We start from the raw sequence: 56,001 nt of genomic DNA, 5'->3' as shown, positions 1-56,001 counted from the left end.
CGGCGACGTCGATGCGGACGTTCTCACCGATGCAGACGAGCGGGACCAGGCCGTTGCGGGCGGCGGCCGCCGCCTTGCGCGCCGTGACGATGTCGTCCTCGGCGAACATGCGGCGGCGTTCGGCGTGCCCGATCTCGACGAACCGCACCCCGGCTTCGCGCAGCGCGGCGGGGGAGACCTCGCCGGTGAGCGCGCCGAAGTCCTCCCAGGAGGCGTCCTGGGCCCCGACTCCGATCCCCGTGCCGCGCAGCAGGTCGATGGCGGTGGTGACGGTGAGGAAGTCGGGGATGACGAACGCGTCCAGGTCCGCCTGCGCGACCACCGGACCGAGCCTCGCCACGTCGGTGAGGTAGCTCTTGGTCCGGGCCAGGGAGAAGTACATCTTCAGGCTGACCCCGACGAGCGGGCGCGGGCGGGTGGTCATGGTGCGTGGGCTCCCGGGGTAGAAGGTTCAGCAGGACCCGACGGTACCTGCCTCCCCCTCCGTCCCGGTCTCGTACCCGGTGATGGCGTCGACCTTGGCCGCCGAAGCGCTGGACTCGTCGAAGACGTAGTCCAGGAACTCCTTCGCCAGCCGGCGCGCCAGCTCCTTGCCGATGACGCGCTCACCCAGGGTCAGCACCTGACCGTTGTTGGACAGCACCAGACGCTCCACCGAGAAGGAGTCGTGCGCCACCGAGGCGCGGATGCCGGGGACCTTGTTGGCGCTGATGGCCACGCCGATGCCGGTGCCGCAGACGAAGATGCCGCGGTCGGCCTCGCCGGCGGCGATCTTGCGCGCCCCGGCCACCGCCACGTGCGGGTAGGCCGTCTTGTCGGTGTCGGAGTTCACCCCGACGTCCAGGACCTCCTTGACCCGCGGGTCCTTCAGCAGGTCCGCCTTGATCGCATCCTTGTACGAGACACCGGCCTCATCGGCGGCCAGCACCACACGCCACTGCAGATCAGTCATGACTGTTCCTCTTCTCTCAGAGCTCGTCGGCGACGGTGCGCGTCACCAGCGCGAGGGAGACCGCACCGGCGTCGGGGTGGCCCAGGGAGCGCTCGGCCAGCGGGCGGGCCCGGCCGATCTGCGGGCGCAGGTCCTTGGTGGCCTCCGCCGCCGCCGTCGCGGCCTGCGCGGCGGTGGTGAACGCGGTCTTCAGGTCGTCGCCGGCGCCCACGCGCTCGGCGAGGGTCTCGGCGAAGGGGACCTGGGCGTCGACCATCGTCTTGTTGCCGACGCGGGCCCCGGCCAGGCGCTGGACGGCTTCGACGCTGGCGGTGGCCCCGGCGGCGACCTGCTCGGCGGTCGGCTTGCCCTCGTCGCCGAGCTGGTCGGCGAAGGCGTGCAGCAGGACGCCCCAGATGACCCCGGAGGTGCCACCGGCGCGGTCGGCCCACGCCCCGCCGGCCGCGGCCAGCGTGGAGCCCGCCCCGGCCCCGGCGTCGGCCGCGGCACGGGCGGCCTGCGCGGCGGCGACGGAGCCGTTGACCATGCCCGTGCCGTGGTCGCCGTCACCGGCGATGGCGTCGATGCGGCCGAGCTCGGCCTCGGCGTCCTTCAGGACGTCGCGGACGGCCTCGATCAGCGAGGCGACCTGCTGGCCGGACTCGTTGGCCTCGGTGGGGGTGCCGGTGTAGTCGGCGACCTCGTCCTCGGGCACCTCGTACGTCGGGGCCGGGGTCGTCTCGATCGTGGTGCCGACGGACAGGGCCGGGCACTGCGCCGGGTCGGTCCACAGCTTCTCGAGCTCGTCGTCCAGCCACGTGACGGTCAGCGAGCAGCCCGCCATGTCCAGGGAGGTGACCAGTTCGCCGACCTGCGGGGCGACGATCTCGTAGCCGGCCTCGCGCAGGCGCGCCGCGATCGGCACGTAGAGCAGGAACAGCTCCTCGTACTTGGTCGAGCCGAGACCGTTGACCAGGACCGCGATCTTGCCGCCGTCCGTAGTTCCCTCGGGCTTGCCGGCCAGGACCTTCTCGACCAGCAGGTCGGCGATCTCGACCGGGGTGCCGATGGGTTCCTCGGAGATGCCCGGCTCGCCGTGGATGCCGAGCCCGACGCCCATGTGCCCGGGCGTGACGGTGAACAGGGGTTCGGTCTCACCGGGAAGGGTGCAGCCGGCGAAGGCGATGCCCATGGAGCGGGTGACGTCGTTGGCGTGGCGGGCCACGCGCACGACGCCGTCGAAGTCGTAGCCCGCCTCGGCCGCCGCGCCGGCGATCTTGAAGGCGACGACGTCACCGGCGATGCCGCGACGCTGACCGTTGGCACCCTGACCCTCGCTGGCGACGTCGTCGGTGACGACGAGCAGTTCGGCCGGGATGCCCTCGGCGCGCAGCCGCTCGGCGGCCAGGCCGAAGTTGAGGATGTCCCCGGCGTAGTTGCCGAAGCCCAGGACGACGCCGCCGCCGCGGTTGGCGGCCTTGGCCACGTCGTACACCCAGCGGGTGGACGGCGAGGCGAACACGTTCCCGCACACCGCCCCGTCGGCCAGGCCCGGCCCGACGTACCCGGCGAAGGCCGGGTAGTGCCCCGACCCGCCGCCGGCGATGACCGCGACCTTGCCCTCGGGCGTGGCGGTCGAGCGGATCACCCCGTGCGGGACGGGCTGGACGTAGTGCGAGTACAGGTCGACGAACCCCGCCACGGAGTCGTCGACGAACTCGGACGGGTCACCGAAGATCTTCGTCATGCGAACGGTCTCCTTCGATCGCTCAGTGCTGGCTGTGGAACGGCTGGTGGGCAACGGTCTTCGGCAGGACCCGGCGGATGTACTCGCGGTTGGTGGCGCCCACGCTGATGCTGTCGCCGCCGTAGTGTTCCACGCAGAACGCGCCGCGGAAACCCGCCTCGATCGCCATGCCGATGGCCTTGCGGTAGTTGATGGTCCCGAACTCCAGGGGGGCCGGGTGGGTGCGGACGGACCCGGTGGTGGGTTCCTCGTCGCGGTAGTAGTTCTTCAGGTGCCAGTAGTTCGTGTAGGGGAACGTCTTGGCGGCGATCTCCTCCCACGGTTCGACCTCGCGGTGCAGGCGCAGGATGTTCCCGAAGTCGGGGTTCAGGCCGACGTTGTCGTACCCGACGTCCTGGACGAACTGGACCATGCCGTCGGCGGTGCCGAGGTAGGTGTCCTCGTACATCTCCAGGGCGATCTGGACGCCGACCTCCTGGGCGTGCTTGGCCAGTTCCTTGATCTTGCCGACGGCGACGGTGCGGACGTCGTCGGAGAAGTCGTCGGAGTAGCCCGGTTCGAGCCAGAACCACAGGGCCTTGGCCTGGGCGGGGGTGAAGCCGCGCATGAAGCCGAAGTTGACGACGGGGATGCCGATCGCGGCGCAGGCGTCGATGGCGCGGTGGGAGTAGGCGAGGTTCTCGTCGGCCTTCTCGTGGTCCATGACCGAGCGGCGCGAGGTGGAGAACGCGGGGATCTGCAGCCCGGCGCCGCGCACGGTGCGGGCGAACTCCTGCAGCCGCTCGGGGGACAGGTCCGCGATGCGGATCCACGTGTCGGTCGGGTCGATGCAGGTGTAGCCCGCGTCGGTCATGACCTCCAGGGTCTGCGCCCAGCCCTCGGCGGACTGCTCCTGCACCGTCGTGCCGTCCTTCAGGACGTGCGGGTGGGGCATCATCGGCACGGTGATCGGCCAGTTCTGGCGGGTCAGGACGTCGGGGAACCCGTCGAACACCCGGGTGGTGCCGTTCGCGTCGTCGCTCACGTTGCTCTCTCCTGAGATCGTCGTCGTCCGTAGGATTCTATAGAAAATATCGTCCGTTGGCGAGCGCCGTCACCGGGTGTTCACCCGGGTGCTCACCCGACGGCCCGGTCGAGCACCCCCTGCAGGTGCCGGCGCATGGCCTCGGCGGCCGCAGCGGGGTCGCGGCGTTCGAAGGCGCGCACGATCGCCTCGTGCTCGGCCACGCTCTCGTGCGCATCGCTCACCCGTTCCTCGACTTGGTGCAGACGCTGCACGAATCCGCGGAAGGAGTCCAGGGTCCGGACGATGAACGGGTTGCCGGTGCCGGCGGCGAGCAGCTCGTGGAAGGACCAGTCGGCTTCGAGGTAGTGCTTGAAGCCGCTGTAGCCGGGGCCGGTGGGGGCGTGGCGCTGCTCGTCGACGGCGGCGTGCAGGCGGGCGACGAACGCGTCGTCGGCGCGGGCGCAGGCGCGTTCGGCGTTGCCGGGCTCGACCAGGAGGCGGACGTCGACGAGCTGGGCGAGCTCCTCGGGCGACAGCAGCGGGGCGGCGCGGTAGCCGCGTCGGGCGCTGCGGACGACGAGCCCGGAGCCCTCCAGGCGGGCGAGCGCCTCGCGCACGGGGGTGGCCGAGACGCCGAGGCGGGCGGCGAGGGGCTGGGTGCGCAGGGGCAGGCCGGGTTCGAGGCCGCGGTTCATGAGGAGTTCGAGGATCGCGTCGTGCACGGTGTCCGTGACCCCGAGGGGAGCCGTCACCGAGGAGTCGTCCATGGGACGGGGACGCTACCGGAGGCGGCGGACGCCCCGAGTACGGTAGCCCGGGTGAGCGCCGAGACCAGCACCGGACAGCCCTCCCGCGCGGCCGAGGCCGAGGTCGTCGACCTGTGTCGCGACCTGCTGCGGATCGACACCTCGAACTACGGCGACGGGTCGGGTCCGGGGGAGCGGGTGGCGGCCGAGCACGTCATGGAGCTGCTGCACGAGGTGGGTCTGCAGCCGGAGTACGTGGAGGGTTTCCCCCGCCGCGGCAACGTGGTCGTGCGGGTCCCCGGCGACGAGCGGGGCACGGCCGAGCGCGGGGCGCTGCTGCTGCACGGGCACCTGGACGTGGTGCCGGCGCAGGCGGCGGACTGGAAGGTCGACCCGTTCGCGGGGGAGATCGCCGACGGGTGCCTGTGGGGCCGCGGCGCGGTGGACATGAAGGACATGGACGCCATGCTGCTGGCGGTCCTGCGCGACATGGCGCGCACGGGCACCAGGCCGCCGCGGAACCTCGTGTTCGCGTTCCTGGCCGACGAGGAGGCCGCGGGCGTGCAGGGCGCGCAGTGGCTGGTGGACAACCGCGCGGACCTGTTCGAGGGGGTCACCGAGGCCGTCAGCGAGGTCGGGGGTTTCTCGGTCGACCTGGACGGTCAGCGCACCTACCTGCTGCAGACGGCGGAGAAGGGCCTGGCGTGGTTGCGGTTGGTGGCGCACGGGCGGGCCGGTCACGGTTCGCAGGTCGGCACCGACAACGCGGTGACGCGGTTGTGCGCGGCGGTCACGCGCATCGGTGAGCACACCTGGCCGCTGGAGTACACCGCCACGGTGCGCCAGTTCCTGGAGGGGGTCTCGGAGATCACCGGGGTCCGCTTCGACGAGGACGACCCGTCGGCGCTGCTGGCCACGCTGGGTACGACGGCGCGGTGGGTGGGGGCGACGCTGCAGAACACGTCGAACCCGACGGTGCTGGACGCGGGGTACAAGCACAACGTGATCCCGGGGACGGCGAGCGCCCTGATCGACACGCGGTTCCTGCCGGGGCGGCAGGAGGAGTTGATGGCCACGATCCGGGAGCTGGCCGGTGAGCGCGTCGACGTGGAGGTCGTGAACGAGTCGGTGGCGCTGGAGACGGAGTTCGCGGCGCCGTTGGTGGACCGGATGCGGGCGGCGCTGGAGGCGGAGGACCCGGGGGCGAAGGTGCTGCCGTACTGCCTGTCGGGGGGTACGGACAACAAGTCGTTCTCGCACCTGGGGATCCGCGGGTACGGGTTCGCGCCGTTGCGGTTGCCGGCGGGGATGGACTTCGCGGGGATGTTCCACGGGATCGACGAGCGGGTTCCGGTGGACGCGCTGGAGTTCGGGGTGCGGGTGCTGCAGCGGTTCGTCGCGACCTGCTGAGCCTGCCGGGCGGTCACCCGTCGTCGTCGGTGCGTTCGGCGACGAACAGCTGCGAGGTGCCGTCGTGCCAGAGGCCGTCGACGACGCCGAGGTCGCGCATGCCGGCGCGGCCGGCGGTGGCGCGGCTGCGGTGGTTGTCCGGGTGGGTCAGGGCCCACACCTCGTGGTGGCCGGCGGCGAAGGCGCCCCGCACGGCCAGGGCGGCGGCCGCGGCGGCGTAGCCGTGGCCCTGGGCGTCGGGGTGCAGGTACCAGCCGACCTCGACCTCGCCGTGCAGGGCGTGGGGGGCGCCGAAGAGCAGGACGCTGCCGACGGGGTCGGCGCGGTCGGGGGCGAGCACGGCCCAGGTGCCGAGGTGGCCGTCGAAGGTCAGGGCCCACTGCTCGATGCGCTGCAGGGCCTGCTCGAGGTGGGTCAGCGGGGCGCGGGAGGACTCCCCGAACCAGCGGGTCACCTCCGGGCGGCGCAGCAGGTCGAACAGCCGCGGCGCGTCCTCGGGCCGCCACAGCCGCAGGCTCACCTCGGGCAGGTCCACCCGGGCGAGGTTAGCGGCCGGGGTGCGGGCGCCGCAGGCTGCGGTCGGCGACGGTGAGCGCGGTGAACGCGAGCGCGACGGCGAGCAGGGCCGTGGCCATGTCGTGCATGCCCGCGGTGGGGTCGGGTCCGGCCAGCAGCAGCCCGTTCGCGGCGGAGGAGACGATCGCGCCGAGGTAGAAGAAGGTCCGCAGCAGGCCGGCGGAGCTGGCGGTGCGTTCGGGGGGAGCCGCGGCGTACAGGGCGTTCTGGTTGGCCAGGTTCAGCAGGCCCTGCGGGACGCCCACGGCCAGGGAGACGGCGACCAGGAGCAGCACGGGGCTGTCCGCGTGGCACACGAGCATGAGGGCGGCGGCCAGGAGCTGCCCGGCGGCGCCGACGTGCAGCTTGCCGCGGATCCCGGCGCGGCGGCCGGTGAGGGCGGTGACGACGATCGCCAGCAGCGACATCGGCAGCAGCAGCAGGCCGGTGCGTTCGGCGGAGAACCCGGCGCCGGCCTCGAGCCACTGGGTGAAGCCGTACAGGAAGGAGTACCCGAACACCCCGGAGAGGAACTGGCGCAGGTACGTCAGCGACAGCGCCGGCGTCGAGCGCAGGACGTGCAGGTCGACGAACGGGGCCTCGGTGCGCAGTTCCCGGACCACGAACCCGGCGAGGCAGGCCCCGGCGACCGCGAGCAGGTACCAGTGGGCCGCAGCGGGTTCGAGCAGGAACAGCAGGAAGGCGACGATCGCGGCGGCGAACAGTCCCATGCCGGCGACGTCCAGGCGCAGGGGCCCGGAGCGGGCGGGTCGCTCCTTCGGCAGGAACAGGGCTCCGAGGACGAGGCAGGCCAGGGCGAGGGGGATGTTGACGGAGAACACCGCGCGCCAGCCCGCGGCCCCGACGAGGAAACCCCCGAACGTGGGCCCGACGACGGACATCGTCTGCGCGGACAACGACAGCACGGTCAGGGCCGCGGCGGGGCTGTCGCGGCCGGTGCGGCGGGCCTCGCGGCGGATGAGGTGCATCGAGGAGGGGTACCCGGCGCAGGTGGCGAGCCCCAGGACGACGCGTGCGGCGACGAGGGTCGCCAGGTCCTGGGCGAACAGGCCCATGAGCCCGGCGACGCCGGCCAGGGACGTGCCGACGAGGAAGACGCGGCGGGCGCCGAAGGCGTCGACGAGGCGGCCCACGACGGGCTGGCCGATGGACGTCGCCAGGTACAGGCCCGAGACGAGCCAGGCGGTCGCGGCGGCGCTGACCCCGAAGTCCCGGGCGATGGGGACCAGGGAGACGGCGATCATCGAGGAGTTGATCGGGTTCAGGATCGACCCGAGGACCATCGGCGGGTAGAGCCGTCGGTCGAAGCGGGCCGGGTCCTGGCGGGCGGGGTCCTTCGTGAGGGCCCTCACTCGGCCAGCAACCTCTCCAGCAGGGCCAGGGCCCGGACGACCTCGGCGCGTTCGCCGTCGCTGTAGCGGGTCTGGAAGGCCTGCGTCAGCCACGCCCCGCGGGCCGCGCGGTCGCCGGCGACGCGGTCGCGGCCGGCGGCGGTGAGGTCCACGAGCAGGCGCCGGCCGTCGTCGGGGTCGGGCCGGCGGTCCACCAGGCCCTGCTCCTGGAGGGCGGCGATCGTGGCCGCCGTGGACTGGGGACGGATGCGTTCGGCGGCGGCCAGGGCCGCGGCGGTGCTGGGGCCGTCCTTGTCCAGGCGCAGCAGGACCGAGATCGCGCCGGCGGGCAGGTCGTCGGAGCCCTGGACCTCCAGGAGGCGACGGCGCAGGCGGCTGAGCAGGACGCGCAGGTCGTGGGCGGCGCGCACGGCGTCGGACGGCGCGTCGCGCGACGGCGGGGGTCCCTCGGTCGGCACGGTGCGACCGTAAGAACGTCAGTCGGGACTGTCAAGTTCGGACTGCGAAGTCCAGGCTGTTCAGTCCAGGCTGCCGGGGTCCCGGCGTCCAGGTCGCCTGCCGTAGCGTGGCGGCGTGCCACGTCACGACCGCGAGGAGGTCGCCCGCCGCAGCGGGCACGCCAGCTGGGAGGACGCCGTGCGGGCCACGGCCGACCTGCCGCAGCAGGAGGCGGGGCGGCTGCTGGGGGTCTCGCACCCCACGATCCGGGTGTGGCGGGCCGAGCTCGGACTGGGGGTGGCCACCGAGCGCGCGTCGGCCGCCGAGCGTGCCGCCCGGTTCCTCACCGACCCGGCCGACCCGCGGCACGGCAGCGCCAACGGCTACCGCAACCTGGGGTGCCGCTGCCCGCGCTGCACGCGGGCGTGGACCGGCTACCAGCGCGAGCGCCGGGGCTGACCCGGCCCCGGGAGGGCTCAGGCCTCGGTGGTCACGCCGGTGAGGGCGTCGACGGCCTCGCGGGGGCTGGTGCCCTGTGCGCGGCCGGCGGCGGCGGCGTCGACGAACGCGACGAGGACGTCGGCGACGGGCTCACCGTCACGGGTGTCCCAGTGCTCCGGGGACAGCGACTGCGCGAAGTCGGCGAAGGCCTCCGCGGACTCGGCGACGTCGCTGAACTGCCCGTCGGTGACCTCCTGCCAGCGCGCCCAGGCCTGCGGGAAGGCCAGGCCCTGTTCCTGGGACTCGGCGTAGCGCAGGATCGTGCCCACCGTGGCCGCGTCCAGGCTGTAGGGGGCGAACGCCAGCTTCGTGGCGGCCGCGGGGTGGTCGGCGACGATGTCGATCGTCTCGGCGCGCTCGGCCTCGTCGAGGAAGCGTTCGAGGCTGCGGTGGTTGCCCGCCGGCCAGGGCATCTTGTTCGCGCAGTACGTCCGCCGCGTGGTGGCCATGACCGTCCCGTTCAGCTCGGAGATCTTCCGGGTCGATTCTGGCACGAGCCTCGCCGCTACGCGTCAGCGCGTTCGCGCACGTCGCGCAGCGCGGCGTAGGCGCGGTTGGCCGCGGCCGCCGAGCGCAGCTCCTGCGCGGCGACGTCGATGTACTGCTGCGACGTCGTCAGGCTCTGGTGCCCCAGCAGGCGCATGACCTCCACGGCGCTGGCTCCGGCGGCCACGACCTCGGTGGCGAAGGTGTGCCGCAGGGCGTGCACGAGGGCTCCGCGCGCGACCCGGTCGTGGACGCCGGCGGTCCGGTAGGCCTGCCGCACCAGGTACTGCAGCTGGTCGCGCGTCAGGGCCCGGCCGCGGGTGTCGACGAACATGGGCGCGTCCAGCGGCAGCGTCGCAGGGCGGGCGAACCGGGCCCGGCGGGAGGCGAGGTAGTTGCCCAGCACCTCGGCCAGCGTCGCCTCGACCGGGACGCTGCGTTCGGCGTTGCCCTTGCCCAGGACGTGCAGCCGGTGGTCCCCGGCGGCACCGGCCAGGTCGCCCACCCGCAGGCCGAGCAGTTCGGCGCTGCGGATCCCGCTGACCAGCAACGTCGCCACGACCGCCAGGTCCCGCTCGGGCCACGGGTCGCGGGCCCCCGGCCGTCGCGTCGCGACGGAGGTCAGCAGGAGCTCGGCGGTGCGTTCGCCGCGCAGGGGTTTGGGGCCGTGGCGTTCGGGTCGCGGCCGCTGCACGCCCCCCATCGGGTTGCCCGCCAGCGCGTCCTCGGCCAGCAGGAACGAGCAGAACCCGTTCCACGTCGACCAGCACCGCGCGATGGAACTGCGGGCGTGGTCGAGGGAGAAGTCGGCGAAGGCCGTGCGCAGCGCGCGGACCGTCAGGTCGGCGACGAGGAGTTCGGCGCCGTCGGTGCGCTGCAGCCGGGGCAGCAGCGCCGCGACGTCGCGCCGGCGGGCGTCGGTGGTGTGGGGGGATTCCTTGCGGGGGAGCCGGGCGACGTCGTAGGCGCTCAGAGCGGCGAGCAGCGGCGTCGAGGAGGTGACGACCTCGGGAACCCCGGACGACGGGGGAGTCATGGCTAGACGGTAGGGGAGACGGGGGATTCGTGTCAAGCGGAACAGTTGCAGCGCAACGTGTCTGGGGGAGTTGGGTGAGTTTCGCCCGCATATTCGTCGTTATGCGGAGTTCAGGTGCACCCGGCGCTGCGGTGGCAGCTGGGAGGTGCGGGTTTCGGATCGTCGGCCCAGCGGTGCCGATGATCGGCACCGCTGGGCCGACGACGGCGAACCGGATCAGCCGGCGCCCGGCGGGTGGCGATGTCGAGACGCGACACGGGCGTGACGTGGTCGGCGGACCGGCGGACCGGCGGACCGGCGGACCGGCGGTTCGTGGGCGACGTGTCGCCGGTGGTTGGTCACCGGTTCGTCGTCCGGGAACGGCGACCCGTCGTCGGACGCGTCGGGTGCAGACGTGTCGGCGCGGGTCGGTCGGAACCGTTCGCCCAGCGGTGTCGACGATCGGCACCGAGGGGTCGACGCTGTCGCTCAGTCGGGCACGGTGACGTGCCCGACGGGGTCCGTTCGGTGGCGGATCGGGCCCTGTCGGGTACGCCGATAATCTTCATTATGACATTAAGACGGTCTCACTTCTCCCCGTCGCCCCGTTCGCTGTCGTCCTGTCTCACCTGAATCTTCCCAGCCCCACGCACTCGTTCCCGTGTCTCGTCTGATGCTTCCCGGCGTCTCAGCTCCCTGTCTCAACAGGGATGCGGGACTGACCTCCAGGACAGAGCGGTCAGGCACGCTGAGCACGTGACCCGTGTCCCGTCCGCCGCGACACCAGCCCAGCGAGCCATCGGCCACGTCACCCGGTACGCCGACGGCGGTCCCGTCGACCCCACGTGGCGGATCACCGTGCACTTCCACCCCGACCGGTTGACCGCCGGGGTTCCGATCCTGCGAGCCATGGCCGGCGACGGGCGCTACCGCTCCCAGTTCGAGACCGGCACCAGCAACGGCGGCCTGAGCGCCCGCCCCGGCGGGGACCGCTGGCACTGGGAATCACGCCTGTTCGCCGGTGCCTACGACACCGCGCCGCCCCGGGCCCGTCCGGTCTACGGCTCGCTGAACCACCGCCACCGCCCCACCGGTGGCTCCCCCCGTTTCGGCTCCGCCCACCTGCGCCTGAGGGCGGCGACCCTGGTGCGCGCCACCTTCTGCTACCCCGACAGCGTCTTCGACCCGGTGCACCTGGGCACCGCCGAGCACATGAGCCTGACCGACCTGGCCGACGCGGACACCGCCGCCGGCGCCGTCGACCCCCTGGACGACTACGTCGAAGCCCACGTCCACGGCGGTGTCCGTTTCGAGCGCGATGTCGAAGCCCTCGTGCTGGATCCCTGTTACCGCGGCAGCGACGTCGAAGCCGACGCCCGACGGCTGTGGGACCACCTCGGCGTGGACCTGGAGTGGCACCCCGGTTTCGCCACCACCCTCGACGTCCTCTCCCAGCACCCCGACTACCGCGGCGAGCACGTCGTCGAGGCCGCCGCACGCATCGCCGTCGACGGCGCCGTGACCCCACGCGTCATCGGTGACGCCGCCCGCGCGGGCCGCGAGGACGAGCAGATCCTCAAGCGCGTCTGGCACTGCACCGCCCGCTTCGGCTCCCCCGCCTGACCACCGGACGACGTTCTTTTCGTGCAACGCGTTGCGCAGCACTCGGCCTGATGACGCGACCACCTCACGTCCGACGTCCCCACGCCTCGAACTCCTCCTGCACCCGGTCGAAGAACGCGGTCTTGGCGCGGGTGTAGTCGTCGAAGTCGGCATCACCGGCGTGCTCGGCAGCAGCCGTGGCCTTGAAGTCGGCGTAGCTGTCCCGGGCTTGCGGGTGGGCGCGCAGCCAGTCGCGGAACCACACCGTGTACCTGCCCCACGGCGAGGCGCTCAGTCGCACGTGCAGGATCGCCGCTCCCGGCCCGTCGATGTCGTGGACGAACAGGCGCTTGCGCCACACGCCGGCAGGCACGACCTGCGAACCACGCGGGATGTCGCGGTGGACCCCCGGGGAGTCCGGGCGGGCGCCGACCGCGGGAACGAAACCGGCCGCGGCGAGGGCGTCGTCGACGACGCTCGGTTCGGGAAGCTCCCTGACGAGCACCTGCAGGTCGAGGTAGGCCTTGGCCGCCAGCCCGGGCACCGACGTGGAGCCGATGTGGTCGAAGGCTTCGGCGACCTCGAGCGGCGCCAGCACCTGCTGCACGGCGGTGAGCAGCCGGGCTGCACGGATCGGCCAGTCGGGGTCGTAGGGCTGCAGCACCGCAGGTCCGGGCACGAGGTGACGGTAGCGATCCCGGCGCCTCACGGCCCGGTGTCTCGTGGCTCGGTGTCTCGCGGCTCGGCACCTCACCGGCCGATGCCGCGTCAGTCGCGTCGGGCGATCAGCAGGAAGCGGACCTCGGTGAAGACCAGTGGCTCAGCCCGCCGCTCGAGCTGCAGCAGTTGCGACGCGTACCGCTCAACGGTGAAGTCCACCGGAAGCTGCCACGGCATCATCCGCAGGTACGACAGCAGCGTGGCCACGTCCGCGAACCGGATCGGCCCGCTCCACTCCTGCGCCCTCTCGACGCGCAGGCCGGCGTCCTGGGCCTTTCGTGCGCACACGGGCAGCATCGTGTCGGGGTACGCCGGATCGGTACCGAAGACGGCGGCCAGGTCCGCCAGGTTGCGTCCGTCGACCTGCTGGGTCAGGAAGACCCCGCCAGGGCGCAGAACCCGGGCGACGTCGGTGGCGTCGTAGGCGGCGTGCCGCGACATCACGACGTCGAAACGGCCCGCCCGGTACGGCAACTGCTCACCCCGCTCCGCGCTGTGCGCGCGGACGTCGATGCCCGCGGGTGCCAGAGCCTCCCGAGCGATGGTGACGTTCGGCGCCCACCCCTCGGTGGCGTGCGTGTCAGGTGGCAGGACGTCGACCAGGCCCAGGAGCTGCTCGCCCCCACCGGTCCCGAGGTCCAACGCCGACCGGGCTGCAGGCAGGAGCCGGCGGGCCAGGTCGCTGTACGACCACGGTGGGTCCTGGCTGCTGACGCTCCCCTCGAAGGCGGCGAACGACCAGCCCACGGTCGGTTCGCAGAACCGGCGCGCCCACTCGGCGACGACGTCTCGATCAGTCACGGCAGCATGCAACCAGCGCGCCTCGGCCTGGAGCGAGCTGTCCAGACCGCCACGACGGTCGGAATCACGCCCTCGCCCGTGAGGTCACACCGACGCGGCACTCTGCAGCTGCCCGATCCACGGGTGTCTGGTGTCGGTCAGCTGGAGGGCCTCGATCAGCCAGGCACGGCGTGGGCCGTCCAACTCCCCGACTGTGAGGGCGAAGTCGTCCTCGTCCTTCGTTCGCGGGTCGGCGCTCTTGTGGAACAGCTGCACCTCCGGGGCCAGGACGGCCCGCTGCGCGTCGGAGGCGGGACCGCTCAGCGTGCGCCAGGGACGGTGGACCCGTGGATCCCGCCGGTACACCCACTCCCCCTCACCGCCACCAGCGCCGTCGGCGAGGTCGTCGACCATCAGCTGCAGGCACCAGTCCGCGGCCGGTGCGGGTCGGCACCAGACGTCGTGCACGCCGGGCGGCAACTCCTCGTCGACCGGCCAGGGCCGCAACGTGCCGGGTGGGTCGGCGGCGTGCAGGTCCCACCCGGCGAGTTGCTCGCGCAGCCTGGGCAGGTGCGGGCGCAGCACCAGGACGTCGACGTCCTCGTGCGGGCGGGTCTGTCGTCCCAGGTGCAGGTCGATCGCCCAGCCACCGGCGATCCACCAGGGCACCTCAGCACCGTGCAGCAGGCGGGCCACCTCGTCGGGATCCAGCGGCGACCACGACCCCAGCTCGTCGCTCACCAGGACAGCCTGGCGCACCGTCGAGCTGTGAGGCGCCCGGACGGTCATGGTGCCGTTCCCGTGACCGGTCTTCTTCCGCACCCGATCCGTCGCCGACTCGTGCGTCGTCCTGTCGACTGCGCGGACCCTTGGTGCTGCGTCACAGTGAGCCGGTGACCGGAGCCGATGACCGGGGTGTCGAGGTGCGTGACGGCCTCGTGCACCGGCCGGTGCAACCGTGGACCTCGACCGTGCACCGGCTGCTCGTCCACCTGCACGACCGCCTACCGGACCTGGTCCCCCGGCCGGTCGGCATCGACGGCGGCACCGAGACCGTCACCTTCCTGCCGGGGCAGGCAGGTGCGGACTGCTGGCCGCACCAGGCCGGCGAGGCCGGGCTCGTCTCCGCAGCGCGACTCCTGCGCACCGTGCACGACGCCAGCCGTGACCACCTCCCCGCACCGGACGCCACCTGGGGCGCTCCGGCGACGACACCCGCGGACGTCGTCTGCCACGGCGACCCCGGCCCGTGGAACATGGCGTGGCGCAACGGTCGGGCCGCCGGACTGTTCGACTGGGACTTCGCCCACCCCGGTCCCGCGATCGACGACGTCGCCTACGCCCTGGAGCACCTCGTACCCTTCCGCAGCGACGAGCAGGCCGTGCGCTGGCACGGGTTCACCGCACCACCGGACCGGCCCCGGCGGCTGCGTCGGTTCCTGCAGGCGTACGGCTGGGACGAACCGCCAGCCGTCCAGGTCCTGGTCGACGCGGTCATCGCCCGCCAGCAGCGCACCATCGACGCGGTCGCCGAGCTGGCCCGGCGCGGGGTGCAGCCGCAGCAGCGGTGGGTGCGCGAGGGCCACCTCGAGGAGCTGGCGGAGCGGATCCGCTGGAGCCAGACCCACCGGCACCTGCTGGATCCCTGACCCCGTCCCGCGACGGGTACGCCCACCCATCCTGCCGGACGAGGCTGGTCCGGACGGCCCGTTCCCCCGCCGTGAGCGAGTTCCGGTCCCACCGGTCCGCACCGATCGACGCGACAGCGGTGTCGGTGCCTTCCGACAGACTGCCGCGATGAGCGATGAGACCCGCCGGTACTGGGACGAGCAGGCGGCCACCTTCGACGACGAAGCCGACCACGGCCTGCGCGACCCGGCGGTGCGGCAGGCGTGGGCCGACCTCCTGCTCCCGCTCGTGCCACCGGCAGCACGGGTGGCCGACCTCGGCTGCGGCACCGGCAGCCTGTCCGTGCTGCTGGCCGGGGTCGGCCACGACGCCCACGGCGTCGACCTGTCACCGCGGATGATCGACGCCGCCCGCGCCAAAGCCGCCGCGGCCGGTGTCCCGGCCCGCTTCAGCGTCGCCGACGCCGCCGCCCCGCCCGTGGAGGACGGCTCGGTGGACGTCGTCCTGGCCCGTCACGTCCTGTGGGCGTTCGAGGACCCCGGTGAGGTGCTCGGCACCTGGACCAGGCTGCTCGCCCCCGGCGGGCGGCTGCTGCTGGTGGAAGGCCGCTGGTCCACCGGCGCCGGGGTGAGCGCGGCCGACGGCGAGGCCCTCGTCCGCCGGCACCGTGAACAGGTGCAGGTGCGGATGCTGCCCGAGGCGTCCTACTGGGGCAAGGACATCACCGACGAGCGGTACCTGCTGAGCAGCACGGCCTGACCCGCATCTCGGAGCACGAACTCGTGCGCGCCGAAAACGGGCGGGGCTGCAGGTGTTCCACCCCCTCGCACGTCCCGGTCGGCCCGAGACGCTGAGGTCCTGGGGCACGACCACGTCCCCGGACGCCACCACCCGTGCCGTCGGGTCCTGGTACTTGCAGGGCGACTCCAGGACACGGTGTACCGGTAAGTGCCCGCACGTGCGAGAAGTCCTGGCCGAAGGGCGACGGAGTTCCGCCGCAGGTACGCGAGGGTCTCCTCACCGGCGGAACCGGACGGGGACGCGTGGAACAGTCGCACTCCCCGTCGTGACGCAGCGCAGGTGCACCCGGCGGGGTTCCGACGGGACCTGCCACCCGGTCGGTCGTGGCCCGGTGGCCTCGTCGCAGGGGCTGACCAGGTGAAGAGAACCCGCTACGTTCGATCCGTGGAATGCTTCCCCGCCGCGCGCACCCGCTGAGGACAGCCGCCCGACGCCGGGCGGTCAGACGCCGACCACCACGAGGTGGCCGGCTCCTCCTCGAGCCCTCCAGCAGGAAGCAGCCCCGTGAACCCTCCTTCCACACCCCCGCCCCCGAGCGGTCAGGCCTCCGCCGCCGGCCCGACCGCCGGCACCTTCGACACCTGCGTCGTCTTCGTGCTCGGCTACCCCGGCATGGGCAAACGGACCGTCGGAGGCCACCTCGCCCAGCAGATCGACGGTGTCCTGGTCGACAACGCCCTGATCCACCGCCCCGTGCTCGAACTCTTCCGGTGGGACGGCGTCGAACCCCTCCCCGCGGCGATCTGGGACTACGTCGTCCCCATCCGGGACGCCGTCGTCCGCACCATCGAGGACCTCGCCCCTGCCACCACCAGCTACGTCTTCACCAACGTCATCGAGGACGGCCCGACCGCAGCGGCGGACTACGACGTCTACCGGTCCCTCGCGCGACGCCGGGGCTCGCTGTTCCTCGCGGTGATGCTCACCTGCCAGATCGACGAGCAGGTGAGCCGGATCGACAACCCCGACCGGGTTGCTCTGCGGAAGGGAGCGGACCCGGAGGGCTACCGCCGGTACACCCTGACCACGGACCTGTACCAGCCACCGCCGGCCGAGGTCGTCCACGTCGACACCACCCGGACGGCACCGGCCGACAACGCCCGGCGCATCCTCGACGAACTGCGCCGCCGAGGCTTCACCGGCGGTGTGCCGCAGGACCGCTCGTAGGGGTGGTGAGAGCCGGCGGGGAGGCCGGAACGACGTCACCTCCTCGTCGGCGACCCGCTGCCGTCCTCCTACGACGTCGCCCCCACCCAGGACGCCCGCGTCGTCCTCGAACGGGTTCCGCACGACGACGTCCTAGCCTTCGCCGGCCTCTACGAGCTGTGGCCCCATCCCGCCGAGGACGAAGACGACCCCGACCGCTGGCTGTGGACGTCCACCGTCCTGACCACCCGGACCAGCGACACCCGGGGCCGCATCCACGACCGCTCCCCCGCCATCGTGCCCCCCCCGACATGCACGACCACTGGCCGGACCCCACCCTCACCGACCTCGATCTCGTCCAACAGGTCCTCGACGCCCTGCCCGAGCCGAGATCGCCCACCTACGAGGTGTCCACCGCGGTCGAATCCCCCCCCGAACAACAGCCCGGACCTGCTGACCCCGGCCACTTGAGACGCCCGCACCTGCACGGGACCGAGCGGAACCGAACCAGTCCCCGCGTCCTGCACGCGTTCGAGGTACGAACCAGGATGTCGACGACTTCCCGGTCGTGCGGACCAGCGGGCAGGGGTCCCCACTGAGCGGGCATGTCCAGCTCGAACCGTGCCGGTCGAGAACCTCGAGGTATTCGAACGCCGCGCCACCGAGGTCGTATCGACAATCAGTCATAATCAAACACGGAGTGTAGTTTTTTCTGCTCAACCGCATGAACTTCCACCGGTGGGCAATCCATTCGGCCCAGTGCGTCGAACGTTCCTCGACCGGCGCACGAGGCCGGCCGACACGACGGTCCGGTGCCGCCACGACGAGACACCACGACCGAGCTCACGCGACCCACCCGATTGACGGAGGAACCGTGTTCGGAAACAAGCTTGTCAAGACCATGATCGATCGCAGTGCCGAGACCGACAGCGACCGTCGCAACTTCCTGCGCACCGCCGGCCTGGCCGGACTCGGCGTCGCGGGGGCCGCCGCCGTGGGCACCGGCGGTGCCTCGTCCGCCTTCGCCGACAGCAACCCGCCCAGCTCGGCCCAGCCGAACGGCCAGACGGCCAACGGTGAACTCATCTCGGACGCCACCATCTTGAACTTCGCCCTGAACCTCGAGTACCTCGAGGCGGAGTTCTACTCCTGGGCCGCGTTCGGTCACGGCCTCGCGGCCGGTGACATCGACGGCAACTACAACACCGGTGCCGTGAACGGTGGGGCGAAGGTCCGCTTCGCCACTCCGTCGATCCGCAAGATCGCGGAGGACATCGCCCGCGACGAGGTCGCCCACGTGAAGTTCCTGCGCGCCGCGCTGGGCACCGTGAAGGTGGCGCGACCCACCATCGACCTCGTGGGTTCCTTCACCGCCGCCGCGACGGCGGCGGGTCTCGTCAAACCCGGCCAGAAGTTCAACCCCTTCGCCGACGAGAGCAGCTTCCTGCTCGGCGCGTTCCTGTTCGAGGACGTCGGCGTCACCGCCTACAAGGGAGCAGCGCCGCTCATCAGCAACAAGACCTACCTCGACGCCGCGGCCGGCATCCTGGCGTTCGAGGCCTACCACGCCGCGACCATCCGGACCACGCTCGTGGCGCGGGGTCAGGGCCCCGCGGCCGACGCCATCTCGAACGCCCGTGACTCCCTGGACGGACCCACCGACCTCGACCAGGGCGTCGACGGCCCGAACGGGAGCACCATCGTCGCCCCGGGCGACGCGAACGGCGTGGCCTACTCGCGGACCTTCGGTCAGGTGCTCAACGTCGTCTTCCTCAACCCGGGCAAGACGAACAAGGGCGGGTTCTTCCCCCAGGGCGTGAACGGCGACATCCGCTCCTCCGACGCGCACTGACGCCAGCCCGCGCGGTCGTCCCGGCACCCCGACAGTGCCGGGCCGACCGCCGCTCCGGTCCGGTCTCTCGTCCCGTCCGCAGCGGTGGTGAGGTCGCGCGTGCAGACCCTCCCGGCGGCACGTCGACCGCCACCACCCGCTGTCCCGCCGACCTCGTGCACCCCGATGCCATGAGCGGCTGCCTCTGCCGTTCTCCCTCCAGCCGTCCGGCGTCCACCGATCCGTCAGGTCACTCCTGCACGTCGCAGCCGGTGGGGTACCGCTCAGCGGCGTTGCAGGGCACACTGCAGAGGACCGCCGGAACACCGGGGGTCACCACCCACGGCGGGAGCTCAAGACCATGGGCGAGTTGCGCGAAGAACCGGTCGTGTCGGGCCGGGAGTACTCCGTCGACGAGGTGCGCGGACGTCCCGCGGCCGAGCTCGAGGACTTCGAAGGCGAGACCTCCTTCCACGCCAGCCACGGACCTCACGAGCACGACGTCGTCGGGTTCGGGAGGGTCGAGGACGACAAGGCGCTGGTGCACGAGAAGCAGGGACCAGACGGCGGAGGCCGCGACGTGCGCGTCTGGCAGGTCACGCCGACAGCGCAGGGGTTCGCGGCCGAACACATCCCCAAGGGCTGACCCGCCGCGGCGCCGATCGGGAGATCCCTTCCACCGGAGGGGGACCGACCACTGCGGGCTGGGCCGGGTCGGGCTGCGGCCCGTCCCTTCCCGCAGCGGACACGTGCTGTGGCGAGCACCGTGTGGGAACGGGAACCGGTGGCCACGGTGAGGGAGCGCTCCGGTCGGGGACGCCCCGTCCGCGATGCCGCTCCTCCTCCCCGGCTATCACCGCCACGCTCAGCTCGCCGACGTCCTCCCGGTTCCTGGTCCGCCCTGGACCACCTCAGCGGCTCGACAACCTGCCGTTGGCCACGCGCACCGCGGCGCTCATGCGCGACAGGAAGGCGATCACCATGCGCAGTTCCTGCTCGTCGCTCGAACGGGTCGCCGCGGCGATCTCAGTGCCGGCGAACGCCAGGAACGCCCGCGCCTCCTCCCGGCCCTTCGTGCTCGGGCGCACCGTCACCCGCCGCCGGTCCGTGCTCTCACGACTGCGCACGACGAAGCCGGCCCGTTCGAGGCGGTCGAGCAGGACGGTCGTCGCCCCCGACGTCATCCCCAGCCGCCGCGACAGCTGCGCCGGGGACAGCGGTGTCCCGCTCTCGGCGGCCCAGACCACCTGACCGAGCGCGTTCGCGTCCGAGGTGGGCAGGCCCGTCCAGCCGGCCAGGTGGTGGTGCAGTTCGGTGGCGCCGACCAGCCACTCCTGCAGGCCTTCCATCACCGCGACCTGCGCGGGGCTCCAGGCCTCGGTGAGCGGATCGGTCGGCGGTGTCTCCATCGAGCGACTTCCTCCACAGTGAAGTAACTTCTCCAAGTAGTCAGAAACCACTGTAGAGGAGACCGCCGTGCTCGAGCCTGCCCGAACCGCCGTCGTCTCCGGAGCCAGCATCGCCGGCCTGTCCGCCGCGTACTGGCTGCAGCGCACCGGGTGGCGGGTCACCGTCCTCGAACGCGCCGCCGCCTTCCGCGACGGCGGCCAGAACGTCGACGTGCGCGGTGTGGCGCGCGACGTGCTGGCCGAGATGGGTCTGGTGGAGGCCGTCCGGGCCCGCAACACGACCGAGACCGGCACCGTGCTGGTCGACGAACGGGGCCGGGTCACCGCCGAACTGCCCTCCGACGGTCCCGACGGGGCCACCGCCGAGCTGGAGGTGCTGCGCGGGGACCTCGCCCGCACCCTGCTGGAGGCCCTCTCCCCCGAGGTCGACGTCCGGTACGGGCAGAGCGTGGCCGACGTGCTCGACGACACCGGCCCCCTGGTCGTGACCACGACCACCGGCGACCGGTTGCCGGCGGACCTGCTCGTCGTCGCCGAGGGCGTGCGCTCCACGACGCGCGACCGCGTGTTCGCCGGCCGGGTAGAGCGCCGCGAACTCGGCGTCACCATGGCCTTCGGCACCATCGCCCGCACCGCCACCGACGACGACCGGTGGCGCTGGCTGACCACCACCGGCGGACGCCAGGTGCACCTGCGCCCCGACCCCCACGGCACCACGCGCGCCATCCTCGCCGCCCGCAGCGACGTCCTCCCCGGTCTCGTCGACCTCCCCCGCCCCCGGGCGCAGCAGCGGTTGCGCGAGGTGTTCGCCGACGCCGGCTGGGAGGCCCCCCGGGTCCTGGACGGTTTCGAGACCTCCGACGACGTCTACGTCGACGACCTCACGCAGATCAGGATGGCCACCTGGCACACCGGCCGCGTCGTCCTGGTCGGTGACGCGGCCTGGTGCGTCACCCCGATGGGTGGTGGGGGCGCCTCCCTGGCCCTGGTGGGCGGCTACGTCCTGGCCGCCCACCTGTCCACGGCGGACAGCACGTCCACCGCCCTGGACCGCTACGGGGAGTGGATGCGGCCCCTGGTCGACGACGTGCAGGGCCTGCCCCGCGGCATCGTCGACGTCGCCTACCCCCGGACCCGGCTCGGGGTCTCCACCCGCCGCGTGCTGGACAGGGCGCTGACCTCCCGGCCCCTGCGCCCGCTGATCGCGAGGATCACGCGCGTGGCCACCACCGACCAGGACCTCCCCGCGATCGAGGTCGCGCGCCCGGCCGCGACGTGAACCGCGCCTGCGGCCCGGGGACGACGCGGATCGGAGGTCGAAACCCCGCTCACCCGGCCGGCCGAGGGTCCGGCGGGTCACCCGGGTCCATCGGCCGTTCCAGTGGCGCGTTCACGTTCGCCCCTTCCTCGAGGACCGTCCACCACGCAGCGGGTCGTCGGCCCGGTGCCCACGCCCGTCGCGAACTCCTGCCGGCCGTCCGGGCGTGCGCGCGGACGCGCCTCGACGACCAGCCACCCCAGGGTGGTGCGCCGGCCCACCGCGCGCAGCGCGGAGAACCCTGACTCCTCCCGGAACTGCGGCCCGGTCCAGCGCCGGCAGGTCGTCGACCGGGTCCGCTCCCGAGCACCGCTCGAAGCCGCACCACCTCCTCGACGCGCCCTCGTGCCGAGGGCGCCGGCTCCCTCGCCGGGACGACCCGCGGATCGGAGCACGGGTGGACGACGGCCGTGCCGCGCGGCGACAGGATCACCGGGTGATCGTCACCGCCGGTTCCGCGGTCGCCGTCGTGGGCGCCGCCGCCTGCCTCGTGCTGGCCCTCCTCACGGTCCCGACCCGGCGCCCGCCGCGCGGACCGGCCCTGGCGGCGGTCGCGTCGCTGGTCCTGGGCGCCGTGGTGGCGTGCGGGCCGGCGGGTCCGCGCTGGCAGCTGCTGCCGGTCGTCCTCGGCGGTGCCCTGGCCACCCTCGTGGTGCGGCTGGGCCGGCGGCGGGCACCGTCGGTGGTCGTGGCGCTGGCGGCGGCGCTCGCCATCGCCGCCGGGACCGGAGCCGTCTGGGCCTTCCCGCCGCTGCGCCTGCCGGTCCCCACCGGCCCGCACCCCGTCGGGACGACGGAACTGCAGTGGCAGGGCCCGACGCTGCGGGGGCAGCACACGATCGTGGCGCAGGTCTGGTACCCCGCGGCGTCGGCCGCTGGGGGCGCGGGACGGTACGCGGGCCGCGACGGCGCCGAGGCCCGCGAGGTCACCGGCGCGCTGGCCCGGACGTTCGGGGCGCCGCGGTTCCTCCTGCACGACGTCGAGGTCGCCCGCGCCCGGGCCGTGCCGGAGGCCGCCGTGGCGCCGGGCGGGTTCCCGGTGGTGCTCTTCTCCCCCGGCGACGTCAGCGTCCGCCGGCAGAACACGGCGTGGGCCACGGAACTGGCCGCCCACGGGTACGTGGTCGTCGCCCTCGACCACCCGTTCGACTCCGCCGTGCAGGTCGCCGCCGACGGCGTCGCCACCGGCTCGCTGGTGCGGAGTTCCGGCGACGACGCGCAGGACCAGGCGCAGGCCGACGAGCAGGTCCGCGTCCGCGCCCGCCAGTTCGGTTCCGCCCTGGACGAACTGGCCCGACGCCACGGCGGCGGGGGGCTGCTCGCCGGGCACCTGGACCTGACGCGCGTCGCCGCGACGGGCCACTCCCTCGGCGGGGCGACGGCGCTGCGGGCCGCCGCCGACGACCCGCGCGTCGACGCCGCGATCGACCTCGACGGCCTCCCCCGGACGCGGGCCCGGCCCACCGTCCCGGTCATGGTGCTCGTGGCCGGTCGCGGGACGCAGAACACCGCGAACGACCGGCGGTACGCCGCGGCGGTGCGCGACGCGGTGGCGGAGTCCCCCGACGCCCGCGTCGTGACCGTCGACGGCGCCTCGCACCTGACGTTCACCGACGCCCCGCTGTTCCTGCCGCCACTGCCCGCGCTGGTGGGCACCCTGGGGCGGGCCGGTGCCGTGCACGCCACCACGGAGCCGACGCTGGAGTTCCTGCACGAGGCGCTGGGGTGAGCCTGTTCCGGGCGCCGCCGCGCGAGTAGCGTGCCCGGACATGGCCTTCGACGTGGCGGGGCACTACGACCGGTTCATGGGGCGGTTCTCGGCCCCGCTGGCGCACCTGACGGTGGAACGGCTGGCGCCGGCGCCGGGGACGCGCGTCCTCGACGTCGGGTGCGGGCCGGGGGCCTTGACGAGCGAGCTCGTAGCCCGTCTCGGTGCGGGCGCGGTCGCGGCGGTCGACCCGTCGCCGGGGTTCGTCGCCGCGGCCGCGACGCGGCTGCCGGGCGTCGACGTCCGCCAGGCCGGTGCGCAGGCGCTGCCCTTCGCCGACGGCGAGTTCGACCTGGTCCTGGCCCAGCTCGTCGTCGCGTTCGTGCCCGACCCCGTCGCCGGTCTGCGCGAGATGGCCCGGGTGGGTGGCCGGGTGGCCGCCTCGTTCTGGGACTTCGGCGGGCAGCGCAGCCCGCTGGAGCTGTTCTGGCGCGCCGTGCGCGACCTCGACCCGTCCCACCCCGGCGAGGCCGGCTGGGCCGGCGGCACGCGCGGGGACCTCGCCCGGATGTTCCGGGCCGCGGGGCTCGCCCCCGTCGTCGACGACGAGCTGACCGTGTCGGCCGCCTACTCGGGGTTCGAGGAGTGGTGGCGGACGTACGAGCTGGGGATCGGGCCGGTCGGTGACTTCGTCGCTGCGCTGGACGCCGAGCAGCGGGAGGCGCTGCGCCACCGGTGCGCCGAGCTCGTGCCCGCGGACGGCTTCGAGGTCGAGGCCACGGCCTGGTTCGTCGTCTCCTCTTGACGGTCCGCCCCGTCGGGGTCTGTACTTGTCGCAGTCGTTGATTGCGAGGTTGCTCAAGTGCAAGATCACCTCAGCGCCACGTTCGCTGCCCTGGCCGACCCGACCCGCCGGGCCCTGCTGGCCCACCTGCGGCACGGGGAGGCGACCGTCAACGAACTCGCGGCTCCGCACGAGCTGACGCTGCCGGCCATCTCCCGGCACCTGAAGGTCCTCGAGCAGGCCGGTCTGGTCGTCAAGACGCGACAGGCGCAGTGGCGGCCGTGCCGGCTCGTCGCCGACCCGTTGCGCGAGGTCGACACCTGGATGGACGACTACCGCCGGTTCTTCGCGGACCGGTTCGACCGGCTCGCCGAGCACCTCTCCGAGGAACCCGCCGAGAACCCCAGCGATCGATCGCCGAAGGAGACGACGTGACCACGCAGAACTCCACCCAGAACTCCACCCAGAACCCCACCCGGACCCCCGCGCCCACGGCCCGCAGCATCGAGCTCGTGCGCGAGTACCCGGTCGAACCGCAGCGCGTGTTCGCCGCCTGGACCGACCCCGAGCAGCTCGAGTGGTTCTCCGGACTGCCTGCGGCGCAGTCCGAACCCACCGTCGACCTGCGCCCGGGGGGTTTCTGGCGGCTCACCCTGCAGGAGGGACCCGACGGCCGCCGCTACGCCACGGGTGGGCTGTACCGCCTCGTCGAACCCCCGCACCGCCTGGAGTTCCACTGGGGCGCCCCCGGCGGGTGGCCCGACCTGGACCCGGACGACCTCGACGCCGTCCCGCTGGTCTCGCTGCGCTTCGAGCCCACCACCTCCGCGACCGGGTCAGGGACGCGCATGACGGCCACCCTCGCCCTGTCCGACCGGCTCGACGAGGCCCAGGTCGAGCACTGGTTCAGCCTGGGCATCCGCGAGGGCTGGACGATGACGGTCGACCGCCTCGCGCCGCAGTGACAGCACGTCCCGGGCGAAGGAGAACACGAGCGACGCCAGCGCCAGGGCCAGGGCCGTCGTGGCCAGGGGCAGCGGGACGAGCGGGGTCAGGGCCAGCAGGAGCGCGACGGCCTGGACGACGGCGATGACCTTGCGCGAGAACCGCGGCCGGGGACTGCGCTGCAACCACGCCCACCGCAGACCCGCGGCCACGTAGGCGTAGCGCATGAGGCCGATGGCCAGCACCCACGGGCCCTGGCTGCGGGCGGCGACCAGGGACAGCACGAGGATCAGCGCCGCGTCGACCTCCATGTCCAGTCGGGCGCCGGCCGCGGTCGCGGTACCCGTGCGGCGCGCGACGTAGCCGTCGAGCCCGTCGAGGAGCAGGGCGGGCAGGGCCAGGCCCACCAGCCACCACGGCCGGGGCCCGAGGAGCCCGCCCAGGGACATCACCGCCACGGTGGCGCACCCCCCGACCAGGACCGTGCGGGCCAGGGTCACCCGGTCGGCCGGCCCGGACCAGCGGTCGCGCCGGGACGCCACGGCGACCGCGGCGCAGGCCACCAGGCCCACGCCCGCGATCGCCGCGGCCCCCTGCGCCAGCGCCAGGCCGGCGTAGGAGGCCAGCGCCACGCAGACGAGGACCGACACACCCAGCGCGACCCCGGCGTCGCGCACGCTCCTGCCCATGCCCGCCCAACGAGCGGGGTGGGCCTGCGGTTCACCGCGCGGCCCAGAACTCCTGGTGCGAGCGGGTCAGCCAGGCGTCGACCCAGGCCCGGTCGGCCTGCTCGGGCAGGTCGGCGACCTCCACGGCCGCGGCCAGGTCGGCCTCCAGTTCGGCGATCCAGGCCTCGACGTGGCGCCGGTCCCACTCCCCCCGCCGGACCTGGCGCAGCTCGGCGAGCTCGGGGGCCGGGACGGGCAGCGTGACCCGCCCGCTGCGCAGCAGCTCCAGACCCTGCAGGCCCAGCCGCAGGGCGTGGGTGGCCCGCTTGGCGTCGTAGGCCGCGCCCCCGTCGCGCGAGGCGGCCCGGGCCCGGGTGCGGCGCGCGGCGAACGCGTCGCGCTGGGAGCGCAGGTACCCCAGGAACCGCCGGCCGGCCGTGCGGCTGGCGAACCGCTCGGCCTGCGCCCGCAGTTCCCGCCCCGCGGCGGTGACCCGCACCACCTCGGTGTCGGGGACCCACAGGGGCAGCAGGACCGTCGGGTTCCCCGCGACGGCCAGCCGGGCCCACTTGCGGGCGCTGTAGACCACGACGTCGAGGTCGCCGGGGCCGGACGGTTCGGCCAGCCCCCGCGACCGCGACCACGCGGTGTGCAGCTCGTACTGCTCGAACGCGATCTCCCGCCCGCCGGGGGTGCGGACCCGGGCCAGGCCGGTGACGAACTCGACCGGTTCCAGGCACAACCCGAGCTCGTCGCGGTCGTCCTGCCCGTCGATCGCCGTGCCGTGGACCCCGCTGCCGACCTGGGTCAGCAGGACGGTGCCGGCCTCGGCCAGTCGTCGCGCGTCCTCACCGGCGTGGGGGTGTCTGATCACCCAGTGAGGGTAGGTCGCCGAAGCGGCCGGGCGCCAACGGGTTTCACAACCGCGACAGGCGTTCCAGCAGCAGGCCGGCGAAGTCGCCGGGGATCTCCAGCGCGACCCGGGTGCCGCCGGGGTAGGCGGTCGGGAAACCCTGGTACAGGTCGCGCAGGTCCGCGATCGTCTGCCCCCGGCCCGGGCCGTCGGTGTGGTCGACGACGACGGGAACCGTCGGGGCGAGAGCCGGCTCGACGTCCCCGGTGGCGACGGCGGCGGCCAGCGGGTCGTGCAGCACGGCGCAGGGGCGGCCGAAGCGCTGGGCGTAGAACCCGTAGTAGAACTCCAGCATCTGCGCGATGGCCGTCGCCCCGGGGGTTCCGACGGCCAGCAGCGCCTGCCGGTGCGACTCCTCGAAGACGTGCCGCATCGTGACGTCCAGGCCGATCATCGTCAGCCGGAAACCCGCGGTGAACACCCGGTGCGCGGCGACGGGGTCGTTGGCGACGTTCGCCTCGGCCAGGGCCGAGACGTTCCCCGGGGCCATCGCGGCCCCGCCCATCACGGTGAACTCCGCGACGAGCTCGGGCAGGCGCGGTTCGAGGTCGAGGGCCAGGGCGACGTTCGTGAACGGCCCGATGGCCAGCAGCCGCAGCCGCCCGGTGTGCGCGTGGGCCGCCTCGACGATGGCCTGCGCACCGGACAGGCCCGTCGGCTCGGCCGCCGCGCGCGGCAGCCGCACCTCGCCGATGCCGTTGACGCCGTGGACCTCGGGGGCGCCCCCGGAGTACGGGTGGTCGAGGAAGTCGTGCGCGCCGACGCTGACGGGGACGTCGGGCCGGCCCAGCAGGGCCAGCAGGTCCAGGGTGTTGCGGGCCCCGCCGGCGGCGTCGAGGTTCCCGCTGACGGTCGAGACGCCGACCAGGTCGACCCCCGGGGAGGCGACGAGCCAGCCGATGGCCATGGCGTCGTCGATGCCGGTGTCGCAGTCGAGGAAGAACGGGGCCGGGTCGATCGGGGAGTCGGTCACGCCACCATCGTAGGGACCGGGCTCAGCGACCGTCCCAGCCCTCCTGGGGGGTGCGGCAGGTCTCCCGGAAGACGTAGTCGGAGATCGCGCGCCGTTGCGAACTCGTCCAGTCGATGACCGGCCGGCGCGCGGTGGGCGGCACGTACCCGATGCGGTAGACCGCCATCAGCTCCAGGTCGTCGGGGACGGCGAGCAGCCGCACGATCTGCTCCCAGGCGCCGGGGACCTCCATGGGGAAGCTGATGAACTGGATGCCCAGGCCCAGCTCGGTCGTCGTCAGCCACACGTTCTCCATCGCCGCCCCCATGGAGAACAGGGAGTAGAACGACGACAACTGCCCGGGACGGTACTCGGCCCGGTCGAGCATGACGCCCATCAGCAAGGGCGACCCCGCGACCAGTTCGCGGTTCTGCCGGCCCAGCGTGCGGGGCACGCGCAGCAGGTTCATCGCGAACTGCCCGCGACGGGTGAACACGCTGCGGCTGAAGGGACGCAGCGGGGCGGGCAGCTTGTCGAACAGCATCCCGGTCCCGGTGCGGGCCATCTCCTCGGCCGAGAACCGGAAGTAGCGCTTGTAGCGCTCGAAGAACGTGCCGTTGCCCATGGCCGTCGTCATCGACGCGCCGCTGATCCGGGCGACCTGCTCGATGGTCTCGCGCGACTCGACCAGGACGAAGCGCCACGGCTGGCTGTTCAGCTGCGAGGGGGCGCGGCCGGCGACCTCGACCAGGGTGCGCTGGTGCTCGGGGCTGACCGGGTCGGGCAGGAACGCGCCGTTGGTGGTGCGCCGGGCGGCGATCGCGTCGCGCAGTTCCATCACGCCGCCCGCAGGGCCAGGACGTAGGCGGGCGCCGCGGTGGCCGCCAGCACCGGGTGCCAGCGCGAGCGGGCCGGCAGCGCGGGGATGGCCAGCAGCGGGGCGGCCACGGGCAGCAGCCGCCGGAACGCCGCGGGCCGGCGGCGCAGCAGGTCCACCCCGGCCAGGGCGGTCAGCGACCCCGTGGCGACGTAGACGGCGTGGTGCACCCAGCGCCAGCCCGAGCTGTCCACCAGGTGCAGGGCGACCGCCGCCCCCAGGGTGCAGTTCGCGGCGTAGCTCGCGGTGGCGGCGACCAGCAGCGGGGAGTCCACGCGGTCAGTGGACCACGGGCGGCCACGGCGGGTCGGGACGGGGTGCGCCGGGGGTCAGGCCGCCTCGCGGATGGCCAGCAGCACCTGCCCGACGAGCTCGGCCGGGACGTCGACCAGGCCGTGGTCGAAGCGGGCGTGGCCGCTGACCTGGGCCAGGATGGCGTCGCTGTCGGGTGCTTCGAAGGTGCGTGAGCAGCCGGCCACGACGTCGCCGCAGGTGAACTTCTTCACGGTGGTGCTCCTGTCCGGGTCCCGTTGCTCGAGAAGGGTGCTTCCCCCGCCCTCACACCGTCCTCGGGCCGCCCCGGGGGGCACCTGAGCCCCCGGGGGGGCATCGCACCCGGACGGCGCAACGCCCACCCCCGGACGGCGGAGGCGGGCGTCGCGCAGGTCGGCCGGTGTCAGTGCCGGGCGTCGGTGGTGGTGTCGGTGCCGACGTCGGTGGTGGTGTCGGTGCCGACGTCGGTGGTGGTGTCGGTGCCGACGTCGGTGGTGGTGTCGGTGCCGACGTCGGTGGTGGCGTCGGTCCCGGTCCCGGGCTCCACCTCGGCCGGCGGCGCCGGCCGGCGCAGGCTCAGCACGATCGCCAGCGTGAGGGAGACCACGATGACGCTGAGGCTGATCCAGGTCGGGATGTGCGGGATCGTGGGGCTGATGACCTCGTGGCCGGCCTGGAAGAACAGCTTCACGCCGATGAAGGCGAGGATGAAGGCCAGCGCCTTGGACAGCAGGTGGAAGCGCTCGAGCAGACCCGACAGCAGGAAGAACAGCGACCGCAGCCCCAGGATGGCGAAGGCGTTGGAGGAGTAGACGATGAAGGCCTCGTCGGAGACGGCCAGGACGGCCGGGACGCTGTCGACGGCGAAGATGAGGTCGGCGGCCTCGATGGCGGCCACCACCGCCAGCAGCGGCGTGCCGTAGCGCTTGCCCGCTTCCTTGATGAAGAACTTCTGGCCGTGGTACTCGTCCTTGAGCGGGACGATCTTCTTCAGCATCCGGACGCCGATGTTGGTGCTCGGGTCCATGTCCTCGTCGTCGTCCTTGAGCATCTTCCACGCCGACCACAGCAGGACCGCGCCGAAGGCGAAGAGGATGACGGTGAAGCGCTCGACGACGGCGACGCCGACGCCGAGGAAGATGCCGCGGAAGATCAGCGCGCCGAAGACGCCGAAGAACAGGACGCGGTGCTGGTACTCGCGGGGCACCTTGAAGTACCCGAAGATCAGCGCGAAGACGAAGAGGTTGTCGACGGACAGGCTCTTCTCCAGCAGCCAGGCCGTCGTGTAGGCGGTCCCGGCCTCGGCGCCGTAGGCCCAGAAGACGATGCCCCCGAAGACCAGGGCGATGGCGACCCAGACGGCGCTCCAGATCGCGGCTTCCTTGAACTTGATGACGTGCGCGCCGCGGTGGGCCAGCAGGTCGATCGCCAGCATGACGACGATGACTGCGCCGAGCCCCACCCAGGCCCACACCGGGACGTCGAGGTCCAGGTCCACTGCGTGCTCCCCAGGATCGAGGTGACCGGGACGGCGGTCGCCGCCCGGTCTCCATCGTGACTGCCGAGGGCACGCAACACCGGGTCGACAACAGGACGAGTTCTCCGCGCCTCCTTGCCGAACCTCGGCAATCAGCGGGTGGTGGTGTCCGGCCAGCCGAGGGCGCGGGCGGCCAAGACGGCGGCCTGGACGCCGAACCGCTGCTCGGGACGGGTGACGTCGACGCCGGTGAGGTCGCGCACCCGCGCCAGGCGGTAGGTGACGGCGCGCACGGACAGGTGCAGCCGGCGCGCGGCCTCGGTGGCGTTGCCGCCGGAGGCCAGGTAGGCCTCCAGGGTCCGCAGGACCGGCTCGGCGCCGCCGCGCACGTCCCGCAGACCGCCCAGGGTGGTCTCGACGAGGTCGGTGGCCACGGCCCGGTCGCGCAGCAGCACCTCGTAGACGAGCAGGTCGGCGGCGTCGGCCACGGGTCCGCCCCCGAGGCGGTCGCCCAGGGCCAGCGCTCCGCGCGCCTGCTCGTAGGAGCCCACGACTCCCCCGGCCCCGGCGGCCGGGCGCCCGACCCCCACGCGCCAGCCGGAGCGCCCGGGGGCGCCGAGCACGTCGCGCAGCCGGTCCAGCACCTCACCGACCGCGGCCCGGTCGGGGGCGGCGAAGACGACGACGAGGGCGCCGTCCTTGGTCGCCACCAGGGGGTCGGCGTCGGCCGAGGCGCCCTGCAGGCGGCGCTCGACCGCGGTCAGCTGGGCGGTGGCGTCGACGAAGGGGACGTCGGCGCGCACGACGGCCACGGCGTGCGGGCTCGTCAGCTCCAGGCCGTACCGGGGGGCGCGCCGCAGCAGGGCGCTGAGGTCGGCGGTGCCGGCCAGCAGGTCGTCGACGAACTCGCGCCGGTCGGACTCCTCCCGGCGGATCAGCTGCCGCCGGGCGAGCTGGTAGGCCTCGCTGAGGACGGCGACGGCGTCGTCGGTGGCGCGCAGCACGACCTCGCCGGCCGTGACGACACCCTCGGGGTCCTCGGCGGCCGCGACCACGGGGGGCAGGTGGCGCCACAGCCGCCAGGCGGCCGACAGGTACAGGTCCAGCAGGGCCCGCAGGGCCACCCCGGCCCCGGCGGCCCGTTCGCCGACCGCCCGGTAGCGGGCGATGCGGGCCGTGGACAGCCGGCGTCGCTGCAGGACGGCCTGCCACACGTCGTCGAGGAAGTCGCCGAGCAGGGCCGGGTCCAGGCCGCCGGCGTCGGCGGCCGCCGCGGCCGCCACCGCGGGCAGGGGGTCGGCGTCGGCGGGGGTGGTCGGGGGCACCGCCGGATGATGCCACCCGGGCGTCTGGAACGATGCAGAACGTGACGACGGATGAGCCGACCGCTATGTGACCCTGCTCACAATTACCCTCCACCCCTCCGTGGCGGTCCTCGAAGTGCCGAGGTTGCGGAGGGTAGGGTCCACCGACGGTGGCCCTCACAGGACCTCCACGCCGACGCGACACGCTCCCCCCGTCAGCACCGCACCGCCGATCCGGGCTCGCGCCCCCGACCGCACTGGACGTACACGACGTGCCTTCCCCCACGGCCCAGTCCTCCTCCCGCCGGAGCCCGCTGCGCGCAGCGGTGCTGTTCGCCGCGGCCGCGGCGAGCACCGGGTGCCTGGCCCTGGGCGCGGCGGTCCCGGCGTCCGCGGAACCGGCTGCGGCGGCCTCGACGCCGGGCTCGGCGGTCGGCACGACGGTGAACGCCGCGGTGAGCGCGGAGAACCCGCCCACCCAGGCCGAGCTCGACCGGGCCCGGGAGCAGGCCGCGGCCTCGGCCGCGAAGCTCGCGCAGGCCCAGGCCGACCTCGCCGCCGCCCAGTCGGCGCTGGACGCCCTGGCCGCCCAGGCCAACGCGGCGCTGGAGGCCTACCAGCAGGCCGTGGAGGCCAAGGACGCCGCCGTGACGGAGGAGGCCGCCCAGCGCGAGCGGCTGGCCCAGGCCGAGGCGACCCTGGCCGAGGGCAAGAAGGACCTGGGGCAGTGGGCCTCGCAGGCCTACCGCGGCGGCGGCTCGCTGTCGGAGTACTCCGGGCTCGTCTCCGTCCTCAAGGGCGGGGCGACCGACGACACCGCCAGCGCCATCGCCTCGGCCAAGCGGATCGGTGACGGCCGCAGCAACGCCGTGGAGGCCTACGAGGAGGCCCAGCGCGTGCAGGCCGACGCCACCGTCAAGGCGGCCGCGGCCGCCGAGGAGGCCCGCAAGCAGGCCGACCTGGCCACCGCCGCCAAGCAGCAGGCCGATGCCCTCGTCGCCCAGCAGCGCTCGCAGGTGCAGAACCTCGCCGTCCTGCAGGCCGCTGCGGCCGGCAACGCGGCCAGCACCGCCGACCACGCCGCCAACCTCGCCGCCGCCAAGGCCCAGGCCGACGCCGCGGCCGCCGCCTACGCCGCCTCGGCGGCCGCGGGCAGCATCACGGCCGTCGCCGGCGACTGCGACACGGGCATCAGCCTCGTCGGCTTCGCCAACGGCCTCATCCCCCGCAGCGCGCTGTGCCCGCTGACCAGCGCCCCCGGCCACGTCCTGCGCTCGGACGCCGCCAACGCCTTCACGGCCCTGAACCAGGCCTACGCGGCCCAGTTCGGCAAGAACATCTCGGTGACCGACTCCTACCGGACCCTGGCCGAGCAGATCGACGTCAAGGCCCGCAAGCCCGGACTGGCCGCCAAGCCCGGCACCAGCCGGCACGGCCTGGGCATCGCCGTCGACCTGGGCGACGGCATCCAGAACGCCGACTCGGCCCAGCACCAGTGGATGGACCGCAACGCGGCCCTGTACGGCTGGATCAACCCCGCCTGGGCGCAGAACCGCAGCGGCCAGTTCGAGCCGTGGCACTGGGAGTTCACGGGCTGATGGGCACCCGTCCGTGGTGACCCGGCCCCCGGCGCGCCACGCGTTCTGCGCCTGGGACGGGCCGATCGCCATGGCCCACCGCGGGTTCAGCGCCACCGACAAGCTGCGCGGCCTGGAGAACACGCTGCCCGCGTTCGCCGCGGCCACCGACCTCGGGTACGCGTACCTGGAGACGGACGTGCGGACCACCTCCGACGGGCACCTCGTGGCCTTCCACGACGAGCACCTCGACCGGGTCACCGACGGGCGCGGCGCCCTGTCCGACCTGCCGTGGGCCCGGGTGCGCCGGCTGCTCGTGGCCGGCCGCGAACCGGTCCCGGCCCTGGAGGACGTCCTCGGCTCCTTCCCCCGGGCCCGGTTCAACCTCGACGTCAAGACCGCGGCCGCGGTCGCCCACCTCGACGGGGTGCTGCGCCGCACGAACGCCCACGGCCGGGTCCTGGTCACCGCGTTCGCCCAGCGGCGCCGGCGCGCCGCGCTGTCCGCCGTCGGCGGGCGCGAGGCCACCTCGGCCAGCTCCCCCGGCACGGCCCTGGCCCTGGCCGGGACCCGGTTGCACGCGCCGCTGCTGGTGCGCGCCGCGCTGCGGGGGGTCGACGCCGTCCAGGTCCCCGTGCGCCACGGCGGTGTCGAGGTCGTCTCGGCCCGGTTCGTCGACGCCGTCCACCGCGCCGGCGCGCAGGTGCACGTGTGGACCGTTGACGACGCGGCGCAGATCGCCGCGCTGCTCGACCTCGGCGTGGACGGGATCATCACCGACCGCGCCGACGTCCTCAAGGCCGTCCTGACCTCGCGGGGCGAGTGGATCGGGTGAGATGGGTGCCGTGAGCACCCCCGCCCCGACGCCCGCCACGACGCCAGACCCGACGCTGCTGCGGGCCCGCCGCTCCTGGTACGTCTACGACTGGGCCAACTCCGCGTTCGTCACCACGACGCAGACCGTCCTGTTCGCCCCGTACCTGACCGTCGTCGCCCGCCGGGCCGCCTGCCCGCAGGGCACCGACGGCTGCACGAACACCCTCTCGGTCCTCGGCCTGCCGGTCGCGCCCGGCTCGGTGGCGCTGTACACGATCACCGTCGCCACCCTGCTGTCGGCGCTGCTGCTGCCGTTCGTCGGTGCCCTGGCCGACCGCACCCGCCACCGCCACCGCCTGCTGGGGGGCTTCGCGTGGACCGGGGCCGCCGCCGCGACCGCCATGGTCGCCGTCGGCGGGGACCGCTGGTGGCTGGGGGTCGTGCTGGCCCTGGTCGCCGTCGTCAGCCTCACCCTGTCCCTGGTCGTCAACGACGCCCTGCTCATCGACGTGTCCGGTCCCGCCGAACGCGACGCCGTCTCCTCACGCGGCTGGGCGGCCGGTTACCTCGGCGGGTTCGTGCTGCTGGCGGTCAACCTCCTGCTGGTCTCCACCCCGGGCACGTTCGGTCTCACCGAGGAGTGGTCGGTGCGCGTGTCCCTGGCCTCGGCGGGCCTGTGGTGGGGGCTGTTCACCGTCGTGCCCGTGCTGGGCCTGCGCCGGCTGCCCCCGCGACCGGTCCTGGACCTGGCTCCCGAGGCCGGGCACGGCCTCACCGCGCCCGTGCGTCAGCTCGCCCGGACGCTGAAGGGACTGCGGCACCACCCGCAGGTGCTGCGCTTCCTGCTGGCCTACCTGGTCTTCAACGACGGCATCCAGACCGTCGTGTCGGCCTCCAGCGTGTACGGCCAGGAGGAGCTGGGCTTCAGCTCCGCGCAGCTGCTGACGACCGTCCTGCTCGTGCAGGCCGTCGCCTTCCTCGGCGCGCTCGTCTTCGGCCGCCTCGCCGGCCGGTTCGGGGCCCAGCGCACGGTCCTGGGCGGGCTGGTGCTGTGGATCGTCGTGGTCCTGGGCGCCTTCGCGGTGCCCCGCGGCGCCTTCACGAGCTGGCTGGCCCTGGCCGTCCTCATCGGCCTGGTCCTGGGCGGGACGCAGGCGCTGTCCCGCTCGCTGTTCTCGCGCCTGGTGCCGGCCGGGGCCGAGGCGGAGTACTTCAGCCTGTACCAGGCCGGGGAACGCGGGACGAGCTGGCTGGGGACCCTGGTGTTCGGGCTCGTCGCGCAGCTGTGCGGCTCCTACCGCCCAGCGCTGGTGGCCCTGCTGGCCTTCTTCGTCGTGGGGGCGGTGCTGCTGGTCCGGGTCGACGTGGCCGCGGGGGTTCAGCAGGCACAGCGAGGGACCGATCCAGTACGCTGAGTAATCAATCAACCTCGCTGTGCACACGACCTCCACACACCGTGTCGGGTGTCGCGGAACAGCGGGGATCGTCACGGCGTTCAACCACCGAGTCCCCTCCACTCCTCCCGGAACACCGGGAGCCGCCGTACGGGGGGGACGGTGGGGAGGTTCACATGAGCGAGCGCAACCTGCGAGGATCCCGCCTCGGAGGCGCCAGCCTCGAGAGCGAGTCCGGCGTCGAGCCGGCCGAGCGGCAGCTGGTCTCGTACCACTGCCCGAACGGTCACACCGTCACGGTGCCCATGTCGCTGGAGGCCGACGTGCCTGCGCTGTGGGAGTGCCGCTGCGGGGCCGAGGCCCTGCGCGCCGACACCGACGCGCCCGAGAAGAAGGCCGGCAAACCGGCGCGCACGCACTGGGACATGCTCCTGGAGCGGCGCACCATCGCCGAGCTGGAAGTGCTGCTGGACGAGAGGCTCGAGCTGCTGCGCAGCCGCGAGCTGATCAAGCGCAGCGCCTGATCGGCGGACGCCCACGAGGGCCGGCCACCCCGCACGGGGCGGCCGGCCCTCGTGCGTTCAGCGTCCCAGCTCCCGCGGGTCGTCCACGACCTCGCCGTCCACGACCTCACCGTCCACCAGGTCGCCGGGGACCACGTCACCGACGACGACCTGCGGCCCGCCGGCCCGGCGCACCGCGGCGTCGAACCGCCGGCGCACCAGCCGCACGAAGACGGCACGGATCAACCGCCGCGTGGGTGGCAGGACGCACAGCACCCCCAGCACGTCGCTGATCAGCCCCGGCAGGACCAGCAGCAGCCCGCCGAAGCCGGTCAGGACGGCGTTGCCCACCGCTCCCGGCTCCTGCCCCGGCACGGGCGCTCCGAAGGGCACCGTCGCGGTCTGCCGGAAGGCCTGCACCGCCCGGCGACCGGCCCGGCGCAGGACCAGCGCACCCCCGAACGTCTCGGCCAGCAGCAGGACCAGCACCCAGCCGCCGCCGATCACGTGACCGATCTGGACCAGCAGCCAGATCTCCAGGACCACCAGCAGCAGGAGCCCGACGGGGACCCACGCCACCCAGCGCGGCGCCCTCACGCGGGCACCGGGGCGCCCGAGCGGCGCGCAGCGGCCTTCGGGCCGTCCTGCGGCCCACGCCGCGCCCCGCGGCGGGCGGTGAGCAGCAGCAGCACGAACAGGCCCGTCAGGACCTGCTCGGGCAGCGCCCCGACCCGCGTGGCGACCGTCTGCGTCGAGCGCAGGACCACGTCCCCGGTCAGGACGTCCGGCGTGAACAGCGACGACTCGTCGTGCGCGACACCGTCGGGACTGATGATCGCGCTGACACCCACCGTGGAGATCTGCACGACCGAACGCCCGGACTCCACCGCCCGCAACCGCGACATCGCCAGCTGCTGCGGCGCCTCGTCGGACATCCCGAACGTGGCGTTGTTCGTCTGCACGACGAGGAACTGCGCTCCGGCGCGCACCGACTGCCGCACGGTGTCGTCGAAGGCCACCTCGAAGCAGATGACGTCCCCGACCTCCACGCCGTTCATCGTCAGCAACCCCACGTGGTCGCCGTGGACGAAGTCGCGCGTGATGAGGTCGACCTTGTCGCTGAAGTGCCGGAAGAACGAGCGGTACGGCATGTACTCCGCGAACGGCGCCGGGCGCTGCTTGACGTAGTGCCGGCTGTCGTCGTCGCGGGCGCCGGCGATGCCGTCCTGCGGCGTCACCACCAGCCCGGTGTTCGACACGAACCGCCCCGGGCCGTCCAGCACCGCCCCCACCAGGACCGGGACGCCGATGTCGCGGGTGGCCTGCTCGATGACGGCCTGCGCGTCGGGGTTCTCGTAGGGGTCGATGTCGCTGGAGTTCTCCGGCCACAGCACCAGGTCCGGCTGCCGGGCCGTGCCCGCCGCGACCTCCCGGGCCAGCCGCTCGGTGGCCCCGGCGTGGTTGTCCAGCACCGCCCGGCGCTCGGCGTTGAACTCCAGCCCCTCCTCGGGGGTGTTGCCCTGCACCGCCGCGACGTGACGCGTCCCGTCCTCGGCGGCCGTCGGGCGCGGCACCAGCGCCCCCGACCACGTCACGGCCGCCGCGGCCACCACCAGCAGCACCGCGGGCCGCAGCCGCGGCACCCCGCGCGCCGCGCCCACCGGCGCCGGCAGCCGCCGCAGCGCCAGGACCGCCGCGGCCAGCAGCCCACCCGCCAGACCCACCCCGAACGTCACGGCCGGCGACCCGCCCAGCGCGGCCAGGCCCAGCGTCGGGGCGTCGGCCTGGGAGAACGCCAGCCGGCCCCAGGGGAAACCCTCGAAGGGCACCCGGGCCCGGGCGAACTCGGTGGCCACCCAGCCCGTCGCCACGGCCAGCGGCGCCAGCCGCCAGCGGGCCCGCTGCAGCCGCGGCAGCACCGCCCCCAGGACGGCGTAGAAGAGGGTGCAGGCCACCGTCAGCGCCGTCCACGGCAGCAGACCCACGTACGTCCCGCTCCAGGACAGGTGCGGGAACATGAACGCGAACCCGAACACGAAACCGGCGGCGAGACCCCGCCGGGCCCGAACGCCGTGCGTGGCCAGCGCCAGCAGCGCCACCGCCAGGACCGCCGTCGGCCACAGCCCCTCGGCGCTCACCGCCCCCGGGAAGGCCGCCCACGCGGCTAGGCCTCCGACGACGGCCAGCAACAGGGTGACCACCAGGTGCACGGGCGCGGGATCGACCGGACGGGAACGCATCACGAGAGGGTAACCGCCGACCCGCCGCGCGGGTTCCGGTCGAGCCGGTCGAGCCGGCCGGCGGTGCGTCCTCGGCCGAGCCCGCGCGCCCCTCGCGCCGTCGCGCACCCCGTCGGCTACGAGGTGCGTGCCGTTTTCTAAGGGCACACGGACCCGACCACGCCCACTCCGGTCGACGCACGCTCGGCGTCGTCGCAGGTGGTGCGGCTGCGACGACGCCGATCCGCAGGCCGGCCGGTCTTCCTCCACGTGGACTGCACCTCCGAAGCTACTCAGCCGTCGTGCGCTGTCAACCGCCCCGTCACCTGCGACGACACCCATCGCGGCAGGTCACGCGCGCAACCACCACCCGTGATCCGGCACCGGTACCCGGCGTGTCGCCCGGCGTGTCGCGTTCGGAGGCACCACTAGAACCCGCTGTGCACCACCTGTCCGTCCACCACCGTGCGCCGGCACACCGGCTCCGGCGCCCCCGGCTCCAGGTCCGGCAGCCCCGGCGTCCCCGAGCGCGCGTCCGTGCTCCACCCCGACAACCTGCGGTCCGGCGCCTGCACCACCAGGTCCGCCACGTCCCACACCGCGTACGTCGCCGGCGCCCCCGGCCGCAGCACCCCCGGGTGCCCCCGCCCGGCCAGCCGGTGCCCGCCCCGGGTGTGGGCCAGGAACGCCGCCCGGACCGACACCGCCCGCTCCTCCTCGGCGGGGAACGCCGCCGCCCGCACCGCCGCCCACGGCGCGAACGGCGTCACCGGCGTGTCCGAGCCGAACGCCAGCGGCACCCCCGCCGCCGCCCACGCCGCGAACCGGTGCGTCCCGCGCACCCGCTCCCCCAGCCGCTGCGCGTACAGCCCGCCCGGCCCGCCCCACGCCGCGTCGAACCCCGGCTGCAGGCTCACCGCCGTCCCGAACCGCGCGAACGCCGCCACCACCGCGTCGTCGGCCAGCACCGCGTGCTCCACCCGGTGCCCCGCCGAGGCCACCGCCGGCACCCCCAGGTCCGCCGCCACGACCGTCAGCGCCTCCACCACGACGTCCAGCGCCGCGTCCCCGATCGCGTGGAACGCCGCCTGCACCCCCGCCACCGTGCACGCGTGCAGGTGGTCGCCCACCGCCGTCGCGTCCAGGTGCAGCGACCCGCGCCGCCCCGGCGCGTCCGCGTAGTCGGCCCGCAACGCCGCCGTGCGCGAGCCCAGCGCCCCGTCGACGACCAGGTCACCGCCCAGACCCGCCAGCGACGCCGCCGACCCGGCCAGCACCTCCCGCGCCCGGTCCGCGCTGTCCACCCACTCCGCCAGGTACCCCACCACCGTCGGCAGCCCCTCGGCGCTCGCGAGGTCCTGCAACGCCTCCAGGTCCCCCGCCGGCGCCAGCCAGCGGCCCGACATCTCGTGCACCGTCCCGATGCCCGCCGCCGCCGCGGCCCGCAGCGCCGCCCGGCGTGCCCCCTGCGCAGCCGGTGCCGACAGCGCCGCCCACCGGGCGTCCAGCGCGGCGTGGTGCGCCGCCGTCCGCACCCAGCCGTCCTCGCTCCAGCCCGGCAGGTCCCGCAACCCGGCGGCCTGCGCCAGCGAGGAGCTCACCAGGGCGCTGTGCCCGTCCACGCGCGACAGCAGCACCGGCGCGCCCCCACCGGCCCGGTCCAGCTCCTCGCGCGTCGGCACGCGGTCGGTGCCCGGCCACCGCGACTCGTCCCAGCCGAACCCCGCCAGCAGCTCGCCCGGCACCGCCCGGGCCGCGACCGCGTCCAGCACCTCGGCGGCGCTCGCGCACCCGCTCAGGTCCAGACCCGTCTCGCGCAGCCCCGTCTCGGTCAGGTGGGTGTGCGCGTCCACGAACGCCGGGGTGATCAACCGCCCCTCGAGCTCGACGACCTCGTCGCCCTCGCGCGTCCAGGCCCCCGCGGCCTCGTCCGGCCCGACCCAGGCGACGGTGGAACCCTCCACGAGCATCGCCGTCGCGAACGGGTCCGCCGGGGAGTACACCGCCCCGCCCCGGTAGAGCCGACGGGTGGGGGCAGCAGCAGAACGGTCCACGCCGGGCAGCGTAGGAGCCGCCCCGCGTGGACCGTCCGTCAGGTGCTCAGGTCGTGGTCACGACCTCAGGCGCCGGCCGGGGCCGCCGCCCCAGCACCCATCTGCGCGCCCAGGTTCGACAGGTCCTTCACCGACGCCGGGTCGGGGGCGGCCACGGCCACCGACGTGCCCCAGTCGTAGAAGTCCATCGACACCTTCACCGTCGATCCCTCGTAGGCGATCGTCTCGCTCAGGCGCACCGGGCGGTTCTGGTCGTCGACGTACAACTCGAACGGGATCGGGCCCAGCTCGGCCGCCGCGTCCTTCGCCTCCTGCGTCTGCTGCTCCGCCGGGAGCTGCTCGATCGCCTTGGCCGGGTCGATCGTCCCGGCGTACCCCTTCGCCTGCACCCCGCGCACGTCCTGCGCCGGGATCTCCTTGACGTCCTCGGCGACCCCCTGCAGCTGCTCCAGCGACTTCGTCGGGTCCATCGCCGAGGTGTCCAGCCCCGAGGAGGCCATCGCGTCCAGCGGCATCTTCACCCACTGACCCTCGGCCGTCAGCGGCGCACCCGACAGGTACGCCACGCCGTCGACCAGCCGCATCGTGACCTTCGTGCCGCCCGCCTCGGCCGGCAGCGTCAGGTTCATCTCCAGCGCCTGCGTCGCCGAGTCGAACGACCCGTCGGCGGTGACGTTCGCCGACGCCGCCTGGCCGGTGCCCGTCGTGGTCAGCGAGAACTTCGCGCTGCCGGCCTCCTGGGAGCTCTTCGCCGACGCCTTCACCGCCTCGAACGCGGTCAGCTGCGTCGCCGGCGACGACGTCGCCACCGACGGCTTCGACGCCGCGTCGTCACTGCCCCCGCCGCACGCGCCCAGGCCCAGCGCGAGCACGACCGCCCCGCCGGCGGCCAGCGTGCCGATCCGGCGCCGGCGGCGCGTGCCGAGCCGGTTCGCAGAACTCGTCGAACCCGTGGTCATGAGAATTCCCCCCTGGTCAGGCTGTGCTTCCGGTTCCTACCCTCACAGGATGCGCCGGTCCGCGCCCGTCCGGGTCACCCGTCCGGTGCGAACACCGGATCCCTACGGATGACCCACGACCTGCGAGGATCCCCCGCATGCCGTCGCGCCGTGACTCGCTGATGCTGCTCGACTCCGCCTCGCTGTACTTCCGGGCGTTCCACGGCGTCCCGGACTCCGTCACCGCCCCCGACGGGACCCCCGTCAACGCCGTCCGCGGCTTCCTCGACTCCGTCGCCTTCCTGCTCACCACCCACCGCCCCACCCGCCTCGTCGCCTGCTGGGACGACGACTGGCGCCCCGCCTTCCGCGTCCAGGCCCTGCCCTCCTACAAGGCCCACCGCGTCGGCCCCGACGGCGGCGAGGACGCCCCCTCCGCCCTGCTGCCCCAGGTCGACGTCATCGTCGACGTGCTCACCGCCCTCGGCCTGGCCCGCGTCGGCGCCCCCGGTTACGAGGCCGACGACGTCATCGCCACCCTGGCCGTCCGCCCGGCGAGGACCGGCGGGGACCCGGGGGACCCGGTCGACGTCGTCACCGGCGACCGCGACCTCTTCCAGCTCGTCGACGACACCACCGGCGTGCGCGTCCTGTACTGCGGCAAGGGCGTCCGCAAGGCCGAGGCCGTCACCCAGGACTGGCTGCTCGCCCGGTACGCCGTCCCCACCGGCGCCGCCTACGCCGACATGGCCGTCCTGCGCGGCGACCCCTCCGACGGCCTGCCCGGCGTCCCCGGCATCGGGGAGAAGACCGCCGCCGCCCTCATCACCCGCTACGGCGACCTGCCCGCCCTCCTGGCCGCCGCCGACGACCCCGCCGGCGGCCTGACCCCCGCCCAGCGCACCAAGCTCACCGCCGCCCGCGACTACCTCGCCGCCGCCCCCGTCGTCGTGCAGACCGTGCGCGACGTCCCGCTGCCCGACCTCGACGACACCCTGCCCGCCGCACCCGCCGACCCCGGCCGCCTCGACGCCCTCGCCGAGCGCTGGGGCCTGCGCTCCAGCGTCGACCGCGTCCTCAGCGCCCTGGCCGCGGTACCGGACTGAGCCTGTCGCGCAGGAACTCCACCACCTCGGCCCGCGCCGCGAACGCCGGGTGACCCGGGCGCTCGCGGACCTCGCCGGTCAGGACCGAGTGCGCCCGCGGCGAGAACCCGCCCGGGTTGCCCGGGGAGGAGTCGAGCTCGACGACGCGGAAGGCGTCGCCGAGGCGGGCGGCGAGGGTGGCGAACCGTTCCCGGGGCGCGGCGGCGTCGCCGGAGAACCGCAGGCCCACCGCGCACAGGTCCCCGGCGGCGGCGCGGGCGGCGACGCGGTCGAGTTCGGCCGGGGCCATCGCGGGGTCGGCCCGGTGCCGGCGCGAGACGGGGAACGGGGCCGCGGGCTGGCTCAGCACGGAAGCCCGCACGTTCTCGTCGACCGCGACCGCGAGGGCGAACCCCCCGGTGAAGCACATGCCGACCACGCCCACGCCGTGGCCGGGGGTGCGGGCCGCGAGGTCGTCGGCCAGGGCCCGCAGGTGGTCGGTGACGGGCCGGTGGGCGCCGACGGCGAAGGCCCTGAACTCCCTGGCGACGCAGACGCGCGCCACGGTGCCCAGCGCGTACGCCGTGCCCGCGGGCCGGCCGGGGGTGCCGAACAACGACGGGACGACGACGGTGAACCCCTCGTCCACGAGGTGCTCGGCGAACCCGAGGACCTCGGGGGTGATCCCGGGGATCTCGGGCAGGAGGACCACCCCGGGCCCGGTGCCGCGTTCGAAGCACGCCGACGTGGACCCGCCCCCGGAGAACTCGCTGCGGGTCCAGCGCGCGAGGTCCCCGGTGGGGGCGGCGCTCACTCGCGGGTCAGGGCGTCGAGGGTCGCCACGTCCTGCGGGGTGAGGTCGAAGTCGAGGTCGGCGTTCTCGACGATCCGGGCCGGGGTCGTGCTCTTGGGCAGCGGCAGGACGTCCTTGTGCAGCAGGTACCGCAGCGCGACCTGCGCCGCGGTCCGGCCGTAACGGTCGGCGACGGTGGTGATGGCCTCGTCGTCGACGAGTCCGCCGGTGGCCAGCGGGGAGTACCCCTCGACGAGGATGCCGTTCTCGCGGCAGTACGCCGTCGTCTCGGCCTGCGTGTGCCCGACGAACCAGCGGATCTGGTTGACGTGCGGGGTCACCTCCGCCGTCTCGCGCACCGAGTCCAGGTCGGCGACGGAGAAGTTGGAGACGCCGATGGCCCGGGCCCGGCCGTCGGCGTGGATCTCCTCCAGCGCCTTCCAGACGGCCCGGTTGCCCTCGCGGCAGTCCTTGCCGATCTCGGTCCACGGCCACGGCGCGTGGACGAGGTAGAGGTCGACGGTCTCGAACCCGAGGGCGGCCGTCGTCTCCTCGAAGCTGCGCAGGGCCTCGTCGTGGTCCTTGACCTCGGCGGGCAGCTTCGTCGTGACGAACACGTCCTCGCGGGCGATGCCGCTGTCGCGCACGGCTCGTCCGACGCTCGCCTCGTTGCCGTAGGCGCGGGCGGTGTCGATGTGCCGGTAGCCGGCGTCCAGCGCGGCGCGGGTGGCGTCGTAGGCGGGCTCACCGTCGGGGACCTGCCAGGTGCCGAACCCGATCTTCGGGATCTGCACACCGTTGGACAGGGTGAACACGTCGGTCAGGAATGGCACGGGGTTCCCTCCTCGGAACGTCGGCCGGACTCAGCTCTCGGTGAGCGAGGTGTGCGCGACGACACCGCGTCGGACGGCGTCGACGGCGTCCCGGGCGGCCTTGCGGACGCCGGGGTCGGTGGACGCGGACCCGATCTGGTCGAGCAGGTCCACGAGCTGCTTGCAGCGCCGGACGAAGTCGCCGGCGGCGAGGTCGGCCTCGCGCAGGACCTCGTCGAGGCGGTGCCCGGAGGCCCACCGGTGCACCGACCACGCCAGACCCGGGTCGGGTTCGCGGGTCATGGGCACCTTGTGGTGGTCCTCGCGGTCGGTCAGGTCGCTCCACAGCCGGTGCGTCGCAGCGATCGCGGCCTCGGCCCGGCGCGGGATGCGCTCGGGCCGGCCACCCTCGTCGCGGCGCGACTCGTGGACGAGGGTGGAGACGGCCGCGGCGAGGTCGGCGGCGTTCAGCCCGTCCCAGGCCCCGAACCGCAGGCACTGCGCGACGAGCAGGTCGGTCTCGGCGTTGATCCGGCGCAGGGTGCGACCGGCGTCGGTGACGGCCTGTCCGTCGTCGGTGAGGTAGCCGAGTTCGGCCAGCAGGTCGCAGACGCGGTCGAAGGTCCGCGCGATGGTCCCGGTGCGGCCCTCGATCTTGCGCTGCAGGCCCTGGGTGTCGCGGCGCAGCTTCTCCTCGCGCACGGCCCAGCGCGCGTGCTCCTCGCGGTCGGCGCACCCGTGGCACGGGTGGGCGCGCAGGGCCTCGCGCAGCCGGGCCAGTTCGGCGTCCTCGGCCGCGGCCGAGCCCCGGCGCCGGAACGGGACCTCCCCGCCCCCGACCTCGGCCAGGGCGTTGCGCAGCGAGGAGGCCAGGTCGCGCCGTTCCTGGGGGGAACGCCAGTTGAAGTTCTTGCCGATCCGGACGCGGGTGATCGCCTCGACGGGACCGGAGAAGTCGTTCGCGTCGATGGTGCGCACCTGCCGGTCCTGGGACAGGATCCGCGGCGAGGGACCGTCGAACCCCTTGCCCGGCACCAGGTCCAGCACGACGCCGAAGGTGGCGCGCCGGCCCCCGGGCAGTTTCACGACGTCACCGCGGGACAGGGTCTCGATGCTCTGGCGGGCCTCGGCGCGGCGGGTGGCCGCCCCGGCGCGCGACAGGTCCTTCTCGCGGTCGGTGATGGCCTGGCGCAGGGCGAAGTACTCGTGGAAGTCGCCCAGGTGGCACGTGGCGGCCTCGGCGTACCCGTCGAGGGCCTCGGTCTGCTTCTTGATCTGCTGGGCCTGCCCGACGACGGCGCGGTCGGCCTGGAACTGCGCGAACGACGTCTCCAGGATGTCACGGGCGCGCTCGCGCCCGACCTGCTCGACGAGGTTGACGGCCATGTTGTACGTGGGGCGGAAGCTGGAACGCAGCGGCCACGTGCGCCGGGAGGCGAGCCCGGCGACGGCCTCGGGGTCGGTGGTCCCCGACCACAGGACGACGGCGTGGCCCTCGACGTCGATGCCCCGGCGTCCGGCGCGGCCGGTGAGCTGCGTGTACTCCCCCGGCGTCACGTCGACGTGGGTCTGCCCGTTCCACTTCACGAGCTTCTCCAGCACGACCGAGCGCGCGGGCATGTTGACGCCCAGGGCGAGGGTCTCGGTGGCGAAGACGGCCTTGACCAGGCCGAGGGCGAACAGGTGCTCGACGGTCTCCTTGAACACCGGCAGCATCCCGGCGTGGTGGGCGGCCAGCCCCCGTTCGAGCCCTTCCAGCCAGCCCCAGTAGCCCAGCACGGCGAGGTCGGAGCTGGGGATCTCCGCGCACCGCTCCTCGGCGATGGCCCGGATCGTGCGGGAGTCCTCGGGGGTGGTCAGCCGCAGCCCCCACGCGACGCACTGCTCCACGGCGGCGTCGCAGCCGGCGCGGCTGAAGATGAACGTGATGGCCGGCAGCAGCCCGGCCTGGTCGAGGGTGTCGAGGATCTGGGCGCGGGAGGCGGGCCGGGGCGCGCTGCCGGGCCGGGCGCCGCCGCGGTAGCCGGGCCGGGGCTGGCCCCGGCGCCGGCCCTTGCCGCCGGCCATCGCGAGCCGGTCGGTGCGGATCTGCTGGCGCGACATCGCCACGAGCTCGGGGTTGACGATCGCGCCCGGCACCAGGGACCCCTCGTCGCCCTCCAGCGGGTCGCCGTCGGGGTCGGTGAACAGGTCGTACAGCCGGGTGCCGACGGCCAGGTGCTGCCACAGCGGCACGGGGCGGTGCTCGGAGACGACGACCTCGGTGTCGCCGCGGACGGTGTCCAGCCACGACCCGAACTCCTCGGCGTTGCTGACGGTCGCCGACAGCGAGACGACGAGCACGTCGGAGGGCAGGTGGATGATCACCTCTTCCCAGACGGCGCCGCGGGAGCGGTCGGCGAGGTAGTGCACCTCGTCCATGACGACGTAGCCCAGGCCGTCCAGCAGCGAGGACCCGGCGTAGAGCATGTTGCGCAGGACCTCGGTCGTCATGACGACGACGGGCGCCTCGCCGTTGACGGAGTTGTCGCCGGTGAGCAGGCCGACGGCGGCCGAGCCGTGGCGGGCGACGAGCTCGGCGTACTTCTGGTTCGACAACGCCTTGATGGGGGTGGTGTAGAACGCCTTGCGCTGCGTCTTCAGGGCCAGGTGGGCGGCGAACTCGCCCACGACGGTCTTGCCGGCGCCGGTGGGGGCCGCGACGAGGACGCCGCGGCCGGACTCGAGGGCCTGGCACGCCTGCAGCTGGAAACCGTCGAGCTCGAAGCCCAGCGTGCCCGCGAACTGCGCGAGCTCGGTGCGGGCTTCTTCGGTGCGACGGCGCGCTGCCGCGTAGCGCTCCGCGGGGCTTGCCATGTCGGCGACACTACCCCGTGCCCTCAGACGAGCACCCGCAACGCCCCTCCGACCACCTCGCAGGTGATCGGCAGGTCCCCCAGCGGTTCACCGTCGGCGTGCGGGCGGGGGCGGTGCGCCCCGCCCAGGTGCTCCAGGACCACCGTGCGGGCCCGGTGCACGTGCACCACCGGCAGCCTCAGGTGCGCGCCGCGGCGGACCTTCGGCAACAGCCGCAACGCCGCCAGCGGGGCGACCTCGTCGACCACGACGACGTCGAGCAGGCCGTCGGTGGCGTCCGCGTCCGGGGCCATGAGCATCCCGCCGCCGTAGCAGCGGGTGTTCGCCACGGCCACCAGCAGGCCGTCGCGCTCGAAGGAACGCCCGTCCAAGGTGATGCGGACCCCGACGCCGCGCACGACGGCGAGCTCGCGCAGCGCCGCGAGGGTGTACCGGGCGGGCCCGGGCGGCCAGCGCCAGGAGTTGGCGCGCTCGTTGATGAGGGCGTCGACGCCGGAGGCCAGGATGCTGGCGTACCAGCCCGTGCCCTGCGCGTGGGTGACGCGGACGGCGTCGACCGCGCGGTACCGCTGCTCGTGCAGGGCGTGGGCGACACGCGCGGCCGAGGCCGTCGGGTCGCCCAGGGGCAGATCGAGGCCGCGGGCGATGTCGTTGCCGGTGCCGGCGGGCACGATGCCCAGGGCGGTGGCCGTGCCGGCCACGGCCTCGACCCCGGCGTGGACCATCCCGTCGCCGCCGACGACGACGAGGGCGGCCAGGTCCAGAGCGGCTTCGCGCGCGGACCGGGCGGCGGTCGCGACGTCCTGGGCCGACAGGTCGACGACCTCGTGCCCCAGACCCCGCAGGGCCTGCAGGACGCGGGTGCCCGCGGCGCGGCCCGCCCCGCGACCCGCCGTCGGGTTCACGAGGAGGCCGACCGGGCCTCGGGGGCTCACGCGCTCAGATGCTGCTGGCTTCGTCGTCAGACAGGTGACCGTAGTCCGGTTCGTCGGAGTTCTTGGCCCGCCGCTTGTCGTTGGCCAGGCAGATGACCGTCGCCGCGGCGAAGAGGACGAGCAAGGGGCAGGCCAGCAGCAGCATCGTGGTGATGTCGGACGTCGGCGTCACGATCGCGGAGAACAGGAAGCTCAGGAAGACGCTGATGCGCCACTGCTTCAGGATCGCCTTGCCCGAGAGGAGGTGGGCGAAGTTCAGGGCCACCAGGACCACCGGCATGAGGAAGCCCAGACCGAAGGCGAGGATGATCCGCATGACGAACGAGAGGTAGACGTCCGCGCCGATGAGGTTGGAGGCGTCGACCGGAGTGAAGTCGATGAGGAACCGCATCGCGTTGGGCAGCACCGCGTAGGCGATGCCCGCGCCGATGAGGAACAGCGGGACGGCGGCGGCGATGAACCCGACCGCGTAGCGCTTCTCCTTCTTCGTCAGTCCCGGTGTGATGAACGCCCAGAGCTGGTAGATCCAGAACGGGCTGGAGGCGATCACACCGCACCAGATGGCGCCCTTGACCCGCAGGTCGAACGCCTGCCCCACCTGCGTGAAGTTCAGGGAGACGTTCTTGATGCCCTTGGTCTCGGCGTAGTCCAGCAACGGCCGCTGCAGGTACTGGAAGACGCCGTCGAACGTGCCCCAGCTGTACTTCCAGCCACCCCACAGGAACCAGCCGGCGATGCTGCCGATCAGCAGGAAGACCGCCGCCTTGAAGACGCGGTTGCGCAGCTCCCTCAGGTGCTCCACGAGGGGCATGCGCCCCTCGGGGTCCTTGGGCGCTCGTCGGCGGACGGTGGTGACGGCCATGTCAGCGGCTGGTTCTCAGGATCCGGGGCGGCTCAGGAGGCGCGGGTCTGGTGCTCGTTCGCCTTGTGCTCGGCCTCTTCGGCGGCGAGCTTGGCCTCGAGCGCGGTCGGCTCGGAGTCCTTGGCGGCGGCGGTGGGAGACGTCTTCGCCTCGTCCTTGCCGTCGTTCTTCATCTCCTTGACCTCGGACTTGAAGATGCGCATCGAGCGGCCGAGGCCACGCGCGGCGTCGGGCAGGCGCTTGCTGCCGAACAGCGCGATGAGCAGCACGACGAGGATGACGAGCACCCACGGGTGGTCGACGAGGTTGCGGAACATCAGTCCTCCAGGTAGGTCGTAGCGCCGCCATCGTACGTCGACCGCGGCCGCCTGTGGGACAAGCATGCGCGTCGAGTCGTCCGGATGCCGCCGAAACCGTGGTCCACCGGGGGGACTCGGGGTGAACTCCCAGGAACGGGCGAGGGAGCCCGCCGGACGCCTGGGAGAAGCACGAGAGCCGCCCAGCGGACGCCTAGGCGTCCGCGGAGCGGCTCCCCGAGAGGGTGGTGCTGCGGGTCGGTGGGGTCAGCGGACCGTGCGCAGCCCCCGGCCGGCCAGCGAGGCCAGGTCGTCGCAGGAGTCCAGCACCAGCGCGAAGTCGAGGACGTCGTCCCAGGCGATGGTGGAGCCGTGGTGCTCCTCCATGGCCTCGGCGGGGATGGTCCAGCGCTCGACGGCCACGCCACCGGAGACCAGGAGGGCGACGACGTCCTCACCGGCGGGCTTGCGGACCTCGTCCTTGCACTTGGGGCAGCCGAAGGCGTAGAAGGAGCGCTCCTTGGCCGAGCACACCACGAGGCGGACCTGCTTGGGGGTGAGCTCGACGTCGCCGCAGCAGGGGCAGGAAGCCTTGATCGTGGTCATGTCGTGCACCTCTCGTCGTGGTGTTCTTCGTCTCCGGCGGCGACCCCGCCGTCCGACAACCACTGCTTCGGCACGTACCGGCGATCCCTTGAACGGCCTTTTCGGGGCGACCTTGACACGCGGCGCGGGCGTGTGCGTGACGTTGGGCCGACCCGGTGAGAGCAGCGTGTCAGGCGTAACGCGCCAGTGCGGCCGACGCAGCGTCACGCACCTGCACGGCGAGCTCGGCCGGGGCCACGACGCGCGCCCCGGCGCCCAGGCGCAGCAGGAGCCGCTGCACCCAGTGGGTGTCCGCGGTCCGCAGCCGCACCCGCAGCGAGGCCTGCTCCCAGGCGTCCTCGGGGGCGTCCTCGACGGACTCCACGGGGTAGTAGTCCACGACCCACGCCGCCTGCGGGGCCAGGTCGATGGTCACGACGAGGTCGTCGGGGCTGGGCCGGAACAGGTCCGAGGCCACGTCGCGGGAGCGCGCCCGCGCCGGCGGGGTGCCGTCGACGTCGAGGACCTGCGCGCTCTCGATGCGGTCGACGCGGAACAGGCGGACCCCCTCGGAGCGGTGGCACCACGCCTCCAGGTACCAGCGCCCCTCGACGCTGACCAGCCGCATGGGGTCGACGTCGCGCTCGGTGCGTTCGTCGCGGCTGGGCACCAGGTAGCTCAGGTGCAGGCGCCGGTGCTCGCGCAGCGCCCGGCGCGCGGTCTCCAGGACATCGGCCGAGGAGGAGTCGCTGACGTCGACCGCCACGGCCCGGGCGACCCCGGCGGCCTCCCCCGTCGCCTCCGACAGCTTCGCCATCGCCCCCTCGAGGGCCTCGCGGTCGTGCAGGCCGGGCACCTCGGCCAGGGTCCGCAGCCCCACGAGCAGGGCCACGGCCTCGTCGACGGCCAGCCGCGCCGGGCGGGCGATGGGGTCGGCGTTGGACAGGTAGACGTGGCCGGACTCCCACCGCGCGTCGATGAGGTCGTCGGGCAGGTGCCCGGGGGTGCCGCAGACGAACAGCAGCTCGAGGTCCTGGACGAGGTCGTCCTCGCTGATCCCGAAGTGCTCGGCGGCCTCGGGCACGGGGATGCCCTGGTGGGTCAGCAGGTACGGGACCATCGCCAGCAGCCGCGACAGGCGCTCCGTCGAGTTGGCGCTCACGCTGACCCCCGCTCCTCGCTCACGACAGCACCCCCGCCGCGCCGCGCAGCCGGCGCAGCACCGCCTCGCGCAGGTCGTCCGGTTCGAGGACGACGACGTCGGCGCCGAACTGGGCGAGCTCGTCGGCGCTCACCTCCACGTCGCTGACCTCCACGACCACGACGTCCTGCCCCTGCTCGCCCTGCCCCTCCTCGACGCCGACGGCCCGGCGCCGCAGCGCCAGTCCCGCCCCCGAGCGGACCAGCAACCGGGCCCGGCGGGTCTGCACGGCACCCACGCTGCCGGCGACGACCTCGCGCGGGTCGACGCCCTCGGGCACCGCGTAGGACCCCGGCCGCCCGATGCGCTTGACGGCCGAGGCGACGCGCGAGAGCCGGAACACCCGGGACGCGCCGCGGTCGCGGTCGTGCCCGACGAGGTACCAGCGCCCGTGCCAGGACACGATCGCCCACGGCTCGACGTGCCGCACGGTGGGCTCGGCCCCGGCGCGGCGGTAGCCGAACTGCACCGGGGCCCGGTCGCGGGTCGCGGCGTACAGGGGGTCGAAGGCCGGTTCGGCCGTCCGCACCCGCGGTTCGACGCCGATCAGGGAGCTCTCGTCCGGTTCGACGCCCAGGCTGCGCAGCTTCACCAGCGCCCGCGTGGCCGGACCGGCCAGGGAGGCCTGCTGCCACACGCGACTGGCCAGCGACAGCACCGCCAGCTCGCCGGGGGTGAAGCTGATCTCCGGCAGCGCGTACGCCTCCCGGTCGATCCGGTACCCCGCCTCGTCCTCGAACAGCGGGTCCTCCCCGCCGGTCTCCAGCGGCACCCCGAGCTCGCGCAGGTCCTCCTTGTCGCGCTCGAACATCCGCTCGAAGGCGACGGTGGTGGCGCAGTCGGCGTACTGGGGGACCGCCTCGCGGATCTGCTCCTTGGTCAGCCAGCGCCGGGTGGCGGCCAAGGCGATGACGAGGTTCAGCAACCGCTCAGTCCGGCGGGCGCCGCGGGCCGCCGCGGCGCTGCCCCCGGGCACGCCCGTACCGCTCGTCGAAGTGCTGGTCATGGTGTGGTGGACGCTACCGGAACGGCGCCCGGGCGCAGCCTGCGTACGCTCCCAGCGTGACGATCACGTGGCGTTCGGCGACGGTCAGCCGGCTCGGGACCAGCTGGGCCGGGTCCGTCGAGCTCTTCGCCACCCTCACCTCCGGTCCCGAGCAGGGCCTCGGGGTGGAGGTCAAGGCCCTGGCCCACCCCGACCTCGTGGGGACCCCCGTGGTCGGCGACCGCGTCCTGCTCAACGTCTCGGCCCTGGCCCGGGGCCTGGGCACCGGCGGTTACGCGCTGGTCGTGGCGCTGCCCGACCGCCTGCCGCCCGACCCGCCCGCGGGCCCCGGCCACCTCGTCAAGGCCCGCTACACCCCCCTGCAGACGATGGTCCTGGGCGCCGACGACCAGGAGTCGGTGCACCACGACGTCCTGGCCGAGGCCGACGACCTCGCCGGCACCCCCGTCGTCGTCGCCGACCTGCACTCCGCCGTGCCCGCCGTCCTGGCGGGCCTGCGCGCCGAGGCGCCGAAGGCCCGCGCGGTCTACGTCATGACCGACGGCGGGGCGCTGCCCGCGGCGTTCTCGCGCGCCGTCGCGGGCCTGCGCGAGGCCGGGTGGATCGCGGCGTGCGTCACGACGGGGCAGTCCTTCGGCGGGGACCTGGAGACCGCGACCGTCCACACCGGCCTGCTCGCCGCGCGGCTGGTCGCCGGCGCCGACGTCGTCGTCGTCGCCCAGGGACCGGGCAACCTGGGCACCGGCTCGCGCTGGGGGTTCTCCGGGGTGGCCGCCGGGGAGGCCCTCAACGCCGCCGCCGTCCTGGGCGGGCGGCCCGTCGCAGCCCTGCGGGTGTCCGAGGCCGACGCCCGCTCCCGCCACCGCGGGGTGTCCCACCACTCCCTGACCGCCGTGGGCCGCGTCGCCCTGGCCGGGGTCGACGTGCCCGTCACCGACTCCCCCGGCGCCTTCCACGACGGGGTCCGGGCCCAGGCCCGGGCCCTGCCGGCGCGCCACCGCGTCGTGGAGGTCCCCGAAGCCGGCCTGGACGCGGCCCTGGCCACCAGCCCCGTGCGGCTGTCGACGATGGGCCGGGGCCTGGACGCCGACCGCGCCGCGTTCCTGCTCGCCGCCGCCGCGGGCCGGCACGCCGGGCGCCTGCTGGGGTGAGCGGACGGGGACCGGGACGACGAGACCCCCGCGACCGGGCCGGTCGCGGGGGTCTCGCGAGTCGTTCAGGTGGAGCGGGTCACTTCACGTCGACGAGGTCCACGACGAAGATCAAGGTCTCGCCGCCCTTGATGGCCCCACCGGCGCCGCGGTCGCCGTAGCCCAGGTGCGGGGGGATGACGAGCCGGCGCCGGCCCCCGACCTTCATGCCCAGCAGGCCCTGGTCCCAGCCCTGGATGACCATGCCGGCCCCCACGGGGAAGTCCAGCGGCGTCCCGCGGTTCCAGGACGCGTCGAACTCCTCACCCGTGCTGAACGCGACACCGACGTAGTGGGCGCTGACCGTCTTGCCGGCCGTCGCCTCCGCGCCGTCACCGACGATCTCGTCGACGATCACCAGCTCGGTGGGCGGTTCCCCCTCGGGGAAGTCGATCTCGGGCTTCGTGCGTTCACTCATGCCCCGACCCTACCCATCCCCATCCGCCCCGACCCGACCCGACCCGACCCGACCCGAGCGGCGCCGCTCAGTAGCCGTCGAGGATGTCGACGACGAAGACCAGCGCACCCGCCGGGCGGGACCCGTCGGTCTCCTCCCCGTACGCCTTGGCCGCCGGGATGACCAGCAGCACGCGGCTGCCGACCTTCTGCCCGATCAGGCCCTCGTCCCAGCCGGCGATGAGCTGACCGACGCCGATCTGGGTGGTGAACGGCTGGGTGTCCCACGAGGACTGGAAGACCTTGCCGTCGGCCAACGTGGCCCCGACGTACTGCATCTTGACGTTCATGCCCTTGGTCAGCGGCACCCCGCTGCCCTCGATGAGGGGCTGCACGACGGTGTCCGCCGGCGGCGTCGGGTCCGAGACCGTGAACCCGGTCGGGACGCCCTTGTCGTCGTACGTCACCGCCGGCAGGTTCGCCGGCGGCGTCACCGGGGTGCCCTCGGCGGTGCCGGCGATCTTCTTCACGACGTCGGCGACGACCACGATCGTCGTGTCCTTGTCGACGCCCTCCTTGCCGAACCGCGTGATCGCGTCCCCGAACCCGTCGGCCGGCGCGATCGCGACGACGACGCGGTCCCCGACGTGGGTGCCGACGAACCCGCGGGCCAGCCCCATCGTGATGTTCGCCAGCTCGAAGCGGGCGTTGGTCCCGCCGTAGCTGGAGTCCAGCTCCTCACCGGTGGACCCGGCGTACAGGGAGTAGGCGAACTCGACCTCGTCGGTGGCCTTCACCTCCGGGCCCGTCCCCGCGGCGAGGACCTTGCGGGTCGTCTCCTTCACCGAGAACGGCGTGGTGAACGTCACCTGCGGCTTGACGGCGGGGTTCACGTCCCCGGTGACCGTGACGGGCAGAGCGTCGTCGGTGACGGCCGGTTCGATGGTGTTCGCCGCGGCCGACGCCGACGACGTCTGCTCGCTGGGGCTCGGCGTCCGCGGCTCCGAGGCGCACGCGCCCAGCAGCAACGACATCGCCAGGGCGGCGGACGCGGACAGGACGGCGGTACGGCGGCGCACGGAGGTCCTCACTCATCGGACGGGCTCACAGCTTCGGAGCGAACCCGACCACCCTAACCGCGGACCCTGTGCGCCGCCGACGAAGCGGTCACATGCTGTCGATCAACCGCTCCACACGGTCGTCCACGGACTTGAACGGGTCCTTGCACAGCACCGTGCGCTGCGCCTGGTCGTTCAGCTTCAGGTGCACCCAGTCGACGGTGAAGTCGCGCCGCTTCTCCTGCGCCGCGCGCACGAAGTCGCCCCGCAGCTTGGCCCGCGTCGTCTGCGGCGGCACGCTCAGCGCCTCGAAGACCTCGATGTCCGAGCACACCCGCTCGGCCATCCCCCGCTCGGCCAGCAGGTAGTGCAACCCCCGCCTGCGGTGGATGTCGTGGTACGCCAGGTCCAGGCGCGCGATCCGCGCCGACGTCAGCGGCAGGTCGTGCTTGGCCATGTACCGGTCCAGCAGCTTCTTCTTGATGACCCAGTCGACCTCGCGGTCGACCAGGGAGAAGTCCTGCGTCTCCACCGCCCGCAACGCCCGCTCCCACAGGTCCAGGACCCGCTTCACCGTGGGCGTCTGCAACCCGCGCTGCTCGACGAACTCCTTCGCCTTCTCCAGGTACTCCCCCTGGATCTCCAGCGCGCTGGCCTCGCGGCCGTTCGCCAGCCGCACCGGCTTGCGCCCCGTCAGGTCGTGCGAGATCTCCCGGATCGCCCGGATCGGGTTCTCCATCGTCATCTCCCGCAGGGCCACCCCCTCCTCGACCATCCGCAGGACGAGGTCGGTCGCGCCCAGCTTCAGCATCGTCGTGGTCTCGGACATGTTCGAGTCGCCCACGATGACGTGCAGCCGCCGGTACCGCTCGGCGTCCGCGTGCGGCTCGTCCCGGGTGTTGATGATCGGCCGGCTGCGCGTCGTCGCGCTCGAGACGCCCTCCCAGATGTGGTCGGCGCGCTGCGACAGCGAGTACACCGCCCCCCGCGGGGTCTGCACGACCTTGCCCGCACCCACGATCAGCTGCCGCGAGACCAGGAACGGGATCAGCACGTCCGACAGGCGCCCGAACTCCCCGTGCCGCGACACCAGGTAGTTCTCGTGGCAGCCGTAGGAGTTGCCCGCCGAGTCGGTGTTGTTCTTGAACAGGAACACCTCACCGGCGATCCCCTCCTCCTCCAACCGCCGCTCGGCGTCGGTCAGCAACCCCTCCAGGGTCCGCTCCCCGGCCCGGTCGTGCACGACCAGCTGGCGCACGTCGTCGCACTCCGGCGAGGCGTACTCGGGGTGCGAGCCCACGTCCAGGTACAGCCGCGCACCGTTCTTGAGGAACACGTTGCTCGAACGGCCCCACGACACGACCTTGCGGAACAGGTACCGCGCCACCTCGTCCGGGGACAGCTTGCGCTGACCCTCAAAGGCGCAGGTGACGCCGAACTCCGTTTCCAGCCCGAAGATCCGGCGATCCATTTCTCCACCTTAGGCACTCCGGCGCCGTGCGGCGCAGCGAATCGTGCTCGTCCCCCACCCGCCCGGGAACGGTCCAGGACCTGCCCAGGACCGACCCCGGGACCGTTCAGTCCCGCGGCGCCAGCAACCCCGCCAGCGTCGGGCCGCTCAGGCGCCGGAACGTGCGGCGCTCGCGGGTGCGGTCCAGGACGGCCACCTCGAGGTGGTCGGCCGCGATGGGGCGCGGGCCCTGGCCGGCGGCCTCGGCGGCGGCGTCGGAGCCCAGGGCCTCCACGGCCAGCTGCAGGGCCTGCTCCAGGGACAGCCCCGCGTGCCAGCGTTCACCGAGCTTGGCCGCGATCTGCTCGGCCGAGCCGCCCATCGCGACGTAGCCGTGCTCGTCGGCGACGGACCCGTCGTAGGTGAGGCGGTAGATCTGGTCGGACTCCGGGCTGCGGCCGACCTCGGCGACGACGATCTCGACCTCGTACGGCTTGGACTCGGTCGTGAAGATCGCCCCGAGGGTCTGGGCGTAGGCGTTGGCCAGGCCGCGGGCGGTGACGTCGGAACGGTCGTAGGAGTAGCCGCGCACGTCGGCGTACCGGACGCCGGCCACGCGCAGGTTCTCGA

Annotated in this window: 58 protein-coding genes and 1 pseudogene (2 of these 59 cut by a window edge); 20 read left to right on the top strand and 39 right to left on the bottom strand. The window is 73.7% G+C overall.

Annotated features, from left to right (window positions below; translation table 11 throughout):
* The 5 genes from CLV37_RS02030 to CLV37_RS02010 all read right to left on the bottom strand — a co-directional run.
* Positions 1-424, bottom strand: the 5' portion of a protein-coding gene (locus tag CLV37_RS02030; protein ID WP_106206434.1) for a triose-phosphate isomerase. Its footprint begins 350 nt before the window's first position; the window shows 424 of its 774 coding nt (coding positions 1-424); it begins with the start codon at positions 422-424; its stop codon lies off the left edge, out of view.
* 27 nt (positions 425-451) lie between these two features.
* Positions 452-952, bottom strand: coding sequence for a ribose-5-phosphate isomerase (locus CLV37_RS02025; RefSeq protein WP_106206432.1), 501 nt, complete (start codon positions 950-952; stop codon positions 452-454).
* Positions 953-968: 16 nt separating this feature from the next.
* Positions 969-2,678 carry a dihydroxyacetone kinase family protein gene (locus CLV37_RS02020; protein WP_106206430.1) on the bottom strand — a complete coding sequence of 570 codons (1,710 nt, stop codon included), beginning with the start codon at positions 2,676-2,678 and terminating at the stop codon, positions 969-971.
* A 22-nt stretch (positions 2,679-2,700) separates the two neighbouring features.
* Positions 2,701-3,615, bottom strand: a complete 915-nt coding sequence (locus tag CLV37_RS02015; RefSeq protein ID WP_425433600.1) for a sugar phosphate isomerase/epimerase family protein — start codon at positions 3,613-3,615, stop codon at positions 2,701-2,703.
* Positions 3,616-3,794: 179 nt separating this feature from the next.
* Positions 3,795-4,451, bottom strand: coding sequence for a GntR family transcriptional regulator (locus tag CLV37_RS02010; RefSeq protein WP_106206426.1), 657 nt, complete (start codon positions 4,449-4,451; stop codon positions 3,795-3,797).
* A gap of 51 nt (positions 4,452-4,502) precedes the next feature.
* Between CLV37_RS02010 and CLV37_RS02005 the strand changes: the two genes are divergently transcribed.
* The gene (locus CLV37_RS02005) at positions 4,503-5,840 is read left to right on the top strand and encodes a M20/M25/M40 family metallo-hydrolase (RefSeq protein ID WP_106206424.1); all 1,338 of its coding nucleotides are present in this window, start codon (positions 4,503-4,505) and stop codon (positions 5,838-5,840) included.
* A gap of 13 nt (positions 5,841-5,853) precedes the next feature.
* On the opposite strand, the gene CLV37_RS02000 is transcribed toward CLV37_RS02005, so the two are convergent.
* The 3 genes from CLV37_RS02000 to CLV37_RS01990 are packed head-to-tail and all read right to left on the bottom strand — an operon-like array spanning position 5,854 to position 8,226.
* A complete protein-coding gene (locus CLV37_RS02000) occupies positions 5,854-6,375 on the bottom strand; it encodes a GNAT family N-acetyltransferase (RefSeq protein ID WP_106206422.1) in 522 nt (173 codons plus the stop codon).
* A gap of 10 nt (positions 6,376-6,385) precedes the next feature.
* Positions 6,386-7,768: an MFS transporter gene (locus CLV37_RS01995; protein WP_211298300.1), complete on the bottom strand. Its 1,383-nt coding sequence runs from the start codon at positions 7,766-7,768 to the stop codon at positions 6,386-6,388.
* Entirely contained in the window at positions 7,765-8,226 is a 462-nt protein-coding gene (locus CLV37_RS01990) for a MarR family winged helix-turn-helix transcriptional regulator (protein WP_106206420.1), read from the bottom strand. The genes CLV37_RS01995 and CLV37_RS01990 overlap by 4 nt, the downstream gene beginning before the upstream one ends.
* 115 nt (positions 8,227-8,341) lie before the next feature.
* Here CLV37_RS01990 and CLV37_RS01985 point away from each other — a divergent pair, with 115 nt between their 5' ends.
* Entirely contained in the window at positions 8,342-8,665 is a 324-nt protein-coding gene (locus CLV37_RS01985; RefSeq protein ID WP_106206419.1) for a hypothetical protein, read from the top strand.
* A gap of 17 nt (positions 8,666-8,682) precedes the next feature.
* On the opposite strand, the gene CLV37_RS01980 is transcribed toward CLV37_RS01985, so the two are convergent.
* Positions 8,683-9,201 carry a hypothetical protein gene (locus CLV37_RS01980; protein WP_106206417.1) on the bottom strand — a complete coding sequence of 173 codons (519 nt, stop codon included), beginning with the start codon at positions 9,199-9,201 and terminating at the stop codon, positions 8,683-8,685.
* A gap of 11 nt (positions 9,202-9,212) precedes the next feature.
* A complete protein-coding gene (locus tag CLV37_RS01975; RefSeq protein ID WP_106206415.1) occupies positions 9,213-10,229 on the bottom strand; it encodes a tyrosine-type recombinase/integrase in 1,017 nt (338 codons plus the stop codon).
* A 735-nt stretch (positions 10,230-10,964) separates the two neighbouring features.
* On the opposite strand from CLV37_RS01975, the gene CLV37_RS01970 reads away from it, so the two are divergent.
* Positions 10,965-11,831, top strand: coding sequence for a DUF3626 domain-containing protein (locus CLV37_RS01970; RefSeq protein WP_106206413.1), 867 nt, complete (start codon positions 10,965-10,967; stop codon positions 11,829-11,831).
* A 64-nt stretch (positions 11,832-11,895) separates the two neighbouring features.
* On the opposite strand, the gene CLV37_RS01965 is transcribed toward CLV37_RS01970, so the two are convergent.
* From CLV37_RS01965 to CLV37_RS01955, 3 genes are all read right to left on the bottom strand, one after another.
* Positions 11,896-12,489: a GrpB family protein gene (locus CLV37_RS01965; protein WP_106206411.1), complete on the bottom strand. Its 594-nt coding sequence runs from the start codon at positions 12,487-12,489 to the stop codon at positions 11,896-11,898.
* Between the two features lie 89 nt (positions 12,490-12,578).
* A complete protein-coding gene (locus CLV37_RS01960; RefSeq protein ID WP_170127000.1) occupies positions 12,579-13,331 on the bottom strand; it encodes a class I SAM-dependent methyltransferase in 753 nt (250 codons plus the stop codon).
* Between the two features lie 84 nt (positions 13,332-13,415).
* The gene (locus CLV37_RS01955; RefSeq protein ID WP_211298299.1) at positions 13,416-14,051 is read right to left on the bottom strand and encodes a nucleotidyltransferase domain-containing protein; all 636 of its coding nucleotides are present in this window, start codon (positions 14,049-14,051) and stop codon (positions 13,416-13,418) included.
* A gap of 152 nt (positions 14,052-14,203) precedes the next feature.
* Here CLV37_RS01955 and CLV37_RS01950 point away from each other — a divergent pair, with 152 nt between their 5' ends.
* From CLV37_RS01950 to CLV37_RS01925, 6 genes are all read left to right on the top strand, one after another.
* Positions 14,204-14,959, top strand: coding sequence for an aminoglycoside phosphotransferase family protein (locus tag CLV37_RS01950; RefSeq protein ID WP_106206406.1), 756 nt, complete (start codon positions 14,204-14,206; stop codon positions 14,957-14,959).
* Positions 14,960-15,107: 148 nt separating this feature from the next.
* Positions 15,108-15,698 carry a class I SAM-dependent methyltransferase gene (locus CLV37_RS01945; protein ID WP_106206404.1) on the top strand — a complete coding sequence of 197 codons (591 nt, stop codon included), beginning with the start codon at positions 15,108-15,110 and terminating at the stop codon, positions 15,696-15,698.
* A 546-nt stretch (positions 15,699-16,244) separates the two neighbouring features.
* Entirely contained in the window at positions 16,245-16,907 is a 663-nt protein-coding gene (locus tag CLV37_RS01940) for a P-loop nucleotide/nucleoside kinase family protein (protein ID WP_106206402.1), read from the top strand.
* Between the two features lie 57 nt (positions 16,908-16,964).
* Complete coding sequence (locus tag CLV37_RS28945; RefSeq protein WP_211298372.1) at positions 16,965-17,357, top strand: SOS response-associated peptidase family protein; 393 nt, start codon at positions 16,965-16,967, stop codon at positions 17,355-17,357.
* A gap of 403 nt (positions 17,358-17,760) precedes the next feature.
* Positions 17,761-18,738, top strand: a complete 978-nt coding sequence (locus tag CLV37_RS01930; protein ID WP_211298298.1) for a ferritin-like domain-containing protein — start codon at positions 17,761-17,763, stop codon at positions 18,736-18,738.
* A 349-nt stretch (positions 18,739-19,087) separates the two neighbouring features.
* On the top strand, positions 19,088-19,363 hold the full coding sequence (locus CLV37_RS01925; RefSeq protein WP_146149256.1) for a hypothetical protein: 276 nt from the start codon (positions 19,088-19,090) through the stop codon (positions 19,361-19,363).
* Between the two features lie 265 nt (positions 19,364-19,628).
* On the opposite strand, the gene CLV37_RS01920 is transcribed toward CLV37_RS01925, so the two are convergent.
* Positions 19,629-20,126: a MarR family winged helix-turn-helix transcriptional regulator gene (locus CLV37_RS01920; RefSeq protein ID WP_211298297.1), complete on the bottom strand. Its 498-nt coding sequence runs from the start codon at positions 20,124-20,126 to the stop codon at positions 19,629-19,631.
* A gap of 67 nt (positions 20,127-20,193) precedes the next feature.
* On the opposite strand from CLV37_RS01920, the gene CLV37_RS01915 reads away from it, so the two are divergent.
* From CLV37_RS01915 to CLV37_RS28340, 5 genes and pseudogenes are all read left to right on the top strand, one after another.
* Positions 20,194-21,405 (top strand): FAD-dependent monooxygenase, encoded by a 1,212-nt coding sequence (locus CLV37_RS01915; RefSeq protein WP_106206396.1) that lies wholly within the window; start codon positions 20,194-20,196, stop codon positions 21,403-21,405.
* A gap of 475 nt (positions 21,406-21,880) precedes the next feature.
* Entirely contained in the window at positions 21,881-23,173 is a 1,293-nt protein-coding gene (locus CLV37_RS01910) for an alpha/beta hydrolase family protein (RefSeq protein ID WP_106206394.1), read from the top strand.
* A 40-nt stretch (positions 23,174-23,213) separates the two neighbouring features.
* The gene (locus CLV37_RS01905) at positions 23,214-23,957 is read left to right on the top strand and encodes a class I SAM-dependent methyltransferase (RefSeq protein WP_106206392.1); all 744 of its coding nucleotides are present in this window, start codon (positions 23,214-23,216) and stop codon (positions 23,955-23,957) included.
* 57 nt (positions 23,958-24,014) lie between these two features.
* The gene (locus CLV37_RS01900) at positions 24,015-24,371 is read left to right on the top strand and encodes an ArsR/SmtB family transcription factor (protein ID WP_106206390.1); all 357 of its coding nucleotides are present in this window, start codon (positions 24,015-24,017) and stop codon (positions 24,369-24,371) included.
* Positions 24,368-24,832, top strand: a pseudogene (locus tag CLV37_RS28340) (SRPBCC family protein); the annotation flags it as partial. The gene CLV37_RS01900 and the pseudogene CLV37_RS28340, both read left to right, overlap by 4 nt.
* Here CLV37_RS28340 and CLV37_RS28940 read toward each other — a convergent pair.
* The 8 genes from CLV37_RS28940 to CLV37_RS01855 form a co-directional block, all read right to left on the bottom strand.
* Positions 24,773-25,570 (bottom strand): CDP-alcohol phosphatidyltransferase family protein, encoded by a 798-nt coding sequence (locus CLV37_RS28940; protein ID WP_106206386.1) that lies wholly within the window; start codon positions 25,568-25,570, stop codon positions 24,773-24,775. The pseudogene CLV37_RS28340 and the gene CLV37_RS28940 sit on opposite strands and share 60 nt — an antisense overlap.
* Before the next feature lie 31 nt (positions 25,571-25,601).
* On the bottom strand, positions 25,602-26,423 hold the full coding sequence (locus CLV37_RS01885) for a DNA polymerase beta superfamily protein (RefSeq protein WP_211298296.1): 822 nt from the start codon (positions 26,421-26,423) through the stop codon (positions 25,602-25,604).
* Between the two features lie 43 nt (positions 26,424-26,466).
* Entirely contained in the window at positions 26,467-27,435 is a 969-nt protein-coding gene (locus CLV37_RS01880; protein WP_245885198.1) for a nucleoside hydrolase, read from the bottom strand.
* A gap of 22 nt (positions 27,436-27,457) precedes the next feature.
* Entirely contained in the window at positions 27,458-28,252 is a 795-nt protein-coding gene (locus CLV37_RS01875) for a nitroreductase family protein (protein ID WP_106207350.1), read from the bottom strand.
* The gene (locus tag CLV37_RS01870) at positions 28,252-28,566 is read right to left on the bottom strand and encodes a hypothetical protein (RefSeq protein WP_106206384.1); all 315 of its coding nucleotides are present in this window, start codon (positions 28,564-28,566) and stop codon (positions 28,252-28,254) included. Before CLV37_RS01870 ends, CLV37_RS01875 begins: the two co-directional genes overlap by 1 nt.
* A 54-nt stretch (positions 28,567-28,620) precedes the next feature.
* Complete coding sequence (locus tag CLV37_RS01865) at positions 28,621-28,797, bottom strand: DUF1059 domain-containing protein (protein ID WP_106206382.1); 177 nt, start codon at positions 28,795-28,797, stop codon at positions 28,621-28,623.
* A gap of 170 nt (positions 28,798-28,967) precedes the next feature.
* Positions 28,968-29,999: a TerC family protein gene (locus CLV37_RS01860; RefSeq protein WP_342762220.1), complete on the bottom strand. Its 1,032-nt coding sequence runs from the start codon at positions 29,997-29,999 to the stop codon at positions 28,968-28,970.
* Between the two features lie 194 nt (positions 30,000-30,193).
* Complete coding sequence (locus tag CLV37_RS01855; protein ID WP_106206378.1) at positions 30,194-31,366, bottom strand: PucR family transcriptional regulator; 1,173 nt, start codon at positions 31,364-31,366, stop codon at positions 30,194-30,196.
* Between the two features lie 251 nt (positions 31,367-31,617).
* On the opposite strand from CLV37_RS01855, the gene CLV37_RS01850 reads away from it, so the two are divergent.
* From CLV37_RS01850 to CLV37_RS01835, 4 genes are all read left to right on the top strand, one after another.
* Complete coding sequence (locus CLV37_RS01850; RefSeq protein WP_146149255.1) at positions 31,618-32,943, top strand: M15 family metallopeptidase; 1,326 nt, start codon at positions 31,618-31,620, stop codon at positions 32,941-32,943.
* A 16-nt stretch (positions 32,944-32,959) separates the two neighbouring features.
* Positions 32,960-33,757, top strand: coding sequence for a glycerophosphodiester phosphodiesterase family protein (locus CLV37_RS01845; protein WP_245885197.1), 798 nt, complete (start codon positions 32,960-32,962; stop codon positions 33,755-33,757).
* Between the two features lies 1 nt (position 33,758).
* Entirely contained in the window at positions 33,759-35,153 is a 1,395-nt protein-coding gene (locus tag CLV37_RS01840; RefSeq protein WP_106206372.1) for an MFS transporter, read from the top strand.
* Positions 35,154-35,308: 155 nt separating this feature from the next.
* Complete coding sequence (locus CLV37_RS01835; protein WP_106206370.1) at positions 35,309-35,656, top strand: RNA polymerase-binding protein RbpA; 348 nt, start codon at positions 35,309-35,311, stop codon at positions 35,654-35,656.
* 57 nt (positions 35,657-35,713) lie between these two features.
* Here CLV37_RS01835 and CLV37_RS01830 read toward each other — a convergent pair whose 3' ends face one another.
* From CLV37_RS01830 to CLV37_RS01815, 4 genes are all read right to left on the bottom strand, one after another.
* Positions 35,714-36,232, bottom strand: coding sequence for an FxsA family protein (locus CLV37_RS01830; protein ID WP_106206368.1), 519 nt, complete (start codon positions 36,230-36,232; stop codon positions 35,714-35,716).
* The gene (lnt, locus tag CLV37_RS01825; protein ID WP_245885195.1) at positions 36,229-37,875 is read right to left on the bottom strand and encodes an apolipoprotein N-acyltransferase; all 1,647 of its coding nucleotides are present in this window, start codon (positions 37,873-37,875) and stop codon (positions 36,229-36,231) included. The genes CLV37_RS01830 and lnt overlap by 4 nt, the downstream gene beginning before the upstream one ends.
* A gap of 407 nt (positions 37,876-38,282) precedes the next feature.
* A complete protein-coding gene (locus CLV37_RS01820; RefSeq protein WP_106207348.1) occupies positions 38,283-39,824 on the bottom strand; it encodes an amidohydrolase family protein in 1,542 nt (513 codons plus the stop codon).
* Between the two features lie 149 nt (positions 39,825-39,973).
* On the bottom strand, positions 39,974-40,867 hold the full coding sequence (locus CLV37_RS01815; RefSeq protein ID WP_106206364.1) for an SCO4651 family lipoprotein: 894 nt from the start codon (positions 40,865-40,867) through the stop codon (positions 39,974-39,976).
* A 137-nt stretch (positions 40,868-41,004) separates the two neighbouring features.
* On the opposite strand from CLV37_RS01815, the gene CLV37_RS01810 reads away from it, so the two are divergent.
* A complete protein-coding gene (locus CLV37_RS01810; protein WP_211298295.1) occupies positions 41,005-41,952 on the top strand; it encodes a 5'-3' exonuclease in 948 nt (315 codons plus the stop codon).
* Here the strand turns inward: CLV37_RS01810 and CLV37_RS01805 are convergent.
* The 9 genes from CLV37_RS01805 to CLV37_RS01765 form a co-directional block, all read right to left on the bottom strand.
* A complete protein-coding gene (locus tag CLV37_RS01805; protein ID WP_106206362.1) occupies positions 41,924-42,745 on the bottom strand; it encodes a dienelactone hydrolase family protein in 822 nt (273 codons plus the stop codon). The genes CLV37_RS01810 and CLV37_RS01805 overlap by 29 nt on opposite strands.
* Positions 42,742-43,557 carry an aldo/keto reductase gene (locus CLV37_RS01800; protein WP_106206360.1) on the bottom strand — a complete coding sequence of 272 codons (816 nt, stop codon included), beginning with the start codon at positions 43,555-43,557 and terminating at the stop codon, positions 42,742-42,744. The genes CLV37_RS01805 and CLV37_RS01800 overlap by 4 nt, the downstream gene beginning before the upstream one ends.
* Before the next feature lie 30 nt (positions 43,558-43,587).
* Entirely contained in the window at positions 43,588-46,392 is a 2,805-nt protein-coding gene (locus tag CLV37_RS01795; RefSeq protein WP_106206358.1) for a DEAD/DEAH box helicase, read from the bottom strand.
* 23 nt (positions 46,393-46,415) lie between these two features.
* Positions 46,416-47,327 carry a diacylglycerol/lipid kinase family protein gene (locus tag CLV37_RS01790; RefSeq protein ID WP_106206356.1) on the bottom strand — a complete coding sequence of 304 codons (912 nt, stop codon included), beginning with the start codon at positions 47,325-47,327 and terminating at the stop codon, positions 46,416-46,418.
* A 4-nt stretch (positions 47,328-47,331) separates the two neighbouring features.
* A complete protein-coding gene (gene tatC / locus CLV37_RS01785) occupies positions 47,332-48,189 on the bottom strand; it encodes a twin-arginine translocase subunit TatC (RefSeq protein ID WP_106206354.1) in 858 nt (285 codons plus the stop codon).
* A gap of 32 nt (positions 48,190-48,221) precedes the next feature.
* Positions 48,222-48,506, bottom strand: a complete 285-nt coding sequence (gene tatA, locus CLV37_RS01780; protein ID WP_106206352.1) for a Sec-independent protein translocase subunit TatA — start codon at positions 48,504-48,506, stop codon at positions 48,222-48,224.
* Between the two features lie 246 nt (positions 48,507-48,752).
* Positions 48,753-49,091, bottom strand: a complete 339-nt coding sequence (locus tag CLV37_RS01775) for a hypothetical protein (protein WP_106207344.1) — start codon at positions 49,089-49,091, stop codon at positions 48,753-48,755.
* 169 nt (positions 49,092-49,260) lie between these two features.
* On the bottom strand, positions 49,261-50,232 hold the full coding sequence (locus tag CLV37_RS01770; RefSeq protein ID WP_245885193.1) for a helix-turn-helix transcriptional regulator: 972 nt from the start codon (positions 50,230-50,232) through the stop codon (positions 49,261-49,263).
* A 19-nt stretch (positions 50,233-50,251) separates the two neighbouring features.
* The gene (locus CLV37_RS01765; RefSeq protein ID WP_106206350.1) at positions 50,252-51,277 is read right to left on the bottom strand and encodes a helix-turn-helix transcriptional regulator; all 1,026 of its coding nucleotides are present in this window, start codon (positions 51,275-51,277) and stop codon (positions 50,252-50,254) included.
* 56 nt (positions 51,278-51,333) lie between these two features.
* On the opposite strand from CLV37_RS01765, the gene CLV37_RS01760 reads away from it, so the two are divergent.
* Entirely contained in the window at positions 51,334-52,428 is a 1,095-nt protein-coding gene (locus CLV37_RS01760; RefSeq protein ID WP_106206348.1) for a DUF3866 family protein, read from the top strand.
* Positions 52,429-52,507: 79 nt separating this feature from the next.
* On the opposite strand, the gene CLV37_RS01755 is transcribed toward CLV37_RS01760, so the two are convergent.
* From CLV37_RS01755 to prcA, 4 genes are all read right to left on the bottom strand, one after another.
* Entirely contained in the window at positions 52,508-52,885 is a 378-nt protein-coding gene (locus tag CLV37_RS01755; RefSeq protein ID WP_106206346.1) for an FKBP-type peptidyl-prolyl cis-trans isomerase, read from the bottom strand.
* A gap of 67 nt (positions 52,886-52,952) precedes the next feature.
* Positions 52,953-53,942, bottom strand: coding sequence for an FKBP-type peptidyl-prolyl cis-trans isomerase (locus tag CLV37_RS28330; protein ID WP_106206344.1), 990 nt, complete (start codon positions 53,940-53,942; stop codon positions 52,953-52,955).
* Positions 53,943-54,030: 88 nt separating this feature from the next.
* Positions 54,031-55,392: a Pup--protein ligase gene (pafA, locus tag CLV37_RS01745; RefSeq protein WP_106206342.1), complete on the bottom strand. Its 1,362-nt coding sequence runs from the start codon at positions 55,390-55,392 to the stop codon at positions 54,031-54,033.
* A gap of 106 nt (positions 55,393-55,498) precedes the next feature.
* On the bottom strand, positions 55,499-56,001 hold the 3' portion of the coding sequence (gene prcA / locus CLV37_RS01740) for a proteasome subunit alpha (RefSeq protein WP_106206340.1). Its footprint extends 211 nt past the window's final position; only the last 503 of its 714 coding nucleotides appear in the window; the start codon falls outside the window, past its right edge — the gene reads right to left on this strand; it ends in the stop codon at positions 55,499-55,501.

It is taken from the genome of Kineococcus rhizosphaerae (assembly GCF_003002055.1).
Lineage (GTDB): Bacteria > Actinomycetota > Actinomycetes > Actinomycetales > Kineococcaceae > Kineococcus > Kineococcus rhizosphaerae.
The sequence above is the reverse complement of the archived record's forward strand: the minus strand, read 5'-3'. Positions and strand labels throughout refer to the sequence as shown.

Bases quoted from the DNA above. Each gene is read 5' to 3' on its own strand.
- CLV37_RS02025 (WP_106206432.1), bottom strand. From the start codon at position 952: ATGACTGATCTGCAGTGGCGTGTGGTGCTGGCCGCCGATGAGGCCGGT.
- CLV37_RS02020 (WP_106206430.1), bottom strand. From the start codon at position 2,678: ATGACGAAGATCTTCGGTGACCCGTCCGAGTTCGTCGACGACTCCGTG.
- CLV37_RS02015 (WP_425433600.1), bottom strand. From the start codon at position 3,615: ATGATGCCCCACCCGCACGTCCTGAAGGACGGCACGACGGTGCAGGAG.
- CLV37_RS02010 (WP_106206426.1), bottom strand. From the start codon at position 4,451: ATGGACGACTCCTCGGTGACGGCTCCCCTCGGGGTCACGGACACCGTG.
- CLV37_RS01975 (WP_106206415.1), bottom strand. From the start codon at position 10,229: ATGACTCCCCCGTCGTCCGGGGTTCCCGAGGTCGTCACCTCCTCGACG.
- CLV37_RS01945 (WP_106206404.1), top strand. From the start codon at position 15,108: ATGAGCGATGAGACCCGCCGGTACTGGGACGAGCAGGCGGCCACCTTC.
- CLV37_RS01920 (WP_211298297.1), bottom strand. From the start codon at position 20,126: ATGGAGACACCGCCGACCGATCCGCTCACCGAGGCCTGGAGCCCCGCG.
- CLV37_RS01905 (WP_106206392.1), top strand. From the start codon at position 23,214: ATGGCCTTCGACGTGGCGGGGCACTACGACCGGTTCATGGGGCGGTTC.
- CLV37_RS28940 (WP_106206386.1), bottom strand. From the start codon at position 25,570: ATGGGCAGGAGCGTGCGCGACGCCGGGGTCGCGCTGGGTGTGTCGGTC.
- CLV37_RS01875 (WP_106207350.1), bottom strand. From the start codon at position 28,252: ATGGAACTGCGCGACGCGATCGCCGCCCGGCGCACCACCAACGGCGCG.
- CLV37_RS01860 (WP_342762220.1), bottom strand. From the start codon at position 29,999: ATGCTGGCGATCGACCTGCTGGCCCACCGCGGCGCGCACGTCATCAAG.
- CLV37_RS01840 (WP_106206372.1), top strand. From the start codon at position 33,759: ATGGGTGCCGTGAGCACCCCCGCCCCGACGCCCGCCACGACGCCAGAC.
- CLV37_RS01835 (WP_106206370.1), top strand. From the start codon at position 35,309: ATGAGCGAGCGCAACCTGCGAGGATCCCGCCTCGGAGGCGCCAGCCTC.
- lnt (WP_245885195.1), bottom strand. From the start codon at position 37,875: ATGCGTTCCCGTCCGGTCGATCCCGCGCCCGTGCACCTGGTGGTCACC.
- CLV37_RS01820 (WP_106207348.1), bottom strand. From the start codon at position 39,824: ATGCTCGTGGAGGGTTCCACCGTCGCCTGGGTCGGGCCGGACGAGGCC.
- CLV37_RS01815 (WP_106206364.1), bottom strand. From the start codon at position 40,867: ATGACCACGGGTTCGACGAGTTCTGCGAACCGGCTCGGCACGCGCCGC.
- CLV37_RS01810 (WP_211298295.1), top strand. From the start codon at position 41,005: ATGCCGTCGCGCCGTGACTCGCTGATGCTGCTCGACTCCGCCTCGCTG.
- CLV37_RS01795 (WP_106206358.1), bottom strand. From the start codon at position 46,392: ATGGCAAGCCCCGCGGAGCGCTACGCGGCAGCGCGCCGTCGCACCGAA.
- tatC (WP_106206354.1), bottom strand. From the start codon at position 48,189: ATGGCCGTCACCACCGTCCGCCGACGAGCGCCCAAGGACCCCGAGGGG.
- tatA (WP_106206352.1), bottom strand. From the start codon at position 48,506: ATGTTCCGCAACCTCGTCGACCACCCGTGGGTGCTCGTCATCCTCGTC.
- CLV37_RS01775 (WP_106207344.1), bottom strand. From the start codon at position 49,091: ATGACCACGATCAAGGCTTCCTGCCCCTGCTGCGGCGACGTCGAGCTC.
- CLV37_RS01765 (WP_106206350.1), bottom strand. From the start codon at position 51,277: ATGACCAGCACTTCGACGAGCGGTACGGGCGTGCCCGGGGGCAGCGCC.
- CLV37_RS01755 (WP_106206346.1), bottom strand. From the start codon at position 52,885: ATGAGTGAACGCACGAAGCCCGAGATCGACTTCCCCGAGGGGGAACCG.
- pafA (WP_106206342.1), bottom strand. From the start codon at position 55,392: ATGGATCGCCGGATCTTCGGGCTGGAAACGGAGTTCGGCGTCACCTGC.